The 51,355-nt window shown below is 71.0% G+C and carries 47 protein-coding genes and 1 riboswitch; of the genes, 40 read left to right on the top strand and 7 right to left on the bottom strand.

Annotation, left to right across the window (positions count from 1 at the left end; genetic code table 11):
- Positions 1 to 53: 53 nt before the first annotated feature.
- The 4 genes from ACIHCQ_RS07125 to nusB all read left to right on the top strand — a co-directional run bounded on the left by ACIHCQ_RS07125 (position 54) and on the right by nusB (position 3,022).
- A complete protein-coding gene (locus ACIHCQ_RS07125; protein WP_399659159.1) occupies positions 54 to 794 on the top strand; it encodes an AAA family ATPase in 741 nt (246 codons plus the stop codon).
- Positions 795 to 860: 66 nt separating this feature from the next.
- Complete coding sequence (locus ACIHCQ_RS07120) at positions 861 to 1,967, top strand: aminopeptidase P family protein (RefSeq protein ID WP_399658730.1); 1,107 nt, start codon at positions 861 to 863, stop codon at positions 1,965 to 1,967.
- 57 nt (positions 1,968 to 2,024) lie between these two features.
- Positions 2,025 to 2,591: an elongation factor P gene (efp, locus tag ACIHCQ_RS07115; protein WP_399658729.1), complete on the top strand. Its 567-nt coding sequence runs from the start codon at positions 2,025 to 2,027 to the stop codon at positions 2,589 to 2,591.
- 2 nt (positions 2,592 to 2,593) lie between these two features.
- Positions 2,594 to 3,022, top strand: a complete 429-nt coding sequence (nusB, locus tag ACIHCQ_RS07110; RefSeq protein WP_399658728.1) for a transcription antitermination factor NusB — start codon at positions 2,594 to 2,596, stop codon at positions 3,020 to 3,022.
- Between the two features lie 119 nt (positions 3,023 to 3,141).
- Here the strand turns inward: nusB and bldD are convergent, their stop codons facing one another.
- Entirely contained in the window at positions 3,142 to 3,642 is a 501-nt protein-coding gene (gene bldD, locus ACIHCQ_RS07105) for a transcriptional regulator BldD (protein ID WP_399658727.1), read from the bottom strand.
- Between the two features lie 234 nt (positions 3,643 to 3,876).
- On the opposite strand from bldD, the gene pyrR reads away from it, so the two are divergent.
- From pyrR to ACIHCQ_RS07035, 14 genes are all read left to right on the top strand, one after another.
- Positions 3,877 to 4,473 carry a bifunctional pyr operon transcriptional regulator/uracil phosphoribosyltransferase PyrR gene (gene pyrR / locus ACIHCQ_RS07100; protein WP_399658726.1) on the top strand — a complete coding sequence of 199 codons (597 nt, stop codon included), beginning with the start codon at positions 3,877 to 3,879 and terminating at the stop codon, positions 4,471 to 4,473.
- A gap of 108 nt (positions 4,474 to 4,581) precedes the next feature.
- Complete coding sequence (locus ACIHCQ_RS07095; protein WP_399658725.1) at positions 4,582 to 5,592, top strand: aspartate carbamoyltransferase catalytic subunit; 1,011 nt, start codon at positions 4,582 to 4,584, stop codon at positions 5,590 to 5,592.
- Positions 5,589 to 6,875, top strand: coding sequence for a dihydroorotase (locus ACIHCQ_RS07090; protein WP_399658724.1), 1,287 nt, complete (start codon positions 5,589 to 5,591; stop codon positions 6,873 to 6,875). Before ACIHCQ_RS07095 ends, ACIHCQ_RS07090 begins: the two co-directional genes overlap by 4 nt.
- A 14-nt stretch (positions 6,876 to 6,889) precedes the next feature.
- Positions 6,890 to 7,450 carry a hypothetical protein gene (locus tag ACIHCQ_RS07085; RefSeq protein ID WP_399659157.1) on the top strand — a complete coding sequence of 187 codons (561 nt, stop codon included), beginning with the start codon at positions 6,890 to 6,892 and terminating at the stop codon, positions 7,448 to 7,450.
- Positions 7,447 to 8,616 (top strand): glutamine-hydrolyzing carbamoyl-phosphate synthase small subunit, encoded by a 1,170-nt coding sequence (gene carA / locus ACIHCQ_RS07080; RefSeq protein WP_399658722.1) that lies wholly within the window; start codon positions 7,447 to 7,449, stop codon positions 8,614 to 8,616. The genes ACIHCQ_RS07085 and carA overlap by 4 nt, the downstream gene beginning before the upstream one ends.
- Positions 8,609 to 11,920, top strand: a complete 3,312-nt coding sequence (gene carB, locus ACIHCQ_RS07075; protein WP_399658721.1) for a carbamoyl-phosphate synthase large subunit — start codon at positions 8,609 to 8,611, stop codon at positions 11,918 to 11,920. Before carA ends, carB begins: the two co-directional genes overlap by 8 nt.
- A gap of 271 nt (positions 11,921 to 12,191) precedes the next feature.
- Complete coding sequence (locus ACIHCQ_RS07070; protein ID WP_399658719.1) at positions 12,192 to 13,301, top strand: quinone-dependent dihydroorotate dehydrogenase; 1,110 nt, start codon at positions 12,192 to 12,194, stop codon at positions 13,299 to 13,301.
- The gene (gene pyrF, locus ACIHCQ_RS07065; RefSeq protein ID WP_399658718.1) at positions 13,298 to 14,149 is read left to right on the top strand and encodes an orotidine-5'-phosphate decarboxylase; all 852 of its coding nucleotides are present in this window, start codon (positions 13,298 to 13,300) and stop codon (positions 14,147 to 14,149) included. The genes ACIHCQ_RS07070 and pyrF overlap by 4 nt, the downstream gene beginning before the upstream one ends.
- A gap of 224 nt (positions 14,150 to 14,373) precedes the next feature.
- Positions 14,374 to 14,697, top strand: a complete 324-nt coding sequence (locus ACIHCQ_RS07060; protein WP_330329439.1) for an integration host factor — start codon at positions 14,374 to 14,376, stop codon at positions 14,695 to 14,697.
- A gap of 38 nt (positions 14,698 to 14,735) precedes the next feature.
- Positions 14,736 to 15,299 carry a guanylate kinase gene (gene gmk, locus ACIHCQ_RS07055; RefSeq protein WP_399658716.1) on the top strand — a complete coding sequence of 188 codons (564 nt, stop codon included), beginning with the start codon at positions 14,736 to 14,738 and terminating at the stop codon, positions 15,297 to 15,299.
- Positions 15,300 to 15,338: 39 nt separating this feature from the next.
- Positions 15,339 to 15,611 carry a DNA-directed RNA polymerase subunit omega gene (rpoZ, locus tag ACIHCQ_RS07050; protein ID WP_005319902.1) on the top strand — a complete coding sequence of 91 codons (273 nt, stop codon included), beginning with the start codon at positions 15,339 to 15,341 and terminating at the stop codon, positions 15,609 to 15,611.
- 115 nt (positions 15,612 to 15,726) lie between these two features.
- Positions 15,727 to 16,935 (top strand): bifunctional phosphopantothenoylcysteine decarboxylase/phosphopantothenate--cysteine ligase CoaBC, encoded by a 1,209-nt coding sequence (coaBC, locus tag ACIHCQ_RS07045; protein ID WP_399658715.1) that lies wholly within the window; start codon positions 15,727 to 15,729, stop codon positions 16,933 to 16,935.
- Between the two features lie 243 nt (positions 16,936 to 17,178).
- Positions 17,179 to 18,399, top strand: coding sequence for a methionine adenosyltransferase (gene metK, locus ACIHCQ_RS07040; RefSeq protein ID WP_399658713.1), 1,221 nt, complete (start codon positions 17,179 to 17,181; stop codon positions 18,397 to 18,399).
- Between the two features lie 122 nt (positions 18,400 to 18,521).
- Positions 18,522 to 20,666 carry a primosomal protein N' gene (locus tag ACIHCQ_RS07035; RefSeq protein WP_399658712.1) on the top strand — a complete coding sequence of 715 codons (2,145 nt, stop codon included), beginning with the start codon at positions 18,522 to 18,524 and terminating at the stop codon, positions 20,664 to 20,666.
- A gap of 409 nt (positions 20,667 to 21,075) precedes the next feature.
- On the opposite strand, the gene ACIHCQ_RS07030 is transcribed toward ACIHCQ_RS07035, so the two are convergent.
- The gene (locus ACIHCQ_RS07030) at positions 21,076 to 21,597 is read right to left on the bottom strand and encodes a hypothetical protein (RefSeq protein ID WP_399658711.1); all 522 of its coding nucleotides are present in this window, start codon (positions 21,595 to 21,597) and stop codon (positions 21,076 to 21,078) included.
- A gap of 267 nt (positions 21,598 to 21,864) precedes the next feature.
- Between ACIHCQ_RS07030 and fmt the strand changes: the two genes are divergently transcribed.
- The 6 genes from fmt to ACIHCQ_RS07000 all read left to right on the top strand — a co-directional run bounded on the left by fmt (position 21,865) and on the right by ACIHCQ_RS07000 (position 28,854).
- Entirely contained in the window at positions 21,865 to 22,809 is a 945-nt protein-coding gene (gene fmt / locus ACIHCQ_RS07025; protein ID WP_399658710.1) for a methionyl-tRNA formyltransferase, read from the top strand.
- A gap of 49 nt (positions 22,810 to 22,858) precedes the next feature.
- Positions 22,859 to 24,292, top strand: coding sequence for an RsmB/NOP family class I SAM-dependent RNA methyltransferase (locus tag ACIHCQ_RS07020; RefSeq protein WP_399658708.1), 1,434 nt, complete (start codon positions 22,859 to 22,861; stop codon positions 24,290 to 24,292).
- 155 nt (positions 24,293 to 24,447) lie between these two features.
- A complete protein-coding gene (gene rpe, locus ACIHCQ_RS07015; protein WP_399658707.1) occupies positions 24,448 to 25,134 on the top strand; it encodes a ribulose-phosphate 3-epimerase in 687 nt (228 codons plus the stop codon).
- Between the two features lie 97 nt (positions 25,135 to 25,231).
- Entirely contained in the window at positions 25,232 to 26,266 is a 1,035-nt protein-coding gene (locus tag ACIHCQ_RS07010) for a sugar-binding transcriptional regulator (RefSeq protein WP_399659156.1), read from the top strand.
- A 180-nt stretch (positions 26,267 to 26,446) separates the two neighbouring features.
- Positions 26,447 to 27,889, top strand: a complete 1,443-nt coding sequence (locus tag ACIHCQ_RS07005; protein ID WP_399658705.1) for a GuaB1 family IMP dehydrogenase-related protein — start codon at positions 26,447 to 26,449, stop codon at positions 27,887 to 27,889.
- A gap of 143 nt (positions 27,890 to 28,032) precedes the next feature.
- On the top strand, positions 28,033 to 28,854 hold the full coding sequence (locus ACIHCQ_RS07000) for a SigB/SigF/SigG family RNA polymerase sigma factor (RefSeq protein WP_399658703.1): 822 nt from the start codon (positions 28,033 to 28,035) through the stop codon (positions 28,852 to 28,854).
- Between the two features lie 128 nt (positions 28,855 to 28,982).
- On the opposite strand, the gene ACIHCQ_RS06995 is transcribed toward ACIHCQ_RS07000, so the two are convergent.
- Positions 28,983 to 29,384 (bottom strand): ATP-binding protein, encoded by a 402-nt coding sequence (locus tag ACIHCQ_RS06995; RefSeq protein ID WP_399658702.1) that lies wholly within the window; start codon positions 29,382 to 29,384, stop codon positions 28,983 to 28,985.
- Between the two features lie 131 nt (positions 29,385 to 29,515).
- On the opposite strand from ACIHCQ_RS06995, the gene ACIHCQ_RS06990 reads away from it, so the two are divergent.
- The 3 genes from ACIHCQ_RS06990 to ACIHCQ_RS06980 all read left to right on the top strand — a co-directional run bounded on the left by ACIHCQ_RS06990 (position 29,516) and on the right by ACIHCQ_RS06980 (position 32,689).
- Positions 29,516 to 29,968 carry an Lrp/AsnC family transcriptional regulator gene (locus ACIHCQ_RS06990; RefSeq protein WP_399658701.1) on the top strand — a complete coding sequence of 151 codons (453 nt, stop codon included), beginning with the start codon at positions 29,516 to 29,518 and terminating at the stop codon, positions 29,966 to 29,968.
- 173 nt (positions 29,969 to 30,141) lie between these two features.
- On the top strand, positions 30,142 to 30,939 hold the full coding sequence (locus tag ACIHCQ_RS06985) for a carbon-nitrogen hydrolase family protein (protein ID WP_399658700.1): 798 nt from the start codon (positions 30,142 to 30,144) through the stop codon (positions 30,937 to 30,939).
- Positions 30,940 to 30,994: 55 nt separating this feature from the next.
- Positions 30,995 to 32,689, top strand: a complete 1,695-nt coding sequence (locus ACIHCQ_RS06980) for a flavin monoamine oxidase family protein (RefSeq protein ID WP_399658699.1) — start codon at positions 30,995 to 30,997, stop codon at positions 32,687 to 32,689.
- A gap of 30 nt (positions 32,690 to 32,719) precedes the next feature.
- On the opposite strand, the gene ACIHCQ_RS06975 is transcribed toward ACIHCQ_RS06980, so the two are convergent.
- A complete protein-coding gene (locus ACIHCQ_RS06975) occupies positions 32,720 to 33,424 on the bottom strand; it encodes a DUF5995 family protein (protein WP_399658698.1) in 705 nt (234 codons plus the stop codon).
- A gap of 154 nt (positions 33,425 to 33,578) precedes the next feature.
- Positions 33,579 to 34,793 (bottom strand): MFS transporter, encoded by a 1,215-nt coding sequence (locus ACIHCQ_RS06970; protein ID WP_399658697.1) that lies wholly within the window; start codon positions 34,791 to 34,793, stop codon positions 33,579 to 33,581.
- Between the two features lie 103 nt (positions 34,794 to 34,896).
- On the opposite strand from ACIHCQ_RS06970, the gene ACIHCQ_RS06965 reads away from it, so the two are divergent.
- The 11 genes from ACIHCQ_RS06965 (at position 34,897) to ACIHCQ_RS06915 (ending at position 45,217) form a co-directional block, all read left to right on the top strand.
- Entirely contained in the window at positions 34,897 to 36,066 is a 1,170-nt protein-coding gene (locus ACIHCQ_RS06965) for an ROK family transcriptional regulator (protein WP_399658695.1), read from the top strand.
- Positions 36,067 to 36,298: 232 nt separating this feature from the next.
- Positions 36,299 to 36,429: riboswitch (FMN riboswitch) on the top strand.
- 208 nt (positions 36,430 to 36,637) lie between these two features.
- Complete coding sequence (gene ribD / locus ACIHCQ_RS06960) at positions 36,638 to 37,711, top strand: bifunctional diaminohydroxyphosphoribosylaminopyrimidine deaminase/5-amino-6-(5-phosphoribosylamino)uracil reductase RibD (RefSeq protein ID WP_399658693.1); 1,074 nt, start codon at positions 36,638 to 36,640, stop codon at positions 37,709 to 37,711.
- Complete coding sequence (locus ACIHCQ_RS06955) at positions 37,712 to 38,320, top strand: riboflavin synthase (RefSeq protein ID WP_399658692.1); 609 nt, start codon at positions 37,712 to 37,714, stop codon at positions 38,318 to 38,320.
- The gene (locus ACIHCQ_RS06950) at positions 38,317 to 38,976 is read left to right on the top strand and encodes a nicotinamide riboside transporter PnuC (RefSeq protein WP_399658691.1); all 660 of its coding nucleotides are present in this window, start codon (positions 38,317 to 38,319) and stop codon (positions 38,974 to 38,976) included. Before ACIHCQ_RS06955 ends, ACIHCQ_RS06950 begins: the two co-directional genes overlap by 4 nt.
- Positions 38,973 to 40,301: a bifunctional 3,4-dihydroxy-2-butanone-4-phosphate synthase/GTP cyclohydrolase II gene (locus ACIHCQ_RS06945; protein ID WP_399658689.1), complete on the top strand. Its 1,329-nt coding sequence runs from the start codon at positions 38,973 to 38,975 to the stop codon at positions 40,299 to 40,301. Before ACIHCQ_RS06950 ends, ACIHCQ_RS06945 begins: the two co-directional genes overlap by 4 nt.
- A gap of 56 nt (positions 40,302 to 40,357) precedes the next feature.
- Complete coding sequence (gene ribH, locus ACIHCQ_RS06940; protein ID WP_399658688.1) at positions 40,358 to 40,843, top strand: 6,7-dimethyl-8-ribityllumazine synthase; 486 nt, start codon at positions 40,358 to 40,360, stop codon at positions 40,841 to 40,843.
- A gap of 35 nt (positions 40,844 to 40,878) precedes the next feature.
- Positions 40,879 to 41,151 (top strand): phosphoribosyl-ATP diphosphatase, encoded by a 273-nt coding sequence (locus ACIHCQ_RS06935; protein ID WP_399658687.1) that lies wholly within the window; start codon positions 40,879 to 40,881, stop codon positions 41,149 to 41,151.
- A 45-nt stretch (positions 41,152 to 41,196) separates the two neighbouring features.
- On the top strand, positions 41,197 to 42,045 hold the full coding sequence (gene hisG, locus ACIHCQ_RS06930; RefSeq protein WP_399658686.1) for an ATP phosphoribosyltransferase: 849 nt from the start codon (positions 41,197 to 41,199) through the stop codon (positions 42,043 to 42,045).
- 15 nt (positions 42,046 to 42,060) lie between these two features.
- Complete coding sequence (locus ACIHCQ_RS06925; RefSeq protein WP_399658684.1) at positions 42,061 to 42,537, top strand: PH domain-containing protein; 477 nt, start codon at positions 42,061 to 42,063, stop codon at positions 42,535 to 42,537.
- A gap of 200 nt (positions 42,538 to 42,737) precedes the next feature.
- On the top strand, positions 42,738 to 44,138 hold the full coding sequence (locus ACIHCQ_RS06920; protein ID WP_399658682.1) for a hemolysin family protein: 1,401 nt from the start codon (positions 42,738 to 42,740) through the stop codon (positions 44,136 to 44,138).
- The gene (locus ACIHCQ_RS06915; RefSeq protein WP_399658681.1) at positions 44,135 to 45,217 is read left to right on the top strand and encodes a hemolysin family protein; all 1,083 of its coding nucleotides are present in this window, start codon (positions 44,135 to 44,137) and stop codon (positions 45,215 to 45,217) included. The genes ACIHCQ_RS06920 and ACIHCQ_RS06915 overlap by 4 nt, the downstream gene beginning before the upstream one ends.
- A gap of 163 nt (positions 45,218 to 45,380) precedes the next feature.
- Here ACIHCQ_RS06915 and ACIHCQ_RS06910 read toward each other — a convergent pair whose 3' ends face one another.
- Both ACIHCQ_RS06910 and ACIHCQ_RS06905 read right to left on the bottom strand, forming a co-directional pair.
- The gene (locus ACIHCQ_RS06910) at positions 45,381 to 47,345 is read right to left on the bottom strand and encodes an AAA family ATPase (protein WP_399658679.1); all 1,965 of its coding nucleotides are present in this window, start codon (positions 47,343 to 47,345) and stop codon (positions 45,381 to 45,383) included.
- Between the two features lie 359 nt (positions 47,346 to 47,704).
- Positions 47,705 to 48,337, bottom strand: coding sequence for a uridine kinase (locus ACIHCQ_RS06905; RefSeq protein ID WP_399658678.1), 633 nt, complete (start codon positions 48,335 to 48,337; stop codon positions 47,705 to 47,707).
- Between the two features lie 144 nt (positions 48,338 to 48,481).
- On the opposite strand from ACIHCQ_RS06905, the gene ACIHCQ_RS06900 reads away from it, so the two are divergent.
- A complete protein-coding gene (locus ACIHCQ_RS06900) occupies positions 48,482 to 49,843 on the top strand; it encodes a peptidase C39 family protein (RefSeq protein ID WP_399658677.1) in 1,362 nt (453 codons plus the stop codon).
- Positions 49,844 to 50,039: 196 nt separating this feature from the next.
- A complete protein-coding gene (locus ACIHCQ_RS06895) occupies positions 50,040 to 51,218 on the top strand; it encodes an acyl-CoA dehydrogenase family protein (RefSeq protein ID WP_399658676.1) in 1,179 nt (392 codons plus the stop codon).
- Positions 51,219 to 51,355 lie beyond the last annotated feature (137 nt).

Below are 51,355 nucleotides of genomic sequence, written 5' to 3'. Positions count from 1 at the left end.
TTCCTGCGGGGTTTCCGGAGCCGAACCGGCAGCCGTCTCACGGTGGGCCCCCGGTGGGCCCGCCGCCCGCCGCGCCGCAGGGGCCGCCACCCCCTGCCCACAGTCACCGACACCCCGCACCCGGCTGGAGCGGGCCCCTGCCGGGGGGCCGCGACACCTCGGGGCACATTCAGCTGCCGCCCGGTGGACCGGTTGCCATACCCGCGCCGTCGCCGCCCGCCGACAGCGGCACCGGCGCGACCACCCTCGCCGTCCTCCTGATCGGCCCGGCGGGCGCGGGCAAGACCACCGTGGCCCGGCACTGGGCCGCCAGCCGCCGCGTACCCACCGCGCACATCAGCCTTGACGACGTACGCGAATGGGTCTGCTCCGGCTTCGCCGACCCCCAGTCCGGCTGGAACGACCACTCCGAGGCCCAGTACCGCCTCGCCCGCCGCACCTGCGGCTTCGCCGCGCGGAACTTTCTGGCCAACGGCATCTCCTGCATCCTCGACGACGCCGTCTTCCCGGACCGGCCGGTCGTGGGGCTCGGCGGCTGGAAACGCCATGTCGGCCCCGGGCTCCTCCCCGTCGTCCTGCTCCCCGGCCTGGAGGTCGTGCTGGAGCGCAACGCCGAGCGCAGCGGCAACCGCCGCCTCGCGGACGAGGAAGTCGCCACCATCCACGGCCGGATGGCCGGCTGGTACGGATCGGGGCTCCCCATCATCGACAACTCGCAGTACGACGTGGAGACCACGGCACGGGTGCTCGACGACGTCCTGGCCCGGTCCATCGCCTCCCCACCCGCCTGGTAGCCCCCCAGACCCCCGGTCGGACGCGCTGGCCGGGCCGCCCGGCCCCACCGCTCGTACGCTCGTGGCATGTCAGAGGTGTATGGCGTCCGACGCGGCCGGCTGCGCGACCGGTGCGCGGCCACCGGCAGCGCCGGGGCGCTGGTATCCCGCCCCGCCAATGTCCGCTACCTCGCGGGAGCCGCCCCGCCAGGAGCCGTACTCCTGCTGGGCCCGGACGAGGACGTACTGCTCTGCCCTCGCGCGCCCACCGGCGACGGCACCGACGGCCGTCTTGACGAACAGCTGCGGCTGACCGTCCTGTCGGCCTCGGCAGGCGATCCGGCCGTCGCCGCCGCCGAGCTGGCGCGGACGTCGGGGACGGAGTCCCTCGCCATCGAGGAGCATGACCTGACCGTCGCCCGCCACCGGGCGGTCGGCTCCGTGGCGCCCCGGCTGCGCCTCGCCGACCTCGGTCTCGCCGTCGAGCAGCAGCGCCTCGTCAAGGACGAGGAGGAGATCGCCTGCCTGCGGATCGCCGCGGAGATCGCCGACCAGGCCCTGGGCGAACTGCTGGAATCGATCCTGGTGGGCCGCACCGAGCGGCATCTCGCGCTGGAACTCGAGCGCAGACTCATCGACCACGGCGCCGACGGCCCCGCCTTCCCCACCTCCGTCGCCACCGGCCTCAATTCCGGCCGCGGCGGCCACCGGCCCTCCGACCGCCGCGTCGAGGAAGGCGATTTCCTCTCCGTCTGCGTCGGCGCGAACTACCGCGGCTACCGCAGCGAGATCGGCCGTACGTTTGTGATCGGGACGACCCCCGCGGACTGGCAGATCGCGCTGTACGACCTTGTCTTCGCCGCTCAGCGGGCCGGCCGGGAGGCCCTCGCGCCGGGCGCCGCCTACCGGGATGTGGACCACGCGGCCCGCCAGATCCTGGACGCCGCCGGCCACGGTGAGGGCCTCTCGCCGATGACGGGGCACGGCGTCGGGCTCGAAATTGACGAGGACCCGCAGCTGACCCCCGCCGCCATGGGTAAACTGGACGCTTGTGTGCCGGTCACCGTCGAACCGGGAGTCCACCTTCCGGGCCGGGGCGGTGTCCGGATCGATGACACGCTCGTCGTGCGCCAGGAGGCGGACGGCGGACCCGAGCTACTCACCATCACGACCAAGGAACTGCTCGCGCTCTAGCTCAGCTGTGCGCGCACCCGTGGTCCCACCAGCTTCAGTCCAGGAGATTCCGCAACCGTGGCTTCCACGAACGACCTCAAGAACGGCATGGTGCTCAAGCTCGACAGTGGCCAGCTCTGGTCCGTCGTCGAGTTCCAGCATGTCAAGCCCGGCAAGGGCCCTGCCTTCGTGCGCACCAAGCTCAAGAACGTCCTCTCCGGCAAGGTTGTCGACAAGACGTTCAACGCCGGCGTGAAGGTCGAGACGGCCACCGTCGACCGCCGCGACATGCAGTTCTCGTACATGGACGGCGAGTACTTCGTCTTCATGGACATGCAGACGTACGACCAGCTGATGGTCGACCGCAAGGCAGTGGGCGACGCCGCCAACTACCTGATCGAGGGCTTCACGGCCAGCGTCGCCACACACGAGGGCGAGGTGCTCTACGTCGAGCTGCCCGCCGCCGTCGAGCTGGTGATCGAGCACACCGAACCCGGCGTCCAGGGCGACCGCTCCACCGGCGGCACCAAGCCGGCCAGGCTGGAGACGGGCTTCGAGATCGGCGTCCCGCTCTTCATCACCACCGGTGAGAAGATCAAGGTCGACACTCGCACCGGCGATTACCTCGGCCGGGTGAACAGCTAACCGTGGCTGCCCGGAACAAGGCCCGTAAGCGGGCCTTCCAGATCCTCTTCGAGGCCGACCAGCGCGGCGCGTCCGTGCAGACCGTCCTCGCGGACTGGGTGCGGCACTCGCGGACCGACGACCGGCAGCCGCCGGTCGGCGAGTACACGATGGAGCTGGTCGAGGGGTACGCGCAGTACGCGGACCGCATCGACGACCTCATCTCCACCTACTCGGTCGGCTGGACGCTCGACCGGATGCCGGTCGTCGACCGGAACATCATCCGGCTCGGGGCGTACGAGCTGGTGTGGGTGGACGAGACCCCGGACGCGGTGGTGATAGACGAGGCGGTGCAACTCGCCAAGGAATTCTCCACCGACGAGTCCCCGTCGTTCGTGAACGGCCTGCTGGGCCGCTTCAAGGACCTCAAGCCGAACCTGCGCCGCGACTAGCGCACGGCCGGACAATCGCGAACTGACCCGCGAACACAAATGGAGGGCGAATCCGTACAAGACGGGTTCGCCCTCCGGTGTGACGTTTCTCCTAAAGCAACAGCATTCCCGAGGTGGGGTCAGCTGTCCTCGTGGCTGACCGCGCGCCGCGCGTCCGAGTCCAGCACTCCCCAGCTGATCAGCTGCTCGGTCAGGACCGACGGCGACTGGTCGTAGATAACGGCAAGCGTGCGCAGATCGTCCTGCCGGATCGACAGCACCTTGCCGTTGTAATCGCCTCGCTGGGACTGGATCGTGGCGGCATACCGCTGGAGCGGGCCCGCCTTCTCCTGCGGCACATGCGCCAGCCGCTCCAGGTCGAGGACGAGCTTCGGCGGCGGCTCGGCGGCCCCGCCGGGCGTGGTTCCCGGGAGCAGTTCCTGCACCGGGACGCCGTAGAAATCCGCCAGCTCGGCCAAACGCTGCACGGTCACGGCGCGGTCGCCGCGCTCGTACGAACCGACGACCACGGCCTTCCAGCGGCCCTGCGACTTCTCCTCCACGCCGTGGAGGGACAGCCCCTGCTGGGTGCGGATGGCGCGGAGCTTGGCCCCGAGCTGCTTTGCGTATTCGCTGGACATATGGCTCCCCGGATCCTGTGACAACTTTGCGGCTCCGCCGCGCGGCTGGTAACTCACTGTGAGGTTACGCAGCGTGACTTGGCTGCGTCAAGCCGAATGGTCCACACCGGTCCGTCGACCGGGGCGGAAAACCGGGGCGGCCTGAGGCCGGCACAGCCCTGGTACCGTGGGTGGCGCAATTCCGACGTCCTTTAAGATCCGTCCCGTGAGGCGGAGAAGGAGGTCCGTTTCCTTATGGACACGATGGACCCGAACGACAGCAACAGCAGCTCCGATGCGGCGCGCCCCGTTCTTGAGGCTCCCGACATCGCGCGGGTACTGACCCGCATCGCCCACGAGATCGTCGAACGCGCCAAGGGCGCCGACGACGTGGTGCTTCTCGGCATCCCGACCCGCGGAGTCTTCCTCGCCCGCCGGCTGGCCGACAAGCTCGCGGACATCACCGGCCGCACGATCCCGGTCGGCTCCCTCGACATCACCATGTACCGCGACGACCTGCGGATGCGGCCCGCCCGAGCGCTGGCCCGCACCGACATCCCCGCCGACGGCGTCGACGGCCGGCTGGTCGTCCTGGTGGACGACGTGCTCTTCTCCGGCCGCACCATCCGCGCCGCGCTCGACGCGCTGGGCGACATCGGCCGGCCCCGCGCCGTACAGCTCGCGGTCCTGGTCGACCGCGGCCACCGGGAACTCCCCATCCGCGCCGATTACGTCGGCAAGAACCTCCCCACGTCGCTGCGGGAGACGGTCAAGGTCCAGCTCGCCGAGGAGGACGGTCGCGACACCGTCCTGCTCGGGGTGCGCGAGACCGCCCCGGCCGCCGAGCGGTAGCACCCGCCGTACGGTCACGGTCCCCAGCCGCGCCCGGTCACCCCGTACGGACGTACCGCCCGCGCGCCCGCATGCCTCAACACCTCCACGCAACGGAGCACACCCCAGATGAAGCGCCACCTCATCTCGGCCGCCGACCTCACCCGCGACGACGCCGTACTGATCCTCGACACCGCCGAGGAGATGGCCCGGGTCGCCGACCGGCCGATCAAGAAGCTGCCGACGCTGCGCGGCCGTACCGTCGTCAATCTCTTCTTCGAGGACTCGACCCGGACCCGGATCTCCTTCGAGGCCGCCGCCAAGCGGCTGTCCGCCGACGTCATCAACTTCTCCGCCAAGGGCTCGTCCGTCTCCAAGGGCGAGTCGCTCAAGGACACCGCGCTGACGCTGGAGGCGATGGGCGCGGACGCCGTCGTCATCCGGCACGGCTCCTCCGGAGCCCCCTACCGGCTCGCCAACTCCGGCTGGATCGAGGGAGCCGTGGTCAACGCCGGCGACGGCACCCATGAGCACCCCACCCAGGCCCTGCTGGACGCCTTCACCATGCGGCGGCGGCTGGTCGGCCGGGACGCGGGCATGGGGCGCGACCTCGCGGGCCGCCGGATCACAATCGTCGGCGATGTGCTGCACAGCCGCGTCGCCCGCTCCAACGTTCTGCTGCTGCACACTCTCGGCGCCGAGGTCACCCTCGTAGCGCCGCCCACGCTCGTGCCGATCGGCGTGGGGAGCTGGCCGTGCGAGGTGTCGTACAGCCTGGACGACGTACTGCCGAAGTCCGACGCGGTGATGATGCTGCGCGTGCAGCGCGAGCGGATGAACGCCGCCTTCTTCCCCACCGAGCGCGAGTACTCGCGCCGCTACGGCCTCGACGGCGACCGCATGGCGCGGATGCCCCAGCACGCCATAGTGATGCACCCCGGGCCGATGAACCGCGGCATGGAGATCACCGCGCAGGTCGCCGACTCCGACCGCTGCACGGCCGTCGAGCAGGTCGCCAACGGCGTCTCGATCCGGATGGCCGTCCTGTACCTGCTGCTGGGCGGCAACGAGCCCGCCGTCAGCCCGAACCACGCCAGCCAGGCCACCCCCGCGCGCACCGAGGAGAACACATCATCATGAGCAAGATCCTGATCCGCGGGGCGAAGGTACTGGGCGGCGAGCCGCAGGACGTCCTGATCATCGGCGAGACCATCGCCGAGGTCGGCAGCCGGATCGAGGCGGGCGACGCCACCGTCGTCGAGGCCGCCGGGCAGGTCCTGCTCCCCGGCCTGGTCGATCTGCACACCCATCTGCGCGAACCCGGCCGTGAGGACTCCGAGACCGTCCTGACCGGCACCCGGGCCGCCGCCGTCGGCGGCTTCACCGCCGTACACGCCATGGCCAACACCTTCCCCGTCGCCGACACCGCGGGCGTCGTGGAACAGGTGTGGCGGCTCGGCAGGCAGTCCGGCTACTGCGACGTACAGCCCGTGGGTGCCGTCACCGTCGGCCTGGAGGGCAAGAAGCTCGCCGAGCTGGGCGCCATGCGCGACTCCGCCGCGGGCGTGCGCGTCTTCTCCGACGACGGCAAGTGCGTGGACGACGCGGTGATCATGCGCCGCGCGCTGGAGTACGTGAAGGCCTTCGACGGCGTCATCGCCCAGCACGCCCAGGAGCCCCGCCTCACCGAAGGCGCGCAGATGAACGAGGGCATCGTCTCCGCCGAGCTGGGCCTCGGCGGCTGGCCCGCCGTCGCCGAGGAGTCGATCATCGCCCGCGATGTCCTGCTCGCCGCCCACGTCGACTCCCGCGTGCACATCTGCCACCTCTCCACCGCCGGCTCGGTCGAGATCGTCCGCTGGGCGAAGTCCAAGGGGTGGAACGTCACCGCCGAGGTCACCCCGCACCATCTCCTCCTCACCGACGAGCTCGTACGGTCGTACAACCCCGTCTACAAGGTGAACCCGCCGCTGCGCACCGAGGCCGACGTGATGGCCCTGCGCGAGGCCCTCGCCGACGGCACCATCGACTGCGTCGCCACCGACCACGCCCCGCACCCGCACGAGGACAAGGACTGCGAGTGGGCCGCCGCCGCCATGGGCATGGTCGGCCTGGAGACCGCGCTCTCCGTCGTCCAGCAGACGATGGTCGACACCGGACTGATCGACTGGGCGGGCGTCGCCGACCGGATGTCCTTCCGGCCCGCGCGGATCGGCCGCCTGGAGGGGCACGGCCGCCCCGTCTCGGCAGGTGAGCCCGCGAACCTCACGCTGGTGGATCCGGCATACCGTGGAGCCGTGGACCCCGCGGGCTTCGCCTCCCGCAGCCGCAACACCCCCTACGAGGGCCGTGAGCTGCCGGGGCGCGTCACCCACACCTTCCTGCGGGGCCGGGCAACGGTCGTGGACGGGAAACTGGCGTGACAAATCTGATCCGAATGGCCGCCGAGCAGAAGTCGGCCGAAGTCACCGACTGGGCCGCGCGCCTTGGCTGGGTCACGGCCCTCCTGCTCTTCATCGCCTTCGTCTACTGGCTGATGCGCCAGGGATGGAAGTGGCGCGGCAGCCTCCAGTCCGACCTGCCCGAACTGCCCACCGCGCCCGAGACGCCGGGCGAGGCGAAACATGAGCTGACCGGCCGCTACCACGGCTCCACCACCGCCGGACAGTGGCTCGACCGGATCGTGGCCCACGGCCTGGGCGTACGCAGCCGGGTCGAGCTCACCCTCACGGACGCGGGCCTCGACGTCGTACGCCCCGGAGCACAGGACTTCTTCGTCCCGGCGGACGCGCTGCGCGAAGCCCGGCTCGACAAGGGCATCGCGGGCAAGGTCCTCGCCGAGGGCGGACTGCTCGTCGTCACCTGGGCGCACGGCGACCGGCTGATCGACTCCGGGTTCCGCTCCGACCACGCGGCCGAGCACGCCGCCTGGGTCGAGGCCATCAACTCCATGAACGACAACACCACGACCGACACGACGGAAGGCGCCGCACGATGACGATCTCCACCCGGGGAGCCGCCAAAGCTCCCGCCGTACTCGTCCTTGAGGACGGCCGCACCTTCCGCGGCCGCGCCTACGGGGCCGTGGGGGAGACCTTCGGCGAGGCGGTGTTCAACACCGGTATGACCGGTTACCAGGAGACGCTGACCGACCCCTCGTACCACCGCCAGGTGGTTGTGATGACCGCCCCGCACGTCGGCAACACCGGCGTCAACGACGAGGACGCCGAATCCCGGCGGATCTGGGTCGCCGGCTATGTCGTACGCGACCCCGCGCGCGTGCCCTCCAACTGGCGCTCCCGGCGCTCCCTGGACGACGAACTCATCGCCCAGGGCATCGTCTCCATCAGCGGCATCGACACCCGCGCGCTCACCCGCCACCTGCGCGAGCGCGGCGCGATGCGTGTCGGCATCTTCTCCGGCGAGGCCCTGGCCGACGACGCGGCGCTGCTCGCCCGGGTGCGTCAAGCCCCCGGGATGGTGGGCGCCAGCCTCTCCGCCGAGGTCGCCACCACCGAGGCGTACGTCGTCCCGGCCATCGGCGAGAAGAAGTTCACCGTCGCCGCCCTCGACCTGGGCATCAAGGGCATGACCCCGCACCGCATGGCTGAGCGCGGCATCGAGGTGCACGTACTGCCCGCGACCGCGACGGTCGAGGACGTCTACGCGATCAACCCCGACGGCTTCTTCCTCTCCAACGGCCCCGGCGACCCGTCCACCGTCGACCTGACCGTCATCAAGGCCGTCCTGGACCGCAAGACGCCGCTCTTCGGCATCTGCTTCGGCAACCAGATCCTGGGCCGGGCGCTCGGCTTCTCCACGTACAAACTGAAGTACGGCCACCGCGGCATCAACCAGCCCGTGCAGGACCGTTCCACCGGCAAGGTCGAGGTCACCGCGCACAACCACGGCTTCGCCGTCGACGCCCCGCTCGACACGGTCTCCGACACCCCGTACGGGCGCGCCGAGGTCTCCCACGTCTGCCTCAATGACAACGTGGTGGAGGGCCTGCGGCTGCTCGACCGGCCCGCCTTCAGCGTCCAGTACCACCCCGAGGCGGCAGCGGGCCCCCACGATGCCGCGTACCTCTTCGACCGGTTTGTCGAGCTCATGCGAGACAACAATCAGCCCAGCGTTTCCCTGATGGAGGGCCAGCGTGCCTAAGCGCTCCGATATCCAGTCCGTCCTGGTCATCGGCTCCGGCCCGATCGTCATCGGCCAGGCCGCCGAGTTCGACTACTCCGGCACCCAGGCCTGCCGCGTACTCAAGGCCGAGGGCCTGCGCGTCATCCTGGTCAACTCCAACCCGGCCACGATCATGACCGACCCGGAGATCGCCGACGCCACCTACGTCGAGCCGATCACCCCGGAGTTCGTCGAGAAGATCATCGCCAAGGAGCGCCCCGACGCGCTGCTGCCGACCCTCGGCGGGCAGACCGCGCTCAACACCGCCATCTCCATGCACGAGCAGGGCGTGCTGGAGAAGTACGGCGTCGAGCTCATCGGCGCGAACGTCGAGGCGATCAACAAGGGCGAGGACCGCGAGCTGTTCAAGGGCGTGGTCGAGGCCGTCCGCGCCAAGATCGGCCACGGCGAGTCCGCCCGCTCCGTCATCTGCCACACCATGGACGACATCCTGGCCGGCGTCGACACGCTCGGCGGCTACCCCGTCGTCGTCCGCCCCTCCTTCACCATGGGCGGCGCGGGCTCCGGCTTCGCGCACAACGAGGACGAGCTGCGCCGTATCGCCGGACAGGGCCTGACGCTCTCCCCGACCACCGAAGTGCTCCTGGAGGAGTCCATCCTCGGCTGGAAGGAGTACGAGCTGGAGCTGATGCGCGACAAGAACGACAACGTCGTGGTCGTCTGCTCCATCGAGAACTTCGACCCGATGGGCGTGCACACCGGCGACTCGATCACCGTCGCCCCGGCGATGACGCTGACCGACCGCGAGTACCAGCGGCTGCGCGACATCGGCATCGCGATCATCCGCGAGGTCGGCGTGGACACCGGCGGCTGCAACATCCAGTTCGCCATCGACCCCGTCGACGGCCGGATCATCGTCATCGAGATGAACCCTCGCGTGTCCAGGTCCTCGGCGCTCGCCTCCAAGGCCACCGGCTTCCCGATCGCCAAGATCGCCGCCCGGCTCGCCGTCGGCTACACGCTGGACGAGATCCCCAATGACATCACCAAGAGGACCCCGGCCTCCTTCGAGCCGGCGCTCGACTACGTCGTCGTCAAGGTGCCGCGGTTCGCCTTCGAGAAGTTCCCCTCCGCCGACGCCACCCTCACCACCACCATGAAGTCGGTGGGCGAGGCCATGGCGATCGGCCGTAACTTCACCGAGGCGCTCAACAAAGCGCTGCGCTCCCTGGAAAAGAAGGGCTCGCAGTTCGCCTTCACCGGAGAGCCCGGCGACAAGGCGGAGCTCCTGGAGACCGCCAAGGTCCCCACTGACGGCCGGATCAACACCGTCATGCAGGCCATCCGCGCCGGCGCCACGCAGGAGGAGATCTTCGACGCCACGAAGATCGACCCCTGGTTCGTCGACCAGCTGTTCCTGATCAAGGAGTACGCGGACGAGCTCGCCGCCGCCGAACGGCTCGACCCCGAGCTGCTCGCCGAAGCCAAGCGCCACGGCTTCTCCGACGCCCAGATCGGCGAGATCCGCGGCCTGCGCGAGGACGTCGTACGCGAGGTCCGGCACGCGCTCGGCATCCGCCCGGTCTACAAGACGGTCGACACCTGCGCCGCCGAGTTCGCCGCGAACACCCCGTACTTCTACTCCTCGTACGAAGAGGAGAGCGAGGTCGCGCCGCGCACCAGGCCCGCCGTGATCATCCTCGGCTCAGGCCCGAACCGCATCGGCCAGGGCATCGAGTTCGACTACTCCTGCGTGCACGCCTCCTTCGCGCTGAGCGACGCGGGCTACGAGACCGTGATGGTCAACTGCAACCCCGAGACCGTCTCCACCGACTACGACACCTCCGACCGGCTCTACTTCGAGCCGCTCACCCTGGAGGACGTCCTGGAGATCGTCCACGCCGAGACGCAGGCCGGACCGGTCGCGGGCGTCATCGTCCAGCTCGGCGGCCAGACCCCGCTGGGCCTGGCCCAGGCGCTCAAGGACAACGGCGTCCCGGTCGTCGGCACCCCGCCCGAGGCGATCCACGCCGCCGAGGACCGCGGCGCCTTCGGCCGCGTCCTCGCCGAGGCCGGTCTCCCCGCGCCCAAGCACGGCACCGCGACCACCTTCGCCGGGGCCAAGGCGATCGCCGACGAGATCGGCTACCCCGTCCTCGTACGCCCGTCGTACGTACTCGGCGGGCGCGGCATGGAGATCGTGTACGACGAGACCCGCCTGGAGTCGTACATCGCCGAGTCCACCGAGATCAGCCCCACCCGGCCGGTCCTGGTCGACCGTTTCCTCGACGACGCGATAGAGATCGACGTCGACGCGCTCTACGACGGCGCCGAGCTCTACCTCGGCGGTGTGATGGAGCACATCGAGGAGGCGGGCATCCACTCCGGCGACTCGGCGTGCGCACTGCCGCCGATCACGCTGGGCGGCTACGACATCAAGCGGCTGCGGACCTCCACGGAGGCCATCGCGCGCGGTGTCGGCGTGCGCGGACTGATCAACATCCAGTTCGCGCTGGCCGGGGACATCCTGTACGTCCTGGAGGCCAACCCGCGCGCCTCGCGCACCGTTCCCTTCACCTCGAAGGCGACCGCGGTCCCGCTGGCGAAGGCCGCCGCCCGTATCTCGCTGGGCGCGACGATCGCCGGGCTGCGCGCCGAGGGCATGCTCCCGGCGACCGGCGACGGCGGCACGCTCCCGATGGACGCGCCGATCTCCGTCAAGGAGGCCGTCATGCCGTGGTCGCGGTTCCGCGACATCCACGGCCGCGGCGTCGACACCATCCTCGGCCCGGAGATGCGCTCCACCGGCGAGGTCATGGGCATCGACTCGGTGTTCGGCACGGCGTACGCCAAGTCACAGGCGGGCGCGTACGGTCCGCTGCCCACCAAGGGCCGCGCCTTCATCTCCGTCGCCAACCGCGACAAGCGCTCGATGATCTTCCCGGCGCGGGAGCTGGTGGCCCACGGCTTCGAGCTGCTCGCCACGTCCGGCACGGCCGAGGTGCTCAAGCGCAACGGCATCAGTGCCACCATCGTGCGCAAGCAGAGCGAGGGCGAGGGCCCGGGCGGCGAGAAGACCATCGTCCAGCTGATCCACGAGGGTGAGGTCGACCTGATCGTCAACACCCCGTACGGCACCGGCGGCCGGCTCGACGGCTACGACATCCGTACGGCGGCGGTGGCGCGCTCCGTGCCGTGCCTGACGACGGTGCAGGCGCTGGCGGCGGCGGTGCAGGGCATCGACGCGCTCAACCGCGGTGACGTGGGGGTGCGCTCGCTGCAGGAGCACGCGCGGCATCTGATCGCGTCCCGCGAGGACTAGGGCGTGTTTGAGAAGTAGCGCCGTCCGCCCGTAGGGCGGGCCCTGCGGCGTCTGGTGCGTGCAATCGCAAGGCGGTGGGGGCACCCCCAGGCGGAGCTCTGGGGGAGTACTTGGGCGACTCCGACAACATCGCGAGTGCGCGTGCCAGGCGTCGCGGGGCAGGCGGGACTTCTAAAACACGCCCTAGGGCCTTCGGGCCCTTGCTCGGGGCGCTGCCCCAGTTACGGGAAGCGGCGCGCAAGAAAACAAAAAGAAAGCCGAAAAACACCCCATGTACCGACTCTTCTTCCGGCTGGTCTTCCAGCGCATGGACCCCGAGAACGCCCACTACCTGGCCTTCCGCTGGATCCGCCTCGCCGCCCGCGTCCCCGTGCTGCGTACGTTCATCGCCGCCACCCTCGCGCCCCGCCGCAAGGAGCTGCGGACGGAGGCCTTCGGGCTGCGCATGCACGGCCCCTTCGGCCTCGCCGCGGGCTTCGACAAGAACGCCGTCGCCGTCGACGGCATGACCATGCTCGGCTTCGACCATGTCGAGATCGGCACGGTCACCGCCGAGCCGCAGCCGGGCAACCCCAAGAAGCGCCTCTTCCGCCTCGTACCTGACCGGGCGCTGATCAACCGCATGGGCTTCAACAACGAGGGCTCGGCGGCCGTGGCGGAGCGGCTCGCCACCCGCGTACCGGTCTTCAGGACCGTGGTGGGCGTCAACATCGGCAAGACGAAGGCGGTCGCGGAGGCGGCGGCCGTCGCCGACTATGTGACCTCGACCGAGCGCCTCGCGCGCCACGCGGACTACCTGGTCGTCAACGTCTCGTCGCCGAACACCCCCGGTCTGCGCGACCTCCAGGCCACAGAGTCGCTGCGCCCGCTGCTGACCGCCGTACGCGAGGCGGCCGACCGCAGCGTGCCGGAGCGCCGCGTGCCCCTGCTCGTCAAGATCGCCCCCGACCTGGCGGACGAGGACGTCGACGCGGTCGCGGACCTGGCCCTTGAGCTCGGCCTCGACGGGATCATCGCCACCAACACCACCATCGCGCGCGAGGGCCTCGGCCTGAAGGCGGACCCGGCGCTGGTGCGGGAGACCGGCGGACTGTCCGGAGCGCCCGTCAAGCAGCGCTCCCTCGAGGTCCTGCGCCGCCTCTACGCGCGCGTGGGTGACCGGATCACCCTGGTGGGCGTCGGCGGCGTCGAGAGCGCCGAGGACGCCTGGCAGCGCATCCTGGCAGGCGCCACCCTCGTCCAGGGGTACAGCGCCTTCGTCTACGAGGGCCCCTTCTGGGCACGCGCCATCCACAAGGGACTCGCCGCGCGGCTCGCGGCCAGCCCGTACGCCACCCTCGCCGACGCGGTCGGCGCCGAGACGCGAAAGGTCACCGCATGAGCCCTCTGGACGTTCCAGAGCCCTTCGGCGCGCGCCTGCGCCTGGCCATGGACACCCGTGGCCCGCTCTGCGTCGGCATCGACCCGCACGCCTCGCTGCTGGCCGACTGGGGCCTGAACGACGACGTCGCGGGCCTGGAGCGCTTCACACGCACGGTCGTGGAGGCGCTGGCCGACCGGGTCGCCGTCCTCAAACCCCAGTCGGCGTTCTTCGAGCGCTTCGGCTCGCGCGGCATCGCCGTACTGGAGAAGGCGGTCGCCGAGGCACGCGCGGCGGGCGCGCTGGTCCTGATGGACGCCAAGCGCGGCGACATCGGCTCGACCATGGGCGCGTACGCGGCGACCTACCTGGAAAAGGGCTCACCGCTCTTCTCCGACGCGGTGACCGTCTCGCCGTATCTCGGCTTCGGTTCGCTGCGCCCGGCCCTGGACGCCGCCGTGCTGGGCGGCTGCGGGGTCTTCGTACTCGCCCTGACCTCCAACCCGGAGGGCGCGGAGGTCCAGCGCGCCACCACCGCGGACGGCCGGTCCCTGGCGCAGCTGATGCTCGACCACATGGCCGCCGAGAACGCGGGCGCGGAGCCGCTCGGCTCGGTCGGCGCGGTGGTCGGCGCGACGCTGGGCGACGCGGGCGTGGACCTCGCGATCAACGGGCCGCTGCTGGCCCCGGGCATCGGCGCGCAGGGCGCGACCCCCGCGGATCTCCCCAGGGTCTTCGGCGCGGCCGTGGGCAATGTCGTGCCCAGCGTGAGCCGCGGAGTGCTGCGCCACGGACCCGATGTGGCCGCGCTTCGTGCCTCCGCGGACCGTTTCGCGAGCGAGATCCGGGAAGCGGTCGCACCCCGCTGACAGAAACTTGACCAAAATCCCGGTGGTTATGCACTAAATGTCCTGGTCGGCAGATGCTGACCAGGACTTTTCGTCCGTTCTCGCTGACTGGAGCGGCCATGCCCGCTAGTCTCCGTCGAAGAGTGAACGCGCATCATCGCCGCACCCGCGGGGATGGTTCTGAGCCATCTGCACGTTCCTCACCCGTCCGTATCCGACAGTTCGACATCCGAGGTGACGTAGGCGTGGCTCTTCCGCCCCTTACCCCTGAACAGCGCGCAGCCGCGCTCGAAAAGGCCGCCGCGGCTCGCCGGGAGCGGGCCGAGGTCAAAAATCGACTCAAGCACTCCGGTGCCTCGCTCCATGAGGTCATCAAGCAGGGTCAGGAGAACGATGTCATCGGCAAGATGAAGGTCTCCGCTCTCCTTGAGTCTCTGCCCGGCGTGGGCAAGGTCCGCGCCAAGCAGCTCATGGAGCGGCTCGGCATTTCCGAGAGCCGCCGCGTGCGCGGGCTCGGCTCCAACCAGATCGCCTCACTCGAGCGCGAGTTCGGCGGCAGCGGCGCCTGACGTTCCCGGGCACTCCCGGGAACCTGGATAATCGCTGCATGGCAGCAGAGGTACGTCCGCGGCTGACCGTGCTCTCCGGCCCCTCCGGGGTCGGTAAGAGCACGGTCGTCGCTCATATGCGCAAGGTCCACCCCGAGGTATGGCTCTCGGTGTCGGCCACCACCAGAAAACCGCGCCCCGGCGAGCGTCACGGCGTCCAGTACTTCTTCGTCAGCGACGAGGAGTTCGACAAGCTGGTCGCCAATGGCGAGTTGCTGGAATGGGCCGAGTTCGCGGGGAACCGCTACGGCACACCGCGCCGTGCGGTCCTCGATCACTTGGACGAGGGCGTACCCGTGCTGCTGGAGATCGATCTCCAGGGCGCCCGGCAGGTCAAGGAGTCCATGCCGCAATCGCAGCTGGTCTTCCTGGCCCCGCCGACCTGGGAGGAACTGGTCCGCAGGCTCACCGGCCGCGGCACGGAATCCGCCGAGGTCATCGACCGGCGGCTGACCGCCGCCAAGGTCGAGTTGGCCGCCGAGTCGGAGTTCGATCTCACCCTTGTCAACACCTCCGTCGAGGATGTAGCGCGCGAGCTGCTAGCCTTGATGGTAGTTGATTGATCTTTTGTCCCATTTTGCAAGTTCTTCGGAAGGCTAAGCGTGTCCTCCTCCATCACTGCGCCCGAGGGCATCATCAACCCGCCGATCGACGAGCTGCTCGAGGCCACTGACTCGAAGTACAGCCTCGTGATCTACGCGGCCAAGCGTGCGCGGCAGATCAACGCGTACTACTCGCAGCTCGGCGAGGGCCTGCTTGAGTACGTCGGTCCGCTCGTGGACACCCACGTCCACGAGAAGCCGCTCTCGATCGCCCTGCGTGAGATCAACGCGGGTCTGCTGACCTCGGAGGCCATTGAGGGCCCGGCTCAGTAGCCACTCAACGCTCCTTCACCACAGGCCCGGCGGTCCGACCGCCGGGCCTGTGGTGTGTCATGGAGGCGTACGCATCTGACGTACGCATCTGAATGGCGGGAGACGGGGAGACACGGTGGACAAGCCGAAGGTCGTTCTGGGGGTCGGCGGCGGCATCGCCGCGTACAAGGCGTGCGAGCTGCTGCGCAGGCTGACCGAGTCGGGCCACGACGTACGGGTCGTGCCCACCGCCTCGGCGCTGCACTTCATCGGCGCCGCGACCTGGTCCGCGCTCTCCGGCCACCCCGCCGCGACCGAGGTCTGGTCCGACGTCCACGAGGTCCCGCACGTACGGATCGGCCAGCACGCCGATCTGGTCGTGGTCGCGCCCGCCACCGCCGACCTCCTCGCCAAGGCCGCCCACGGCCTCGCCGACGACCTCCTCACCAATACGCTCCTGACGGCCCGCTGTCCGGTCGTCTTCGCGCCCGCGATGCACACCGAGATGTGGGAGCACCCGGCCACCCAGGAGAACGTCGCGACACTGCGCCGCCGCGGGGCCATCGTCGTCGAGCCCGCCGTGGGACGCCTCACCGGCGTCGACACCGGCAAGGGACGCCTCCCGGAGCCGGGCGAGATCTACGAGGTCTGCCGCCGGGTGCTCGCCCGCTCCACCGGCACCGCCGCCCCCGACCTCGCCGGCCGCCATGTGGTCGTCAGCGCGGGCGGCACCCGCGAGCCCCTCGACCCGGTCCGCTACCTCGGCAACCGCTCCTCCGGCAAGCAGGGGTACGCCCTGGCCCGTACCGCAGCCGCCCGCGGCGCCAGAGTCACCCTCATCGAGGCCAACACCGGCATGCCGGACCCGGCGGGCGTCGATGTGGTTCGCGTCACCACGGCGGTCCAGCTGCGCGAGGCCGTACTCAAGGCCGCGCCGGACGCCGACGCCGTGGTGATGGCCGCGGCCGTCGCGGACTTCCGCCCCGCGACGTACGCCGAAGGCAAGATCAAGAAGAAGGACGGCCAGGACCCCGCGCCCATCGTGCTGGTGCGCAATCCGGACATCCTCGCCGAGATCTCCACCGACCGGGCACGCCCCGCCCAGGTGATCGTCGGCTTCGCCGCGGAGACCGACAACGTGCTGGCCAACGGCCGCGAGAAGCTCCGCCGCAAGGGCTGTGACCTGCTCGTGGTCAACGAGGTGGGGGAGCAGCGAACCTTTGGCTCGGAGGAGAACGAAGCCGTGGTGCTCGCCGCGGACGGCAGCGAGACGCCGGTGCCGTACGGACCCAAGGAAGCCCTCGCCGACACGGTGTGGGACCTGGTTGTCCCAAGGTTGGCGTGAATGCGTGATTTTCGCCCCAGTGGAGGACGAAACCACGGGAAACCCGGCGCGCCACTCGCTCTTTCCGGCCTGTCGTCCCGGCGTTTCCCGTCGGACTGACAGGTCACAGGCGACCCACGGAGCGAGACGGGTGGTCCATTGGCGGAGCGTGACAGATAAACTGGCGCGTGGAACGTCGCGGGGCGCAGCCCCCGGCGGGTCAACCATGATCAGCCAGCAGCCGCTGCAACCCCAGGGAGCGATGTGTCCCGCCGTCTCTTCACCTCGGAGTCTGTCACCGAGGGTCACCCAGACAAGATCGCTGACCAGATCAGCGACACCATCCTCGACGCCCTTCTGCGGGAGGACCCGGCTTCCCGGGTCGCCGTGGAGACCTTGATCACCACCGGCCTGGTGCATGTGGCCGGCGAGGTGACCACCAAGGCGTACGCGGATATCCCGACGCTTGTGCGCAACAAGATCCTCGAGATCGGCTACGACTCCTCGAAGAAGGGCTTCGACGGCGCGTCCTGCGGCGTCTCGGTCTCCATCGGGGCGCAGTCCCCGGACATCGCGCAGGGTGTCGACTCGGCGTACGAGCAGCGTGTCGCGGGTGACGGCGGTGATGGCGGTGACGAGCTCGACCGGCAGGGCGCAGGCGACCAGGGCCTGATGTTCGGCTACGCCTGCGACGAGACGCCCGAGTTGATGCCGCTGCCGATCCACCTGGCGCACCGGCTCTCCCGCCGCCTGTCGGACGTCCGCAAGAACGGGACGATTCCCTACCTGCGTCCCGACGGAAAGACCCAGGTCAGCATCGAGTACGACGGCGACAAGGCGGTCCGCCTCGACACCGTGGTCGTCTCCTCGCAGCACGCGTCGGACATCGACCTGGACTCGCTGCTCGCACCCGACATCCGTGAGTTCGTGGTCGAGCATGTCCTCAAGCAGCTGGTCGAGGACGGCATCAAGCTGAACACCGACGGCTACCGGCTGCTGGTCAACCCGACCGGACGGTTCGAGATCGGCGGCCCGATGGGCGACGCCGGTCTGACCGGCCGCAAGATCATCATTGACACCTACGGCGGCATGGCGCGGCACGGCGGCGGCGCGTTCTCCGGCAAGGACCCCTCCAAGGTGGACCGCAGCGCGGCGTACGCGATGCGCTGGGTCGCCAAGAACGTGGTGGCGGCCGGTCTCGCGGCGCGCTGCGAGGTCCAGGTCGCGTACGCCATCGGCAAGGCGGAGCCGGTGGGCCTCTTCGTCGAGACCTTCGGCACGGCCACGCTCGAACCCGAGAAGATCGAGCAGGCCATCGCGGACGTCTTCGACCTGCGCCCGGCGGCGATCATCCGCGACCTCGATCTGCTGCGGCCCATCTACGCGCAGACCGCGGCGTACGGGCACTTCGGCCGCGAGCTGCCCGACTTCACGTGGGAGCGCACGGACCGTGTGAACGAGCTGCGCAAGGCCGCGGGCCTGTAGCAGGGCCTGTAGCAGGGCCTGCAGCAGGGCGTACATGAGTGAGAGGGCCCCGGACCGGGATGGTTGGTCCGGGGCCCTCGCGCGTACGCGCCCTGTCAGTGCTGTCTGGTAGGAATTCTGATGTGAGCAGCGACAACAGGCAGCCCCAGGAACCCGCCGCCGGCGGGCCGGAGCAGCTTGCGCTCATCCGGGAGACCGTGCGCCAGGCCAAGGTGCCCAAGGCCAAACCGCGCACCTGGCGGGGGGCCGCGCTCGCCAAGGAACTGCCCGTCGCGCGGGTCCTGGTCAACAAGGGCGCCCTCCACCTCGACCAGTACTTCGACTACGCCGTGCCCGAGGAGCTGGACGCGGACGCGCAGCCGGGGGTGCGGGTGCGGGTGCGGTTCGGGGCCGGGGCGCACCGGGTGCGGGACGGGCGGCGTGAGGGCGGCGGGCTGATCGACGGCTTCCTCATCGAGCGCCGCGCGGACACCGACTACGGCGGCGCGCTGGCCGCCCTCGCCTATGTCGTCTCGCCCGAGCCGGTGCTCGGCCCGCGGCTGCTGACCCTCGCGCGCGCGGTCGCCGACCGGTACGCGGGCAGCCTCGCCGATGTACTGCAACTCGCGATCCCGCCCAGGAACGGCAGGGCCGAGGCGAAGCTCTCACCCGAGCCGCCGGCTCCGCCCGCCGCGCCGGAAGCGGGCAGTTGGGTGCGGTACGGGCGGGGGGCGGCGTTTCTGGAGGCGCTCGCGGGCGGGGGCGCGCCGCGGGCCGTGTGGACAGCGCTGCCAGGACCACAGTGGCCGGACGAGCTCGCGCGGGCCGTCGCGGCGACGCTCGCCTCCGGGCGCGGCGCGCTGGTGGTCGTACCGGACGGGCGGCGCGCCGCGCGGGTCGACGCCGCGCTCACCGCGCTGCTGGGCAAGGGGCACCATGCGCTGCTCACCGCCGAGTCCGGGCCCGAGAAGCGGTACGGGCAGTGGCTGGCGGTACGACGCGGGTCGGTCCGGGCGGTCGTCGGGACACGGGCCGCGATGTTCGCGCCGGTCGCGGATCTCGGCCTGGTCGCGATATGGGACGACGGCGACTCCAGCCACAGCGACGAGAACGCGCCGTTCCCGCATGTGCGCGAGGTACTTGAGCTGCGTGCCGCCCACGACGCGTGCGGCTTCCTGCTGGGCTCCATGAGCTGCACGGTGGAGGCGGCCCAGCTGGTGGCGAGCGGGTGGGCGCTGCCGCTGACCGCCGACCGGGAGCAGGTGCGCGCCGCCGCGCCCCTGCTGCGTACGGTCGGCGACGGCGAACTGGCGCGCGACGGGGCGGCCAGGGCGGCGCGGCTGCCCAGCCTGGCCTGGCAGACCGTACGGGACGGGCTGAAGACCGGCCCGGTGCTGGTGCAGGTGCCGCGCCGGGGCTATGTGCCCAGGCTCGCCTGCGAACGGTGCCGGACGCCCGCCCGCTGCCACCACTGCGCGGGGCCGCTGGAGGCGGGCCCCGAGCGCGCCCTGGCGTGCGGCTGGTGCGGCCTGGGCGCTCCCGACTGGCGCTGCGCCGGATGCGGGGGGACGCGGCTGCGGGCCAGCGTCGTGGGCGCGCGGCGCACGGCGGAGGAGCTGGGCCGGGCGTTCCCGGCGGTCCAGGTGCGGACGTCGGGCAGGGACCATGTGCTGGACACTGTGCCGGGGCGGCCCGCGCTGGTGGTGAGCACCCCGGGCGCGGAGCCGGTCGCGGAGAGCGGATACGCGGCGGCGCTGCTGCTCGACGGCTGGGCGATGCTGAGCCGCCCTGACCTGCGGGCCGGTGAGGACGCGCTACGGCGCTGGATCGACGCGGCCTCGCTGGTACGCCCCCAGAGCGAGGGCGGCACGGTGGTGATCGTGGCCGAGCCGACACTGCGCCCGGTCCAGGCCCTGGTCCGCTGGGACCCGGCCGGACACGCCCGGCGCGAGCTGGCGGACCGGGCGGAGCTGAGCTTCCCCCCGGTGTCGCGGATGGCGTCGCTGACGGGCCGCCCGGAGGTGATAGCGGACTTCCTGGCCACGGCGACCCTGCCGCCCGACGCCGAGGTCCTGGGCCCGGTACCCGTACGGACCCCGGACCCGCGAAGCCCCCGCAGACCGGGCGACCCCCCGGTGGGTGAGGTCTGGCAGCGGATGCTGCTGAGGGTTCCGCCGGGGAGCGGCGCGGCGCTGGCGACGGCGTTGAAGGCGGCACAGGCGACGCGGATGGCGCGGGGCGGGGCGGAGGCGGTACGCATCAGGATCGACCCGCTGGACATCGGCTGACATGCGCGGATGCCCGCTGATGGGGCGACTCCCCGGGTACGGGTCCGGGGCGGCGTGTTTTCCCCACCCCGCCCCTTCCCTTAACTGGGGGCTGCGCCCCCAGACCCCAGGTACCGCCCTTCGGGCGGTGTCCTCAATCGCCGGACGGGCTCTAAAGAGCCTCGTCGGCGTTGAGGCGCTGGGGGTCCCCCCACGCCCGCAGGGCGTAGGGGGAGGGTTCGGGGCAGCGCCCCCGACCAGGGCCCGACACATTCAGCCCCGCTGGGGGTACCTCCCACGCCGCTAGGCGTAGGGGGAGATTGAGGCGCGGGGTTCGGGGCGGCGCCCCGAACAGGGCCCGACGCCCAGTCACCGGCCCCGTGCACCACTGTCCCCGCCCCACGGAGGGGCAGGGACAGCCGGAAGGAGATCAGCCGTTGCGCGGGCCAGGGAAGGCGCTCGGGCGGACCTCCTCGCGGAGGGAGTGCGTCGTGGGCGCCGGCTGCGGCGGCATCGCGCGTGCCGCCGGGACGCCGACCGGCAGCGTCCGCGTCGGACCCGCTTCCGGGGCGCGGTCCACATCGCCGGGAACCGCCTGCGGCGTGGCCCGGCGGGCGCCGTAGCGGCGGTGAACCGCCTGCTTGGTGACCCCGAGCGCCGAGCCCACCGCGTCCCACGAGAAGCCCAGCGAACGGTCGAAGTCCACCGCGGCGGTCACCAGCGTCTCGACGCTGTCCCGCAGCTCCTGCGCGAGACGGACGGTCGGGGCCGGGGCCCTGCCGTAGACGACGAAGCCCGTGGACGGGCCTGGTCGGCGCGGGCGATAGACATTGCCCAGTTGGGCGGTGAGCGTGCGCAGAGCGTCCACCTGCCGGCGGACCCGCTCGATGTCCCGCACCAGCAGATGCAGACTTGCCCGGGCTTGAGCGTCGTGGGTTGCGTGGTCGGCCATTGACAAGCCTCTCGAACCGGGTTGAAAGGGGTCGGACCGCGTCCGGGCGGCCCGTTTCGGTCAATCTCTCTTGACAACGCGCCACCCGGCGATCTGGTCACGCTGCAGGGGCGTATCCGCCTGAGCGCGGGGCGTGTACCGCCCCGTACGCCCCCTGCCGCCCCGGCCCATAGACTGGTGCGCTGCTCGTGAGCGTCGTCACCTTCACCACCCGTACGTACCAGCACATATCGGCATGTATCAAGCCTGAGAGGCAGTCAGCCACCGATGAAGCTCGTCTTCGCAGGCACCCCCGAGGTCGCCGTACCCGCCCTGGACGCTTTGATCGCCTCCGACCGGCACGAGGTCGCCGCCGTCGTCACCCGGCCCGACGCTCCCTCCGGGCGGGGCCGCCACCTGGTGGCCAGTCCCGTCGCCCAGCGTGCCGAGGAGGCCGGGATCGAGGTGCTCAAGCCCGTCAGGCCACGGGACGAGGCGTTCCTGGCGCGGCTGCGCGAGATCGCGCCCGACTGCTGCCCCGTCGTCGCCTACGGCGCGCTGCTGCCCAAGGTGGCGCTGGACATCCCGCCCCGCGGCTGGGTCAACCTGCACTTCTCACTGCTGCCCGCCTGGCGCGGCGCCGCGCCCGTCCAGCACGCCATCCTGGCCGGGGACGAGGTGACCGGCGCGGCCACCTTCCTGATCGAGGAGGGCCTCGACTCGGGCCCGGTGTACGGGGTGATCACCGAGCACGTACGGCCCACCGACACCAGCGGCGACCTGCTCACGCGACTCGCCTTCGCGGGTTCCGGGCTGCTCTCCGCCACCATGGACGGTATCGAGGACGGCACCCTGCTGGCCGTGCCGCAGCCCGCCGAAGGCGTCTCGCTCGCGCCGAAGCTCACCGTCGAGGACGCCCGGGTGGACTGGAGCGCCCCGGCGCTCCGCGTCGACCGCGTCGTACGCGGCTGCACCCCCGCACCCGGCGCCTGGACGGTCTTCCGCGGGGAGCGGCTCAAGCTCATCCAGGTCGCACCGCTGCCGGACCGCACGGAACTCACCCCCGGCGAACTGGCGACCGGCAAGAACCACGTGCACATCGGCACCGGCTCGCACGCCGTCGAGCTGCTCTGGGTCCAGCCGCAGGGCAAGAAGCCGATGCGCGCCGCCGACTGGGCGCGCGGCGTGCGGATCGCCCCCGGGGAACGGGCCGGCGGCGCGGACGTACGCTGAGAGGGTTCGCCCATCTCACCACCGGTCACCATCAGCGGAGCACCTTCACGTGAACGACCAGCAGCGTCGCCGTCCCCAGAAGCCGTACCGCCGCCCCCAGAAGGATGCCGTGCGGATCCTCGCCTTCGAGGCGCTGCGGGCCGTCGACGAAAGGGACGCGTACGCCAACCTGGTCCTGCCCCCGCTGCTCAAGAAGGCCCGCGAGAGCCCGGACTTCGACGGCCGGGACGCCGCGCTCGCCACCGAGCTGGTGTACGGGACGCTGCGCCGTCAGGGCACGTACGACGCGATCATCGCCACCTGCATCGACCGGCCGCTGCGCGAGGTCGACCCGCCGGTCCTGGACGTCCTCGCGCTCGGCGCGCACCAGCTGCTGGGGACCAGGATCCCCACGCACGCCGCGGTCTCGGCGAGCGTGGAGCTGGCGCGGGTGGTGCTCGGCGACGGGCGCGCGAGGTTCGTCAACGCCGTACTGCGCAAGATCGCGCAGCACGACCTCGACGCCTGGCTGGAGAAGGTCGCACCGCCGTACGACGAGGACGCCGAGGAACATCTCGCCGTCGTGCACTCGCACCCGCGGTGGATTGTTTCCGCGCTGTGGGACTCGCTGGGCGGCGGGCGCGCCGGGATCGAGGACCTGCTGGAGGCCGACAACGAGCGGCCCGAGGTGACGCTCGTCGCCCGTCCCGGCCGCTCCACGCCCGACGAACTGCTCGACGCGCTGGGCGAGGAGTCCGGGCTGCCGGGCCGCTGGTCTCCGTATGCCGTACGGATGGCCGAGGGCGGCGAGCCGGGCGCGCTCGACGTCGTACGGGACGGGCGGGCAGGCGTCCAGGACGAGGGCAGCCAGCTCGTCGCGATCGCCCTCGCGCACGCGCCGCTGGACGGCCCCGACGGGCGCTGGCTGGACGCGTGCGCCGGGCCCGGCGGCAAGGCCGCGCTCCTTGCCGCGCTCGCCGCGGAGCGGGGAGCCTCGCTGCTGGCCGCCGAGAAGCAGCCGCACCGCGCCCGGCTGGTCGAGCGGGCGCTGGCGGGCAACCCGGGCCCGTACCAGGTCATCACGGCCGACGGCACGCGCCCGCCGTGGCGTGAGGGGTCCTTCGACCGCGTACTGGTCGATGTGCCGTGCACGGGGCTCGGTGCGCTGCGACGGCGTCCCGAGGCCCGCTGGCGACGCCGCCCGGCGGACCTGGAGGGTTTCGCTCCGCTGCAACGCGCGCTGCTGCGGGAGGCGTTGAAGGCCGTACGGATCGGGGGCGTGGTCGGATACGCGACCTGCTCGCCGCATCTGGCCGAGACCCGGGTGGTCGTGGAGGACGTGCTCAAGGGCCGCGGCGGCCCGGCCGCCGAGGCCGACTGGCTGGACGCGAGGCCGCTGATGGAGGGCGTATCGATGCTGGGGGAGGGGCCCGACGTACAGCTGTGGCCGCATGTGCACGGCACGGACGCGATGTACCTGGCGCTGCTGCGGCGTACCGCCTGAGGCGGCCCGGCGGCCCCGGGGCGCACCGAGGCCGCCGCCCGCACCCCGGCGTCGCGGCCCCTGTTGCCGGTCGAATGCCTCTCAATTGCCCTTTGCGCCCTGCCCAGAGGCGGACCGGGGAGGGGAAGCGCCCCGGAACGTGGCAGGCTTGGCCCATGGCCGTTCAGATCAGTCCCAGTATCCTGTCCGCCGACTTCTCGCGCCTGGCAGAAGAGGCCGCCGCGGTTGAGGGCGCCGACTGGCTCCATGTCGATGTCATGGACAACCATTTCGTGCCCAACCTCACCCTGGGCGTGCCGGTCGTGGAATCCCTCAGCCGGGCGACGGACATCCCGCTGGACTGTCACCTGATGATCGATGACCCCGATCGCTGGGCCCCGCAGTACGTCGAAGCGGGCGCCAAATCCGTCACTTTCCACGTCGAGGCCGCTGCCGCGCCCGTACGGCTGGCGCGGGAGATCCGGGCCCAGGGCGCCCGCGCGGCGATGGCGCTCAAGCCCGCCACGCCCATCGAGCCGTACGAGGACCTGCTCCCCGAGCTCGACATGCTGCTGATCATGACGGTGGAGCCCGGCTTCGGCGGCCAGGCGTTCCTGGACATCATTCTGCCGAAGATCCGCCGCACCCGGGAACTGATCGCCAAGCACGGCCTTGAGCTGTGGCTGCAGGTCGACGGCGGGGTCTCGGAGGAAACGATCGAGCGGTGCGCCGAGGCGGGCGCGGACGTGTTCGTGGCCGGTTCCGCCGTCTACGGCGCGCAGGATCCGGCAGAGGCCGTGCGCGCGCTGCGTACGAAGGCGCGGCAGACCCTTGCCTCCGCGGCCTGGGCATGCGACCACTGAGCCACAAGCAAGCGAACAGTTGAAACTCAGTCCAACAGGGCTGATCACGAACAGTCGGACCTGACAGGATGACGATCCAGAGTGTGTGATCCAGAGTGTGTACAGCAGTGAGGAGATCGCGGTGTTGACGGGCCGGTCAGCCATGCGGATGGGACCCGCGGAGCTGGTGCAGGCGGCGGCCATGGCCCGCCGCTTCTACCTTGAGGGCAAGTCCAAGATCCAGATCGCGGAGGAGTTCGGCGTCAGCCGCTTCAAGGTCGCGAGGGTCCTGGAGACGGCGCTCGAACGTGATCTTGTACGGATTGAGATCCGCGTACCCGCGGAGCTGGACGCCGAGCGCTCCGACGCGCTCCGGGCGCACTACGGCCTGCGGCACGCGGTGGTAGTCGAATCCCCGTCGGAGGGCGAAGACGAGTCGCCCGACCCGGAGAACCTCGGCGAGGTGGCCGCCGATCTGCTCGGCGAGCTGGTGAACGAGGGCGATGTGCTGGGCCTGGCCTGGGGCCGGTCCACCATCCACATGGCCGCCGCGCTCGACCAGCTGCCGCCGTGCACGGTCGTCCAGCTCACGGGCGTGTACGACGCGGGGACCGCCGAACGCGGTTCGGTCGAAGCGGTACGGCGTGCCGCACAGGTCTCCGGCGGCGAGGCGCACCCCATCTACGCCCCGATGCTGCTGCCCGACCCGGCCACCGCGGCGGCGCTGCGCAGCCAGACCGGGATCGCCCGCGCCTTCGAGTACTTCGACAAGGTGACCGTGGCGGCCGTCTCCATCGGTTCCTGGGAGGCGGGCATCTCCACGGTGCACGACATGCTCACCGACGACGAGCGCGCGCACTACGCCTCGCTCGGCGTCGCCGCCGAGATGTCCGCGCACCTCTTCGACGCGCAGGGCCGTCGGGTAGGCCGTGACCTGGGCGAACGCTGCATCACGGTCGAGACGGACCGGCTGCGCCGGATCCCCGAGGTGGTGGCGATCGCGGGCGGCCAGCGCAAGGCTGAGGCCATCGCGGCCGTACTGCGCTCGGGTCTGGTCACCAGTCTGGTGACGGACACGGCGGCGGCGGACCACCTGCTGGCGGCCCCGGCCGGGGCGCGGCCCGCGCTGGAGCGGATGGACCCGGACGACTGACTGACTGACTGACTGACTGACGCCGAGCCGGGGGCTTTGGAGGATCCGCTCGACGGTACGGCCGTGAGCTGGATCTTTCTCCCGGCTGTGCCCGAGCGGGGCCATGGGACAATGAGGTACGTGCGATTCCCCGGCTGAGCTGGTCGGGGGCCAACTCCGAACGACTGGGATGTTCAGCACGTGCGTTTCCTCAATGACCTGAAGCCGCCGTACGACCTCACCTATGACGATGTGTTCATGGTGCCGCGCCGCTCGGCCGTGGCTTCCCGCCAGGACGTGGACCTGTCCTCGCCCGACGGCTCCGGTACCACCATCCCGCTGGTCGTCGCGAACATGACCGCCATCGCGGGCCGGAGGATGGCCGAGACGCTCGCCCGCCGCGGCGGCCTCGTCGTCATCCCCCAGGACATCCCGATCGAGGTCGTCACCGACGTCGTCTCCTGGGTGAAGACACGCCACCTCGTGCTCGACACCCCGATCGTGCTCGCCCCCGGCCAGACCTGCGCCGACGCCCTGTCCCTGCTGCACAAGCGGGCACACGGCGCGGGCGTCGTCGTCGACGCCGACAAGCGGCCCATCGGGGTCGTCACCGAGGCCGACCTGTCCGGAGTCGACCGTTTCACCCAGCTGTCCGAGGTCATGTCCAGGGACCTGCTGCTGCTCGAAGCGGACATCGACCCGCGCGACGCCTTCAACACGCTCGACGCCGCCAACCGCCGGTACGCCCCCGCCATCGACGCGGACGGCAGGCTGGCCGGGATCCTGACCCGCAAGGGCGCGCTGCGCGCGACCCTCTACAGCCCCGCCGTCGACGCGGCGGGCAGGCTGCGCATCGCCGCCGCCGTCGGCATCAACGGCAATGTGGCGGGCAAGGCCAAGCAGCTGCTCGACGCGGGCGTCGACACGCTCGTCGTGGACACCGCGCACGGCCACCAGGAGTCGATGGTCGCCGCGATCAAGGCGGTCCGCGCGCTCGACCCGCGGGTGCCGATCGTCGCCGGCAACGTCGTCGCCGCCGAGGGCGTACGCGACCTGGTCGAGGCGGGCGCGGACATCATCAAGGTCGGCGTGGGCCCCGGTGCCATGTGCACCACCCGCATGATGACCGGCGTGGGCCGGCCGCAGTTCTCGGCCGTACTGGAGTGCGCCGCCGAGGCGAAGAAGCTCGGCAAGCACGTCTGGGCGGACGGCGGGGTGCGTCACCCGCGCGACGTCGCCATGGCGCTCGCCGCGGGCGCGTCCAACGTCATGATCGGCTCCTGGTTCGCCGGTACGTACGAGTCCCCGGGCGACCTGCAGCAGGCCCCCGACGGCCGGCTGTACAAAGAGTCCTACGGCATGGCCTCCGCGCGCGCCGTTCGTAACCGTACGAGCGAGGAATCGGCGTACGACCGGGCCCGCAAGGGGCTGTTCGAGGAGGGCATATCCACCTCGCGGATGTTCCTCGACTCGGGCCGGCCGGGCGTCGAGGACCTGGTCGACTCGATCATCGCGGGCGTCCGGTCCGCGTGCACCTACGCGGGCGCCCGTTCGCTCGACGAGTTCGCCGAGAAGGCGATCGTCGGCATCCAGAGCGCCGCGGGCTACGCCGAGGGCCAGCCGCTGCACGCCAGCTGGAACTGACCGCCGCGGTCGCCCGGCCGTGAGAGGCCGAACTCCCGCGTCCGGCGGCGCGGGGTTTGGCCGCAACTCGCCTGTCCAGGCATGTGTGGAGCCTGTCGGGGTATACGCGCTCTGGTACTGACCACGGAAGCAGGGGAGGCGGAGTGTTCACGGCGGAGCTGGATCTTCCGGAGGTGCTGAGGCCGGGCGAAGTCGCGCCCAAGGACGCACGCGAGATCTCGAAGCTCTTCTTCGAACGGCTGGCCACGCTGGACGAAGGCACGCACCAGTACCAGTACGTACGGAACACCCTCATCGAACTCAACCTGGCCCTGGTCAGGTATGCCGCGGGCCGCTTCCGCAACCACGCGGAGCAGATGGAGGACATCGTCCAGGTCGGCACCATCGGCCTGATCAAGGCGATCGACCGGTTCGAGCTGAGCCGCGAGGTGGAGTTCGCGACCTTCGCCGTCCCGTACATCCTCGGTGAGATCAAGCGGTTCTTCCGCGACACGAGCTGGGCCGTGCATGTGCCGCGCCGCCTTCAGGAACTGCGGATCGATCTGGCCAAGGCGACCGACCAGCTCTCCCATGAGCTGGACCGCGCACCGAGCACCGCCGAACTGGCGGGGCATCTCGGGCTCGCCGAGGAAGAGATCATCGAGGGCGTGGTCGCGAGCAACGGCTATACGGCGGGCTCGATCGACACGCCCATGGACGACGCGTCCGACCACGCGCCTGTGCCGCTCTGTGACCGGCTGGGCGCGCCCGACGCGGACCTGGAGATCGCGGAGAACGTCCAGGCGCTCAAGCCCCTCATCAAAGAGCTGGACGACCGCGACAGGGACATTTTGCGGATGCGCTTCGGCCAGGAGATGACCCAGTCGGAGATCGGCGTGGAACTGGGCGTCTCGCAGATGCATGTGTCCCGGTTGCTGACGCGCATCACGTCGCGGCTGCGGGAGGGCCTGCTCCTGGTGGAGTGAGGCTCTCCGCCGCGCCGACACCTCCATGCCCCCCCACGGGAGAAGCGGCGTCCCGAGCGTCCTGAGCGCCCGGGACGCCGTATCCGGCTGACCGGTATCCGGCCGCCGGAGGTTCTGGCAGCGGAGGTTCAGCAGCCTGCGGGCGCCGTCGCCACCGGCCGCATCCAGGTCGCCTGGACCCGCTTGCCGTACGGCAGCGGGCAGACCTCCACCCGTCCCGCCAGCTTCAGCACCAAGTGCCAGCCGAAGCCGCCGCCGCCCGTGAAATCGGGCTCGCGGGGTACGGGAGGCAGCGGGCTGGAGTCGTCCATCGCCAGCACCAGCGTGTCCGCGCCCGCCGTCAGATGCAGCCGCCACCAGCCGGTGGTGTGCAGCGCGGCGTTGGTGACCAGCTCGGAGACGACCAGCAGCACCGCGTCCAGATCGGCCCAGGCGCAGTGGAGCGACAGGAACTCCGCAGTCGCGCGGCGGGCCCCCGCGCTGCCTCTGTGTGGCGAATCCTCTATCACCACATGCGGTTCTGCGTTCATCGCCGCTCGCATACCCCAGATTCGCGCTTCTATCAGCCCACGCACTTTACGCGTTCGTGGGCGCGTTGGCTGCGGGTACGCTTCATTTCCTCCGCGCAGACCGGACCGCGTAGACCGAACATGGTGTGAAAGTGCTGAACGACCTCGATGAACGCATTGTCCACGCCCTCGCGGAGGACGCTCGCCGCTCCTACGCCGACATCGGCTCGCTGGTCGGGCTGTCGGCGCCTGCCGTGAAGCGGCGCGTGGACCGGCTGCGCGCCGTGGGCGCCATCACCGGCTTCACCGTACGGGTGGACCCGGCGGCCCTCGGCTGGCAGACCGAGGGCTTCATCGAGATCTATTGCAGCCGCAACACCTTGCCCTCGGCCATCGAGCGCGGTCTCAAGCGCTACCCGGAGATCGCGTCCGCCTCCACCGTCACCGGGGACGCGGACGCGATCGTCCAGGTCTTCGCCTCCGACATGCGTCACTTCGAGCGGGTGCTGGAGCGGATCGCGGGCGAGCCGTTCGTGGAGCGCACCAAATCAGTGCTGGTGCTGTCCCCGCTGCTGCGGCGGTACTCGTCCGGTCCGCCTGCCTGAACGGTCCTGAACGGTCCTCACCCGTCTCACGCAATGAATCACCGCTCCGGCCGCCAATCGCGCAACGGATCGGCCCTCAGCGCGCAACGATCGCGCCTTGTCCGGGCTGAAGGCGGGCCCGTACCGTCATAACGTCTCCCACCCCGCTCCACGCACACCGCCCGAGGTCAGCCATGCCGCCGCTGCGCACCGCCCTGCTCCAGAGCTCCGGACAGCCCGGTGACGTCGCCGCCAACCTCAAGGTCCTCGACGAGGCCGCCGCCCGCGCCGCGGCCTGTGGCGCCGGGCTGCTGGTCTGCCCCGAGATGTTCCTGACCGGGTACGCCATCGGCGACGACGTACCGAAGCTGGCCGAGCCCGCGGACGGCACCTCCGCCGAGGCGATCGCCGGCATCGCCGTACGCCACGGCATCGCGGTCACCTACGGCTACCCGGAGCGCGACGGCGGCCACGTCCACAACTCCGCCCAGCTGATCGGCCCCGACGGCGCCCGGCTCGCGAACTACCGCAAGACCCATCTCTTCGGCTGCTTCGAACAGCAGTGGTTCACCCCCGGTGAGCAGCCCGTCGTCCAGGCGGAGCTCGGCGGACTGCGCATCGGCCTGATGATCTGCTACGACGTGGAGTTCCCGGAGAACGTCCGGGCGCACGCCCTCGCGGGCACCGATCTGCTGCTGGTGCCCACCGCCCAGATGCACCCCTTCCAGTTCGTCGCAGAGTCCCTCGTCCCGGTGCGCGCCTTCGAGAACCAGCTGTACATCGCGTACGTCAACAGGACAGGACCGGAGGGCGAGTTCGAGTTCGTCGGACTCAGCTGCCTCGCGAGCCCCGACGGCGCCGTCCGCACCCGCGCCGGACGCGGCGAGGAACTGGTGCTCGGCGAGGCGGACCCCGGCCTGCTGAGCGCCTCGCGCGAGGCCAATCCGTATCTGCGCGACCGCCGCCCCGGGCTGTACACCTTCCTCAGCTGACGCTGATCCCCTCCCTCCGTTCTTTGATCTTTTCCGTGCAAGGAGTCCGCACCCCATGACGTCCACGGTGCCCACCGCCGTCCAGCACACCGACGCGCAGCCGCCGATCACCATGTTCGGTCCGGACTTCCCGTACGCGTACGACGATTTCCTCGCCCACCCCGCGGGCCTCGGCCAGATACCGGCGACGGAGCACGGCGCCGAGGTCGCGGTGATCGGCGGCGGGCTCTCCGGCCTGGTCGCCGCGTACGAACTGATGAAGATGGGCCTCAAGCCGGTCGTCTACGAGGCGGACCGGATCGGCGGCCGGCTGCGCACCGTCGGCTTCGAGGGCTGCGACCCCGAGCTGACCGCCGAGATGGGCGCGATGCGCTTTCCGCCCTCCTCCACGGCGCTGCGTCACTACATCGACCTGGTGGGCCTCACGACACAGCCCTTCCCCAACCCGCTCGCCCCCACCACGCCCTCGACCGTCGTCGACCTCAAGGGCACGTCGCACTACGCCGAGACCATCGATGATCTGCCGCAGGTCTACCGTGACGTCATGGCCGCCTGGAACACGTGCCTGGAGGAGGGCGCCGACTTCTCCGACATGAACCGGGCCATGCGCGAGCGCGATGTCCCGCGCATCCGTGAGATCTGGGCGGAGCTGGTGGAGAAGCTCGACAACCAGACCTTCTACGGCTTCCTCTGCCAGTCGGAGGCGTTCAAGTCCTTCCGGCACCGGGAGATATTCGGCCAGGTCGGCTTTGGCACCGGCGGCTGGGACACCGACTTCCCCAACTCCATCCTGGAGATCCTGCGCGTCGTCTACTCCGAGGCCGACGATCATCACACCGCCATCGTGGAGGGCAGTCAGCAGCTGCCGCTACGGCTCTGGGAGCGCGAGCCCGCGAAGATCACGCACTGGCCGCTGGGCACGTCGCTGAAGTCGCTGCACGGCGGTGGCGAGCCGAAGCCCGCCGTGACGCGGCTGCACCGCACCGCGGGCAACCGGATCACCGTCACCGACGCCGCCGGGTCCATCCGCACCTACCGGGCGGCCGTTTTCACCGCCCAGTCCTGGATGCTGCTCTCCAAGATCGCCTGTGACGACTCGCTCTTCCCCATCGACCACTGGACGGCGATGGAGCGCACTCACTACATGGAGTCGTCCAAGCTGTTCGTCCCGGTGGACAGGCCGTTCTGGCTGGACAAGGACGAGGAAACGGGCCGCGACGTCATGTCGATGACGCTCACCGACCGGATGACGCGCGGCACGTATCTGCTGGACAACGGCCCGGACAAGCCCGCCGTCATCTGCCTCTCGTACACGTGGTGCGACGACAGCCTCAAGTGGCTGCCGCTGTCCGCGAACGAGCGGATGGAGGTCATGCTCACCTCGCTGCGGGAGATCTACCCGAAGGTCGACATCCGCGGGCACATCATCGGCAGCCCGGTCACCGTCTCCTGGGAGAACGAGCCGTACTTCATGGGCGCGTTCAAGGCGAATCTGCCCGGCCACTACCGCTACCAGCGGCGGCTGTTCACCCACTTCATGCAGGACCGGCTGCCCGAGGACAAGCGCGGCATCTTCCTGGCGGGCGACGACATCTCCTGGACGGCGGGGTGGGCCGAGGGCGCGGTGCAGACCGCGCTGAACGCGGTGTGGGGAGTGATGACCCACTTCGGCGGCGGCACCGACCCGGCCAACCCGGGCCCCGGTGATCTCTACGACGCGATCGCGCCGGTCGAGCTGCCGGAGGACTGACACGCACTGACACACGCTGTGGGCGGCGGGTCAGGGCCAGGGTGTGAGCAGGCAGCGCCCGACCAGGCCGACACTCATGTCGAGCCGCTCGGTGAACTCGTCGGCCAGGCCCGCCAGCTCCCGTACGCCCCACAGCAGGCGGGCCGCGGACCAGGAGGCTTCCCTGGCCCGCTCCAGGCTCCAGGAACCCAGCAGATGCGTCAGCGGATCGGCGATCTCCAGCAGATCGGGACCGGGCATCAGGTCCTCGCGGATGCGCTCCTCCAGGAGGACGAGGATGTCGCCGACGCGGTCGAACTCGCTCTCCAGGTCGGACGGTTCGCAGTCGAGGGCATGGCAGGTGTCGACCACGGCGAGGGCCAGATCGTGCCCGATGTGCGCGTTGATGCCGGCGAGGGCGAACTGCAGCGGCCGTACGCCGGGATGGCGCCGGTACTGGAAGAGCGGACGCCAGCAGGCGGGCGCCGGGAGCCCCGAGGTCGCCGCGTCCACGGCCGCCAGGTAGCGCTGGGCGAAGAGGACGTCCAGCGTGACGGCGGCCCGCCGGTCGGGGAACTCGCCGCTGTCGACGCGGCGGCCGATCTCTTCCGTCACCGTCAGATAGACCCGGTTGAAGACCGCGACTCCGTCTGTGGCCGGCCACTGGGAGCGGTACGACCGCATCCGCTCCAGCACACAATCCACCGAGGAGCGGGGGGCGTCGTCCCGGGCTGCGGGCTGCTGAGTCTCTGCCATGGGGGCAGCGTCGCAGCCGTGCGCGCGGTGAGGCGGTGCCCGGGCGGTGCTTCCCCTGAATGGGGGAACGGCTGCCGTGTTCGCGGCCCCCGGGCCGGACCCGGCCCGGGGGGAGCCGGGTCCGGGTCCGGCCCGGGGTTCTCGACCCCGTGGGTCAGGGCCGAGAGTCCGAAACCACCCCGTCCCGCGCGGCGGACTTCGTGCTCTCCCGCCCGGCCGAGCGCAGCACTCCCGCGCCCAGGACCAGGCCGAACGCCAGTGCCGTCACCAGGCCGAAGGAGACCACCAGGCTCGTCGCGTCGGCCACCGCGCCGATGGCCGAGGGAGCGATCAGGCCCGAGGTGTACATGATCGTGGCGACGCCCGCTATGGCCTGGCTGGGGTTGGGACCGCTGCGTCCGGCCGCCGCGAAGGCGATCGGTACGACCACGGCGACACCGAGCCCGAGGAGCCCGAAGCCTGCTATCGCCACGGCCGGATGCGGAGCCACGACCACCAGCAGGCCGCCGGCCGTCGCCAGCACACCGCTCACGCGCACCGAACGCACGGGGCCGAAGCGGTCCACGACACGGTCGCCCGCGAGCCGGGCCACCGCCATGGTCAGCGCGAAGGCGGTCGTGGACGCGGCGGCGAGGCCGTCCGAGGTGTCCAGCACATCCCGCAGATAGACCGCCGACCAGTCCAGGCTGGCACCCTCCGCGAACACCGCGCAGAGCCCGATCGCGCCGATGGCCAGCGCCGACCTGGGCGGCAGCGCGAACCGCGGCGGCGCTTCGTCGCCGGGGGCGCTGCGCAGATCCAGTACGCCCTGGCAGGCGACCAGCCCGAGGACGGTCAGGGTCACGGCGGCAAGGACGTGGTGCAGCCGGGCGTCGCTGCCCAGATGCGCGGCGAGCGTGCCGCCCGCCGAGCCGATCAGTGCGCCGACGCTCCACATGCCGTGCAGGCTGGACATGATCGAGCGGTCGAGGCGGTTCTCGACCTCGACGCCCAGCGCGTTCATCGCCACGTCCGCTATGCCCGCCGTGGCGCCGAACACGAACAGCGCCGCGCAGAGGGTGAGCAGATTCGGCGCGAACGACGGAAGGGACAGCGCGAGAGTCCAGAGCGCGAGCATGCCGCGCAGCGCGTTGCGCGCGCCGAAGCGGTGGCTGATCGCCCCGGACAGCGGCATCGCCACGGACGCGCCGAGTGCCGGGAAGGCGAGCGCGAGACCGAGCTGTCCCGCGCTCACCGCCGCGTGGTCCTGAATCCAGGGGATACGTGTGGCGAAGCTGCCCGCGACCGCGCCGTGCACACAGAAAACGGCGGCTACGGCATACCGTGCCCGCCGCAATCGGCTCTTCCCGAAGGCCGTGTCGTTCGCCATACCGATGTCCCTCCCCTAAGAATGTAGTCAGGGAGGCAAACTATCAGGGAGCCTTCCTGATAAATAGCGGTTTCTTGATCTGTGAATGTGTGAGGTTCCGGCAATGCCCGCATCCCCCAGTACCGCCCGGGCCATCAATGACCGGCTCGCCCTCCGGCTGCTCCAGCAGGAGGGCCCGTTGACGGCAGGGCAGCTGAAGACCATGACCGGGCTCTCCCGTCCCACCGTCGCGGACCTGGTGGAGCGGCTGCAAGGGTCCGGTCTGATCCAGGTCGTCGGTGAGGCGGGCGCCGAGCGCCGCGGGCCCAATGCCCGGGTGTACGGGATCGTCGCCGACCGCGCACACCTCGCCGCCCTCGACGTACGCACCGAGAGCGTGAGCGTCGTCGTCGCCGATCTGCTCGGCGTCACACTCGCCGAGGCCTCGCTGCCCATCGGCGACGACACCGGCACCGAGCCCGCCGTCGAGCGGGCGGTCGCCCTGCTGGAGCGCACGGCCGCGGAGGCGGGGGTGACCCGGCTGCACAGCGTCGGCATCGGCGCGCCCGGCCTGATCGACCCGGTCACCGGCGAACTGCGCGACACCACCGGCCTGCCCCCCTGGCACCGCAGCCTGGTCGCCGCCCTCCAGGAACGGCTGCCCGCCAGGGTCCTGGTCGAGAACGAGACCAATCTGGCCGCCGTCGCGGAACAGCGTCTCGGCGCGGCGCGCGGCCGCGACACCTTTGTGTACCTGTGGCTCAGCCAGGGCATCGGCGCGGCCCTCTTCCTGGACGGCAGGCTCCGCCGGGGCGCGTCGGGCGGCGCGGGGGAGATCGGCTTCCTGCCGGTGCCCGGCACGGCGGCCCTGCCGTCCTCCGTCGACTGCTCGGGCGGCTTCCACTCGGTGGTCGGCTTCGACGCCATCAGCGTGCTGGGCGCCCAGTACGGCATCGAGGCGGGACGGTCGCCGGAGCCCCCGGCCGTCGCTCTCGTCCGAAAGGCGGTGGCGACCGGGCGGGGCGACTTCCTGGACGCCCTCGCGCACCTCCTCGCCCTCGGCGCGGCGGCGGTCGCGGCCGTCCTCGACCCGGGGTGCGTCGTCCTCGGCGGCGAGGTCGGCCACGCGGGCGGCGCGGAACTGGCCGCACGCGTCGAGGCGCGTCTCGCCGAACTCTCCCCGCTGCGTACGGAGGTGAGGGCGGGCACGCTGGGCGGGGCCGCGGTCCTGAGCGGAGCGCTGCTCACCGCGCGCGAGGCGGCGCAGGACGAGCTCTTCGCGCCGAGCGCCTGAGCTGGGGCTCCGCCCCAGACCCCGCGCCTCAATCGCCGGCGAGGCTGGATTTCGCCTCGGGCCCGTGTCGGGGGCGCTGACCCCGAACCCGCCCCCTGCGCCCTGGCGGGCGTGGGGGCCCCCGCGCCTCAATCGCCGGCGAGGCTTGAGTTGCCGACTCTGTGAGTCAGCCCACAGCCGGCCGCTCATCAGGTCCACGATCAGCCGTGGCACACTGGCCCTGTATCAGCAGCAGCGCACTCCGGGGTCGGTGTAATTCCGAACCGGCGGTTATAGTCCGCGACCCGTCCGCATCCAGTGGCCGGTTGACCAGGTGAAATTCCTGGACCGACGGTGAAAGTCCGGATGGGAGGCAGTGCGCGGCGGGCGACCTTTCCGGTACGCCGGCCGTAGTGGCTGATCGCCGTCATCGGCGATCGGTGTGCTCGGTCCCGGTGTCGCTGTGAATGTGGTGTCCCGCTTCTCTGTCGTCATCGACAGGCCCCGGAGTCCGTGCCCGAAAAGGCAGGAGGACCCGGTGGCCACCACAGCTGGGGGCACCCCCAGGCGAAGCTCTGGGGGAGCAGACGCCATGCGCCGAGCCATCCGGCTCGCCGCGCGCGGACTCGGCTCCACCAGCCCCAACCCGGTCGTCGGGTGCGTCATCCTCGACGCCTCCGGGCAGCCCGTCGGCGCCGGTCACCACCGGCGCGCCGGTGGCCCGCACGCCGAGGTCCACGCCCTGCGCGACGCGGGCGAACGGGCCCGCGGCGGCACGGCGTACGTCACCCTCGAACCCTGCGACCACACCGGCCGCACCGGCCCCTGCGCGCAGGCGCTCATCGCTGCGGGCATCGCCAGGGTCAGCTACGCGGTCGGTGACCCGACCCCCCAGGCCACCGGCGGCGGCGACACCCTGCGCGCCGCCGGAATCCAGGTCGAGCAGGGGCTCCTCGCCGACGAGGCGGAAGCGGGCAACATCGCCTGGCTCACCTCCGTACGCCTCGGCCGTCCCTACGTCCTGTGGAAGTACGCCGCCACGCTCGACGGCCGGATCGCCGCGCGGGACGGCAGCAGCCGCTGGATCAGCTCGCCCGAGTCGCGTGCCGACGTCCACCGGCTGCGCGCCGAGGCCGACGCGGTGATTGTGGGCTCGGGCACGATGCGCGCCGACGACCCGCACCTCGCGGTCCGCGGCATCGAGGGGATGGCGGACGTCACGCAGCCGCTGCGTGTCGTGGTCGACACCGAAGGCACCGCCGTACGGCCCGGCGCCCGCGTCCTCGATGACGCCGCGCCCACGCTGATCGCCATCGCCGACGACGCCAGGACCGAACTGCCCGACGCCGTACGGCTGGTACGGCTGCCCCGCGCGGCCACCGGTCTGGACATCCCCGCGCTGCTCGCCGCGCTCCACGCGCGCGACATCCGCTCCGTCCTCCTCGAAGGCGGCCCCACGCTCGCCGGAGCCTTCGTCGCCGCGGGCGCTGTCGACAAGGTCGTCGGTTATCTCGCCCCCGTACTTCTCGGCGCGGGCCCGGCCGCCCTCGCCGACGCCGGAATCACCACCCTCACCGAAGCGTTGCGGCTCGACGTCACCGAGACCGTACGCATCGGCCCCGATCTGCGTATCACCGCCGTCCCGAACGTCCCGAAGGAGCGCTGAATGTTCACCGGAATTGTCGAAGAACTGGGTGAGGTCACCGCCGTCGAGAATCTCGGCGACGCGTCCCGCTTCCGGCTGCGCGGCGCGCTCGTCACCGAAGGCGCCAAGCACGGCGACTCGATCGCCGTCAACGGCGTCTGCCTCACCGTCGTGGACTTCGGCGACGGCGAGTTCACCGCCGATGTGATGGCCGAGACCCTCAACCGCTCCAGCCTCGGGGCCCTTTCGGCGGGCTCCCGGGTCAACCTGGAGCGGCCCATGGCCGTTGGCGACCGGCTCGGTGGGCACATCGTCCAGGGGCACGTCGACAACGTAGGCACCGTCCTCGACCGCAAAACCTCCGAGAACTGGGAGCTGGTGAAGGTCTCCCTGCCCGCCGACCTCACCCGGTACGTCGTCGAGAAGGGCTCGATCACCGTCGACGGTGTGAGCCTGACCGTGGTCGACGCGGGCCCCGACTACTTCACCATCAGCCTCATCCCCACGACCCTCGCCCTGACCACGCTCGGCATCAAGCAGCCCGGCGACCCGGTCAACCTTGAGGTCGACGTCATCGCCAAGTACGTCGAGCGCCTCCTCGGCGCGCGAGTGGCGGAGCGTGCCGAGTGAGCGCCGTGTCCTGGCTGAACGGAGAAGCCTTCACGGCCTTCGACCAGCACATCATGTGGTCCGACATGATCGGCAACTCCATCGGCCTGGTCGCCCTCGCGCTCGGGTGGCGGCGTTCCATCTGGTCCTGGCCCGCCCAGTTCGCCTCCGGCGTCATCCTCGTCGCGGCGTACGCGTCCGCCCAGCTCGGCGGCGGCGTCGGCAAGCAACTGCTCGTCATCGCCGTCGCCCTGTGGGGCTGGCAGCAGTGGCAGCGCGGCAAGCAGCGGGCCGAGGACGGCGGGGACGGCGCCATCGCCGTCCGCTTCGCCACCTGGCGCGAGCGCGGGCTGCTGGCGGCCGGCGCGGTCGTCGGCACGCTCGCCGTCGCCGGCCTGTTCACCCTCTACCCGTCGCTGTCCTGGAGCCCCTGGGCCGACGCGTACATCTTCGTCGGGACCCTGGTCGCGATGATCGCCCAGGCCCGCGGCCTGGTGGAGTTCTGGTTCGCCTGGCTGCTCGTCGACCTCGTCGGCGTGCCGCTGGCCTTCAACAGTGGCCTGGCCTTCTCCGGTCTGGTCTACATCGTCTACTTCGCGCTCGTCCTGTGGGGCCTGCGCGACTGGTGGTTGCGCACCCGCGCCGCCCGCCCGGTTCTGGAAGGAGCGGCAGCATGACGTCCCTACCCACCTGGTACAGCCAGGACAATATCGAGGACCTCGCCCTCGACCCCATCGAGCAGGCCATCCGCGACATCGCCGCGGGACGGCCCGTCGTGGTCGTGGACGACGAGGACCGCGAGAACGAGGGCGACCTCGTCATCGCCGCCGAGAAGGCCACACCCGAGATCATCGCCTTCATGATGAGCGAGTGCCGCGGCCTGATCTGCGCCCCCATGGAGGGCGAGGAACTGGAGCGGCTCGAACTCCCGCAGATGGTCCAGCGCAACACCGAGTCGATGCGGACGGCCTTCACCGTCTCCGTCGACGCGGGCCCGGCGTACGGCGTGACCACCGGCATCTCCGCGGCCGACCGCGCCACCACCCTCCAGCTCCTGGCGAGCGGCACGGCCGAGGCCACCGACTTCGTACGCCCCGGCCATGTCTTCCCGCTCCGCGCCAAGCCCGGCGGGGTGCTGGTCCGCAACGGCCACACCGAGGCCGCCGTCGATCTCGCCCGGCTCGCGGGCCTGCGCCCGGCCGGCGCGATCGTGGAGATCGCGGGCGAGGACGGGGTGATGCTGCGGCTGCCCGAACTGATCCCGTTCGCCCGCAAGCACGGCCTGACGATCATCTCCATCGAGGACCTGGTCGCCTACCGCCGCAGCTCCGAGCCGACCGTCAAGCGCGAGGCCGAGGTCAACCTCCCCACCGCCTTCGGCCAGTTCACCGCTTACGGCTACCGCTCCACGGTCGACGGCATCGAACATGTCGCGCTCGTCCACGGCGACCTCGGCGACGGCGAGGACGTGCTCGTACGCGTCCACTCCGAATGCCTGACCGGCGACGTCTTCCACTCGCTGCGCTGTGACTGCGGCCCGCAGCTCCAGGCGTCCATGGAGCACATCACCCGCGCGGGCCGCGGCGTGGTCGTCTATCTGCGCGGCCACGAGGGCCGCGGCATCGGCCTGCTGTCCAAGCTGCGCGCGTACGAACTCCAGGAGCGGGGCCGCGACACCCTCGACGCCAACCTCGAACTCGGCCTGCCCGCCGACGCCCGCGACTACGCGGCAGGCGCGCAGATCCTCCAGGACCTCGGGGTGCACGGCGTGCGGCTGATGACCAACAACCCCGACAAGATCGCCGCGCTCGTACGCCACGGCATCACGGTCCACGGCCGCGAGTCCATGCCCGTCCACGCGGGCGAGCACAATCTGCGGTATCTGCGCACGAAGCGGGACCGGATGGGACACGACCTGCCCACGCTGGACGCTCCCGCGCAGGCTGTCCCGCGCAGCGCCGACGAGGCCCTGACCGCCACGTCCGCCTGCGCCAACCAGTAGCGCACTCCCCGAACAAGCCAGAACACGAACAAGCCAGAACACGAACAAGGAGAAACATGAGCGGCAAGGGCGCCCCCGAACTGTCCGTACGCAACTGCGGCGACCTGCGGGTGGCGGTGATCGCGGCCCAGTGGCACGAGAAGGTCATGGACGGCCTCGTCAACGGCGCCCTGCGCGCCCTGAGCGACCTGGGCATCGACGAGCCGACGCTGCTGCGCGTCCCCGGCAGCTTCGAGCTGCCGGTGGTCGCCAAGGTGCTCGCGGACCGCGGCTACGACGCGGTCGTCGCGCTCGGCGTCGTCATCCGCGGTGGCACGCCGCACTTCGAATATGTGTGCCAAGGCGTCACTCAGGGCCTCACCCAGGTCTCCATCGCCACCGGCGTCCCGATCGGTTTCGGGGTGCTGACCTGCGACACCGAGGAGCAGGCGCTGGACCGGGCCGGCCTCGACGGATCGAGCGAGGACAAGGGGCACGAGGCGGTCACCGCGGCCGTCGCCACCGCCACCACGCTGCGCACCGTCAGCGAACCCTGGCGCTGAGCAGCGGCGGCGCACCCCTTACTCTTGGGACCATCATGGCGAACAAAACCTTTGAAGAACTCTTCGCCGAGCTGCGGCTCAAGGCGGAGACCGGTGACCCGGCCACCTCCCGCACCGCCGAGCTGGTCGGCCAGGGAGTGCATGCCATCGGCAAGAAGGTCGTCGAGGAGGCCGCCGAGGTGTGGATGGCCGCCGAGTACGAGGGCAAGGAAGCCGCCGCCGAGGAGATCTCGCAGCTGCTGTACCACGTCCAGGTGATGATGGTCACCCTCGGCATCTCCCCGGACGACGTCTACGCCCACCTCTGAGCCCACCGCTCCATCCCGTACGTACGAACAAAGGATCCCCGCCCCATGCTGCGCATCGCCGTCCCCAACAAGGGTTCACTGTCCGGACCTGCGTCGGCGATGCTCCATGAGGCCGGCTACCAGCAGCGCAAGGACTCCAAGGAGCTCGTTCTCGTAGATCCCGAGAACGAGGTCGAGTTCTTCTATCTGCGGCCCCGCGACATCGCGATCTACGTCAGCTCCGGCAAGCTCGACATCGGCATCACCGGCCGCGATCTGCTGCTGGACTCCGGCGCGAACGCCGAGGAGATCCTCCAGCTCGGCTTCGCCCGCTCCACCTTCCGCTACGCCACCAAGCCCGGCACGGCGGCCGACGTCGTGGGCTTCGGCGGCATGACGATCGCCACCTCCTACGAGGGCATCGTCGCCAAGCACCTCGCCGACCAGGGCATCGACGCCTCCGTCGTCCACCTCGACGGCGCGGTCGAGACCGCCATCGAGCTCGGTGTCGCCCAGGTCATCGCCGATGTCGTGGAGACCGGCACCAGCCTGCGCAACGCGGGCCTGGAAGTCATCGGTGAGCCGATCCTCACCTCCGAGGCGGTCGTCGTCCGGCGCACCGGCGCAGACCCCGACGAGCCCAAGGTGCAGCAGTTCCTGCGCCGCCTCCAGGGCGTCCTGGTCGCCCGCAGCTACGTGATGATGGACTACGACTGCCGGGTCGAGCACCTGGAGCAGGCCGTCGCCCTCACCCCGGGCCTGGAATCCCCGACCATCTCGCCGCTGCACCACGAGGGCTGGGTCGCCGTACGCTCCATGGTCGCGGCCAAGGAAGCGCAGCGGATCATGGACGATCTGTACGAGCTCGGGGCGCGGGCGATCCTCACCACGGCCATCCACGCCTGCCGCCTCTGAAGGACGCCGCACACGATGCCTGCCCAGCCTGTCCCGTCTGCCCCCGCGCCCGGTCTCCCCGCGCTCCCGGTCACCTTCAGGCCGACCCGTACCCGGATCGTCCTGCTGACGGTGGGCACGGTGATGTTCGCCGTGATCACCGTCGTCGCGCTGCTGCTGGAGAAACTGAGCCCGGCGGAGCGCAGCAGCTTCATCTTCACCGCCCTGGTCTTCCTCGCCGTGCTGACGCTGCTGAGCAGGCCCAAGGTCGTCGCCGACGAGGACGGCGTCACCGTTGTCAACATCACCCGTACGCGCCGACTGGCGTGGGCCGAGATCCTTCGGGTGAACCTCCGCCCCGGTGACCCCTGGGTCTTCCTCGACCTCAGCGACGGCACCAGCCTGCCCGTACTGGGCATCCAGCCCGGCGTCGCCAAGGCACGCGCGATCAGCGACGCGCGCGCCCTGCGGGCCCTCGCCGAGAGGCGCGGCACCGGTCCCGACGAGGACTGAGAGGCCGGCGGGGCCCGGGACCGGAAAACCGGCCGAAAAAGATTACTCTGGTGGGCGGCGACGCCAAGCGCGTCCCGTCCCGCACGAACGCGGCCACTCCCCGGCCCGCGGGGCACCCTGCGACCCGAGGAGTGACTCCCTCCAGCAATGGACGGATCATCCGGTAGTACCTGCGCCGCCACCTCCCAGGAGGCGGCGGCATGATCGTCTCTCTGCTGCTGCTCGCCGCGGCATTCCTTCTGATCCTCGCCAACGGCTTCTTCGTGGCGGCCGAGTTCGGCCTCGTCACGGTGGAGCGGCCCGATGCCGAGCGCGCCGCCGCCGAGGGCGACCGCCGCGCCCGGCGTGTCGTCACCGCGCTGCGGGAACTCTCCTTCCAGCTCTCCGGCACCCAGCTCGGCATCACCATCACCTCCCTCATCGTGGGCATGCTCGCCGAACCGGCGCTCGCCGGGCTGCTGGACGGGCCGCTGACCGCGACCGGGCTGCCCGAAGGGGCGGTCTCCGGAGTTGCGGTGATCACCGGCATGCTGTTCGCCTCCGCCGTCCAGATGGTGATCGGCGAGCTCGTACCCAAGAACTGGGCGATCTCCCGGCCCTTGCAGGTCGCGCGCTTCGTCGCCGGCCCGCAGCACGTCTTCTCGACCGTCTTCCGCCCGGTGATCACCCTGCTCAACGCCGTCGCCAACCGTCTCGTACGGCTGTTCGGCGTCGAACCGGCCGATGAGCTGGCGTCCGCCCGTACCCGCGGCGAACTGCTCTCACTGGCCCGCCACTCGGCCCTGGCGGGCACGTTGGAGCAGGACACCGCGGACCTGTTCGTACGTACGCTCTCGCTCGGCCATCTCACCGCGCAGCATGTGATGACCCCGCGCGTGAAGGTCTCCACCCTGCGCAGCGACGCCACCGCCGCCGACGTACTCAACCTCACCCGCGCGACCGGTCTTTCGCGCTTCCCCGTCTACCGGGAGCGCATTGACGAGATCGTCGGGATGGCGCATCTGAAGGACGCGCTCGCGGTTCCGGCCGACGAGCGCTCCCGCACCCGGGTCGACCGGGTCGCCGTGGCGCCGCTGCTGGTGCCCGAGACGCTGCCCGTGCAGCAGCTGCTGGAGCGGCTGCGCAAGGAGCAGCCCATCGCGGTGGTGGTCGACGAGTACGGCGGCACCGCCGGAGTCGTCACCCTTGAGGACATCATCGAGGAACTCGTCGGCGAGGTCCGCGACGAGCACGACGCCGAGGCCGACGCCCATCCCGAACTCGCCCCCGCGCCGGCGGAGGACGGCAACCCCGCGTGGGACGCGGACGGCAGCTGCCGGGTTCTCACCCTGCGGCGGATAGGCCTCGATGTGCCCGACGGTCCGTACGAGACGGTGGCGGGGCTCGTCGCCGATCTGCTGGGGCGCATTCCCGCCGCAGGCGACCGGGCCGAGCTGCCCGGGTGGCGGCTCTCGGTGCGGCAGGTGGACCGGTACCGGGCGGAGCGGGTGCGCCTGGTGCGCACCGCCGATGTTTCCACTGCGGTGCCGACCGATATCCCGACCGATATCCCGACCGATATCCCGGCCGCTGTGCCGGCCGTGACGGAGGCCGTGCGATGAGCGTTCTCCAACTCCTCTTCGCGCTGCTGCTGGTGCTCGCGAACGGGTTCTTCGTCGGAGCCGAGTTCGCCCTCGTCTCCGTACGCCGCAGCCAGGTCGAACCGCTGGCCGCCGAAGGCTCCTCGCGGGCCAGGCAGGTGCTCCACGGACTGGAGAACCTGCCGCAGATGATGGCCGCCGCGCAGTTCGGCATCACCATCTGCTCGCTGACCCTCGGCGCGGTGGCCGAACCGACCGTCGCGCGGCTGCTGGAGCCCGTCTTCCACGCCGCCCATGTGCCCGAGGGGCTGATCCATCCCCTCGGCTATGTCATCGCCCTGGCTGTCGTCATCTTCCTGCACCTGGTGATCGGCGAAATGGTGCCGAAGAACCTGGCGATGGCCGCCCCCGAGAAGACCGCGCTCTGGCTCAGCCCCGGCCTGGTCGGCTTCGCCCGGCTGTGCCGCCCGGTCACGGCCGGTCTTGGCGCCTGTGCCCGGCTGGTGCTGCGGGCCTTCGGCGTGGAGCCGAAGGACGAGGTGGAGGCCGTCTTCACCAGCGAACAGCTCAACCGCCTGGTCGAGGACTCGGGCCAGGCGGGACTGCTCGACCCCGCGGAGCAGGAGCGGCTCGAGGACGCGCTGGAACTGGGCAGCCGCCCGGTGACGGATGTGCTGATCGCCCGCTCCGCCCTGGTGACGGTCCCCCCGTCGGTCACCCCTCGCCAGGTCGAGGAGCTGACCGTCTCCACCGGCTACTCCCGTTTCCCTGTTTGCGCGGAGGGCGAAGGGCCGTTCATGGGCTACCTCCACGTCAAGGACGTGCTGGATCTGGAGGATCGCGAACGGGCGGTGCCCCAGCAGATCTGGCGGCCCATGGCGACCATGCGCGGGGAGCTTCCGCTGGACGACGCCCTGACGGTGATGCGGCGCGCGGCCACCCACCTCGCCCAGGTCGCGGATGCGTCCGGCCGGGTGCTGGGGCTGGTCGCGATGGAGGACGTGCTGGAGCTGCTCGTCGGCGAGGTACGCGACCCGTCCCACCGGGTGGAGGTGCCCCGGGTGCCCCAGAGCGCGCCGGACTCCGCGCTGGTCGGCTAGGACGCCCTCCTATCCGCTAGGGCTCCGCCCCAGACCCTGTACCGCCTTCGGCGGTGTCCTCAATCGCCGGACGGGCTTGATTTGCCGGGCCACCGGCAACTCAAGCCCCGCCGGCGATTGAGGCGCGGGGTTCGGGGGCAGCGCCCCGACACGGGCCCGAGGCCTACAGCAGCGGCGGCTCCTGCGGGCCGCGGTCCACCGGACCGCGGCCCGACAGGACCTCCCCGTACGCCTGCATCAGGTCCGGCAGCCGCAGCGTCGCGAGATCCTCGCGGGTCGGCGTGCCCGGATACCCGGACAGCCGCAGATCCCGGTAGGCGCAGCTCTTCTCGTACAGCGTGCGCAGAAAGCGGCCGTTGCCGAGCTCGTCGATCCAGCCCTGGTCGACCACATGCCCGCTGATGGAACACAGCTCCTCGCGCGCCTCGTCGTCCCACACATCGCCGTTCTCGGCGGCAAGCACCCCGCCGATCGCGGTCAGTTCGAGAGGGCGGTACGAGGGGAAGTCGACCCGCGTGGTGAAGCGGGAGGACAGCCCGGGGTTGGCGGCGAGCAGCCGGTCCATGCCCTCGGGGTAGCCCGCCAGGATGACCACCAGATGGTCGCGGTTGTCCTCGGCGCGCTTGAGGAGCACCTGAAGGGCTTCGTCGCCGTACGCGTCGCCCTTGGAGTAGCCGGAGTTCGACAGGCTGTACGCCTCGTCCACGAACAGCACCCCGCCGATCGCCGAGTCGATCAGCTCATTGGCCTTCACCGCCGTCTGGCCCAGGAACTCGCCCACCAGATCCGACCGTTGGGCCTCCACCAGATGGTCGCCGCCGAGCAGACCCAGCGCGTAGAAGACCCGCCCCAGAATGCGGGCGACGGTGGTCTTGCCCGTACCGGAGGGTCCCGAGAAGACGAAGTGGCGTTTCGGCGGCTGCACCGGCAGCCCCTTGCCCGCCCGCAGCCGCGCCATTTCCAACTGCGCCGACAGGGCCTTGACCTGCCGCTTCACCGGCTCCAGGCCCACCATGCGCTCAAGCTCCGCGAGCGCCTCGGCGAGCAGCGCCGCATCGGTGGGGCCCGCCGGGAACGGCGGCGGCGAGGGCGGCTGCACCGGCACGACCGCCTGGTGCCGTATGCCGTCGGGCCCCACCGCACCGCCCGGCAGCTGCGTCTGCGCATCGCCGCCGAGCCGCGACTCGGCCGCGAGGGGACTGTCCCCTTCGGTCTGTCCGTCCACGGCGTCCTGCCCGAAACCGGCCAGGGACACGGCCGCGAGACCGGCCGGATCGCCGTACGAGTCGACGCCGTCGTATCCGTCGTGTCCATCGATGGTCATGCCGAGGCCGTCGAAGCCGTCAATGCCGTCGTACTCCGCTATGGCCGCCAGGCGCGCCGAGGTGTCCATGAACGCCGGATCGATGCGGTGCACCGCGCGGTACAGCGGCATGGCGGCGGCACTGCGGCCGGTGCCCTCGTGCGCCCGCGCCAGCCAGTACCGCAGCTCCTTGCGCTGCGGCTGCTCGCTGCGGCAGCGCATCAGGGCGGCGGAGAGAAACGGCTGGGCCTGCCCGTACATCTCCAGCCGTACCCGGGCCATACCGCCGAAGAGCCCCGCCTCGATGCCGAGCATCGGATCGTTGACCAGGGGTTCGGTATGGCGTACGAGCTGCTCCCAGTCCTTGACCAGGTAGGCCCGGCAGGCGTGCAGGAAGCGCACCTGCGGGTCGGTGTCGACCGGTGGCAGCCCGGCGAGTGCCCGGTCCAGCTCCGCCACATGGCGGCCGTCGAGCCAGTGCGAGGCGTGCGCGAGCAGCAGATCGCGCGGGCTCTCCAGCACCGGCTGGACCCACCAGCCCAGCCAGTACCAGGAGTTGAGGGTGCGGCGATGGCGGGCGCGCTGCTCGCCGAAGCGCTCGCGGCTGCGGTACATGCGCAGCAGTGCCGTCGTGGTGTCGACGCGCAGCGCGTGCAGGCCGAGCCAGCCGTCGGCCATCCCGGGGTCACACCGGACGGCCTCCCGGAACTCCTCCTCCGCCTGCGGATACGCGCCCATGGTGTAGGCGTCCACGCCGCGCAGCCAGGCGAGCTCGGCCGGGGCCGGTATGCCCTGCGCGCCGCCGTGGTCCAAAGGGCCCGCCATATCCCCCCACAAACCGTGCACCTGTGATGTCCCGACGGGCTGGCGCCCGTCGGCAGCGTAATCGAACGACCTTGGCGTGGACGGGTTTTGACCCCACCGAGAGGCATCGTACCTGCGCAGAGGGTGTGCGACTAAGGGCATGACAAGCACCCGGCGACAGTGACCCAGGGTGAGCGAGAACGGGAGGGTCGCACCGGGGGAGGACGCGAAAGGGCAGAACGAAGCCCCCGATCACGGGGGAACAACCGGGGGCTTCGCGTCTGCGGCAGCTTCGGAAAGCCGCACATTGAGAACGTAAGACCTGTACGCCCCCTCGGTCAAGAAGAGTTGAGCCACTCTTGCGGCAGATTTCCGACTGCTCAGTATGGTGGGGAAAGGGTGTTACTTTCCGTGATGGAATGGTTCGCTCGTGCTGTCGCAGAAGGTGCCTGGAGCCACTCGTACCCCTCCTGACACTCCCGTACCAACGCATCGGCGAACGGACGTGACGGGTCGGCCAAGAAATGGCGTGTCTCCGCCACCGTCCAGTCGTCCCAGAAGGCGGTGAGCGCGGTTCCGTCCCGGCTCCGGCCCCGCCGCCAGGACTCTTCGGCGCTGCGCTCCATCCACAGCAGCCTCGCCAGAAACGGGCGCAACCCCCGTCGCCCGGCTCCCACGCCCTCCAGGAGGACGACCTGCGCCGGTTGCAGGGCGCGCGGAGGGCCGAAACGGCGCGCGGTCCAGTCGTACGCGGCGTAGTGCGCCGTCTCTCCGCGCGAGAGCGGGGCGATCACCTGGGTCAGCATCCGGTCCGTCCACGCGAAGAACTCCTGGTGGGTCGCCAGATCGTCGAGATGCAGCACCGGTACGCCGTCGCCGAGCGCCGCCGCCAGTCGGGCGGCGAAGGTGCTCTTCCCCGAGCCCGCGTGGCCGTCGATCGCGATCAGCCGCACCGGCCCGCAGGAAGGCGCGATCGCGCGGAGCGCCGACGCGTGCCGGCCGAGGTCGTCCATCCCCTCAGCCTAGGTCCCGCCCCAGGTCACTCCACTGGACCAGACCAATATTGGTGCGGCGACGCCCTCCGAAGTGCTGGCAGAACTCATCCCCTACCCGGGATAGTTGGCGCCCACTGTCGCGTACCTCACTCTGGGGGTTCCATGGCCAGAAATACTTCACGCCGAACTGTCCTGACCGCCGCGATCGCGACGGCGGCAGGCGCGGGGGCGCTGTCCTCCGCGGTCGCCCCGGCGAGCGCGACGACCGGCCGCGCCGTCGTCACCCGCCGCGCCCCGACGGTCGACAACCGCTTCTGGACCTCGTACACCGACTGGCGCTGCGGCGCCGCGGACGGCACTCGCGCCATCGCCGGACGGCGCACCGGACTGGTCATCGCCGCCCCCGTGGGCAGCACCGACTACACCGACCCGCACACCGGCACCACCGCGAGCTGGGAGTACGCCACCTGGACCTCGCCCGTGCACCACTCGGCGGTACCCGCCACCGAGGTCGTCCCCTCCTGGAACGCGCACACGCCGACGGGCACCTGGATCCAGGTCGAGCTGCGCGGCAGCTACTCCGACGCCGCCGAGACCCCCTGGTTCGTGATGGGCCGCTGGGCGGCGGGCGACGGCGACATCCTGCGTACCTCCGTCGACGACCAGAGCGACGGAAAGGCCACGATCTGGACCGACACCTTCGCGGTGGACGACGCCGCGAGCGGGCTGCGGCTCAACTCGTACCAGCTGCGGCTGACCCTTCACCGCAAGCCCGGCACCGCGCTCACGCCCACCGTGTGGCGGCTCGGCGCGATGGCCTCCGACGTCCCCGACCGGTTCACCGTCCCCGCCTCCGCGCCCGGTCTCGCCCGCGAGCTGCCCGTGCCGCGCTACTCGCAGAACACCCACATCGGCCAGTACCCGGAGTACGACAACGGCGGCGAGGCCTGGTGCAGCCCCACCTCCTCGCAGATGATCATCGAGTACTGGGGGCGGCGGCCCACCGCCGCGGACCTGGCCTGGGTGAACCCCGCCTTCGCCGACCCGCAGGTCTGCCACGCGGCCCGCCACACCTTCGACCACCAGTACGACGGCTGCGGCAACTGGCCCTTCAACGCCGCCTACGCCGCCACGTACCCGGACATGAGCGCCGTCGTCACCCGGCTCTCCTCGCTCACCGAGCTGGAGACCCTGATCCGGTCGGGAATTCCGGCCATCACCTCGCAGTCCTTCCGCAAGGAGGAGCTGACCGGCGCGGGCTACGGCACCGCCGGGCATCTGATGACCGTGATCGGCTTCACCGCCGACGGCGATGTGATCGCCAACGACCCCGCGTCGCCGAGCAACGACGCCGTACGCCGCGTCTACAAGCGCGCCGAGTGGGAGACGATCTGGCTCCGCACCAAGCGCTACAACGCCGGCGGCAAAGTGGTCTCAGGCACCGGCGGCATCTGCTACCTCTACTGGCCCGCCCGCCCCACCGCCGCCCAGCGCCGGGCGCTGGCGGCCGTCGGCATCCGCTGACCACACCCCGGCCGAGCTCGCGTCCGGTTTCTGGTGACGGAGCCCCGCTGATCGGGCATACTCAACGCGCCACAGCCGCCGTCGAACTCCTTCCGTGACCCGGAAGAGCAGCATCGGCCTGGCAGCAAGCCAGCCCGGCGGTGCGCCCACCCTTCGCGCGCCCGCCGCAGCGCCCGACAGGGAGGAGAGCGCCGTAATGCCCGACCGCGCCCCGCAGCCGGTGGAACGCCACCTGCCCACTGAGGAAGCCAGGGATCTCATCGCCCTGGTACGCGACATCGCCCAGCGGGAGATCGTTCCCCGGGCGGCAGAGGAGGAGGAGTCCGGGCACTTCCCGCGCGAGATCTTCTCGCTGCTGTCCGAGTCCGGACTGCTCGGCCTGCCGTACGACTCCGAGTACGGCGGCGGAGACCAGCCGTACGAGGTCTACCTCCAGGTCCTCGAAGAACTCGCCGCCGCCCGGCTCACCGTAGGCCTCGGCGTCAGCGTCCACTCCCTGGCCTGCCACGCGCTCGCCGGCTACGGCACCAAGGAGCAGCAGAGCCATCATCTGCCCGCCATGCTCGGCGGCGGCCTGCTCGGCGCGTACTGCCTCTCCGAGCCCTCCTCGGGCTCGGACGCGGCATCGCTGCGCACCAAGGCCGTACGGGACGCGGACACGGGCGACTGGGTCATCACCGGAACGAAGGCGTGGATCACGCACGGCGGAATCGCCGACTTCTACACCGTCCTGGCCCGCACCGGGGGAGAGGGCGCCCGGGGCATCACGGCCTTCCTGGTCCCGGGCGACGCGGCGGGCCTGAGCGCCGCCGCCCCCGAGAAGAAGATGGGCATGAAGGGCTCGCCGACCGCCCAGCTCCACTTCGACGGCGTACGGGTCCCCGACGCCCGCCGCATCGGCGACGAGGGCCAGGGCTTCGCGATCGCGCTCTCCGCGCTCGACTCCGGCCGCCTCGGCATCGCCGCCTGCGCCGTGGGCCTGGCCCAGGCCGCCCTGGACGAGGCGCTCGCGTACGCCACCGGGCGGCGCCAATTCGGCCGCCCCATCGCGGACTTCCAGGGGATGCGGTTCATGTTCGCGGACATGGCGACCCGGATCGAGGCGGGCCGCGCGCTCTACCTCGCCGCCGCCAGGCTGCGCGACGCGGGGCAGCCGTTCTCCCGGCAGGCCGCCATGGCCAAGCTGTTCTGCACGGACGCGGCGATGAGCGTCACCACCGACGCGGTCCAGGTGCTCGGCGGCTACGGCTACACCCAGGACTTCCCGGTCGAGCGCTATATGCGCGAGGCCAAGGTGCTCCAGATCGTCGAGGGCACCAATCAGATCCAGCGCATGGTCATCGCCCGCCATCTGGCCGGGCCCGAGACGCGCTGACACGGACGGGACACGGCCGAAAAACCGGCCGGCGCCGCGGCCCCCCCCCCACCCGGGGGGGCGGCCGGGGGGGTTTAGGCCGAAGGGGGGGGGCCGCGGGGCGCCCCCGAACCCCGGGCGCGCAAGGGGCCCCCCCC

It is taken from the genome of Streptomyces sp. NPDC052236, from assembly GCF_044548015.1.
In the GTDB taxonomy this organism is placed as follows: domain Bacteria; phylum Actinomycetota; class Actinomycetes; order Streptomycetales; family Streptomycetaceae; genus Streptomyces.
This window is presented reverse-complemented; position numbering and strand designations above follow the sequence as displayed.

Coding starts and splice junctions, on each gene's coding strand:
- ACIHCQ_RS07120 (WP_399658730.1), top strand. CDS start 861: ATGTCAGAGGTGTATGGCGTCCGACGCGGCCGGCTGCGCGACCGGTGC.
- bldD (WP_399658727.1), bottom strand. CDS start 3,642: ATGTCCAGCGAATACGCAAAGCAGCTCGGGGCCAAGCTCCGCGCCATC.
- pyrR (WP_399658726.1), top strand. CDS start 3,877: ATGGACACGATGGACCCGAACGACAGCAACAGCAGCTCCGATGCGGCG.
- ACIHCQ_RS07095 (WP_399658725.1), top strand. CDS start 4,582: ATGAAGCGCCACCTCATCTCGGCCGCCGACCTCACCCGCGACGACGCC.
- ACIHCQ_RS07090 (WP_399658724.1), top strand. CDS start 5,589: ATGAGCAAGATCCTGATCCGCGGGGCGAAGGTACTGGGCGGCGAGCCG.
- ACIHCQ_RS07085 (WP_399659157.1), top strand. CDS start 6,890: ATGGCCGCCGAGCAGAAGTCGGCCGAAGTCACCGACTGGGCCGCGCGC.
- carA (WP_399658722.1), top strand. CDS start 7,447: ATGACGATCTCCACCCGGGGAGCCGCCAAAGCTCCCGCCGTACTCGTC.
- ACIHCQ_RS07070 (WP_399658719.1), top strand. CDS start 12,192: ATGTACCGACTCTTCTTCCGGCTGGTCTTCCAGCGCATGGACCCCGAG.
- pyrF (WP_399658718.1), top strand. CDS start 13,298: ATGAGCCCTCTGGACGTTCCAGAGCCCTTCGGCGCGCGCCTGCGCCTG.
- gmk (WP_399658716.1), top strand. CDS start 14,736: ATGGCAGCAGAGGTACGTCCGCGGCTGACCGTGCTCTCCGGCCCCTCC.
- ACIHCQ_RS07030 (WP_399658711.1), bottom strand. CDS start 21,597: ATGGCCGACCACGCAACCCACGACGCTCAAGCCCGGGCAAGTCTGCAT.
- fmt (WP_399658710.1), top strand. CDS start 21,865: ATGAAGCTCGTCTTCGCAGGCACCCCCGAGGTCGCCGTACCCGCCCTG.
- rpe (WP_399658707.1), top strand. CDS start 24,448: ATGGCCGTTCAGATCAGTCCCAGTATCCTGTCCGCCGACTTCTCGCGC.
- ACIHCQ_RS06995 (WP_399658702.1), bottom strand. CDS start 29,384: ATGAACGCAGAACCGCATGTGGTGATAGAGGATTCGCCACACAGAGGC.
- ACIHCQ_RS06985 (WP_399658700.1), top strand. CDS start 30,142: ATGCCGCCGCTGCGCACCGCCCTGCTCCAGAGCTCCGGACAGCCCGGT.
- ACIHCQ_RS06980 (WP_399658699.1), top strand. CDS start 30,995: ATGACGTCCACGGTGCCCACCGCCGTCCAGCACACCGACGCGCAGCCG.
- ACIHCQ_RS06975 (WP_399658698.1), bottom strand. CDS start 33,424: ATGGCAGAGACTCAGCAGCCCGCAGCCCGGGACGACGCCCCCCGCTCC.
- ACIHCQ_RS06970 (WP_399658697.1), bottom strand. CDS start 34,793: ATGGCGAACGACACGGCCTTCGGGAAGAGCCGATTGCGGCGGGCACGG.
- ACIHCQ_RS06965 (WP_399658695.1), top strand. CDS start 34,897: ATGCCCGCATCCCCCAGTACCGCCCGGGCCATCAATGACCGGCTCGCC.
- ribD (WP_399658693.1), top strand. CDS start 36,638: ATGCGCCGAGCCATCCGGCTCGCCGCGCGCGGACTCGGCTCCACCAGC.
- ACIHCQ_RS06955 (WP_399658692.1), top strand. CDS start 37,712: ATGTTCACCGGAATTGTCGAAGAACTGGGTGAGGTCACCGCCGTCGAG.
- ACIHCQ_RS06945 (WP_399658689.1), top strand. CDS start 38,973: ATGACGTCCCTACCCACCTGGTACAGCCAGGACAATATCGAGGACCTC.
- ribH (WP_399658688.1), top strand. CDS start 40,358: ATGAGCGGCAAGGGCGCCCCCGAACTGTCCGTACGCAACTGCGGCGAC.
- ACIHCQ_RS06935 (WP_399658687.1), top strand. CDS start 40,879: ATGGCGAACAAAACCTTTGAAGAACTCTTCGCCGAGCTGCGGCTCAAG.
- hisG (WP_399658686.1), top strand. CDS start 41,197: ATGCTGCGCATCGCCGTCCCCAACAAGGGTTCACTGTCCGGACCTGCG.
- ACIHCQ_RS06925 (WP_399658684.1), top strand. CDS start 42,061: ATGCCTGCCCAGCCTGTCCCGTCTGCCCCCGCGCCCGGTCTCCCCGCG.
- ACIHCQ_RS06920 (WP_399658682.1), top strand. CDS start 42,738: ATGATCGTCTCTCTGCTGCTGCTCGCCGCGGCATTCCTTCTGATCCTC.
- ACIHCQ_RS06915 (WP_399658681.1), top strand. CDS start 44,135: ATGAGCGTTCTCCAACTCCTCTTCGCGCTGCTGCTGGTGCTCGCGAAC.
- ACIHCQ_RS06910 (WP_399658679.1), bottom strand. CDS start 47,345: ATGGCGGGCCCTTTGGACCACGGCGGCGCGCAGGGCATACCGGCCCCG.
- ACIHCQ_RS06905 (WP_399658678.1), bottom strand. CDS start 48,337: ATGGACGACCTCGGCCGGCACGCGTCGGCGCTCCGCGCGATCGCGCCT.
- ACIHCQ_RS06900 (WP_399658677.1), top strand. CDS start 48,482: ATGGCCAGAAATACTTCACGCCGAACTGTCCTGACCGCCGCGATCGCG.
- ACIHCQ_RS06895 (WP_399658676.1), top strand. CDS start 50,040: ATGCCCGACCGCGCCCCGCAGCCGGTGGAACGCCACCTGCCCACTGAG.